The following is a 57,671-nucleotide window of genomic DNA, read 5'->3' as shown; positions in this document are numbered from 1 at the left end:
TTAAATCCCCAACCCCTGGTTGAAGTGCTCTTCACCAAAGACACTGGTCGAAAGATAGCGATCGCCGCGATCGCAGATGATCGCCACCACCACAGCTCCCGGCGTCGCACGCGCCACGCGTAGCGCACCGGCCACCGCGCCGCCAGAGCTGACACCGCAGAAAATGCCTTCGCGAACGGCCAGTTCACGCATGGTGTTTTCCGCATCGTTCTGATGAATATCCAGCACTTCATCCACCAGCGAGGCGTTAAAAATGCCCGGCATATACTCCGCTGGCCAGCGGCGGATTCCCGGAATACTGCTGCCCTCTTCCGGCTGCAGACCCACGATAGTAACCGGTTTTTCCTGCTCGCGCAGAAAACGCGACACACCGGTTATGGTGCCGGTGGTCCCCATGCTGGAGACGAAATGAGTGATACGTCCTGACGTCTGCTGCCAGATTTCGGGGCCGGTCGTGGTGTAATGCGCATACGGGTTATCAGGATTATTAAACTGATCGAGCAGTTTACCTTCGCCACGCTGCGCCATCTCAAGGGCTAAATCGCGCGCTCCTTCCATCCCCTGCTCTTTGGTCACCAGAACCAGTTCAGCGCCGTAGGCTCGCATCGCCGCACGGCGCTCCTGACTCATGTTGTCTGGCATCAGAAGCTTCATACGATAGCCTTTCAGCGCGGCGATCATCGCCAGCGCAATGCCGGTGTTGCCGCTGGTGGCCTCAATTAGCACGTCGCCAGGCTTAATTTCTCCACGCTTTTCCGCTTCGACGATCATCGACAACGCGGCGCGGTCTTTCACCGAACCCGCGGGATTATTGCCTTCCAGCTTGACCCAAATTTCACTACCGTTATCCGGCGTCAGACGTTGTAATTTCACCAGAGGCGTATTGCCAATTGTTTGTTCTAATGTGTTCACGTTTTAAGCTCGTAAAAAAGCCCGGGGGCGCAGCGCTTACCGGGCGATAAACATACTTTTTAACCTATCAGGCACTTTGCGCCAGAGCAAGTTCCTCTTCACGCGTTTCAATGCGCTGGTCGCCGTTATACAGACGTGCATTTTGCAGCCCAACAAACAGGCGCTCGCCGCGACTCGGGGAATCATCCCCCTGCATGACCACCGTCAGTGGTTCGTTATACCACCCCAACGGTTGCACAACTAATTGGGTGTAGTGACCTTTCGGACTGGCTTCCAGCACCTGAACCGGCAGCGGTGAATCAAGACTGGTACGGCGGCTGACGTCCACTTCCCACGGACGCAGGAACAGATCCACCGGTCCCTGATAGCCTGGCGTATAGCCCAGCGGCCAGCGGTGTGCGCCGACGTGGAATTGTCCACCGCGAATCGTCCCCTGCAGGCGGTTAACCTCGCCCATAAACTCGAGCACAAAACGGGTAGCCGGTTCGCGCCATACCAGATCGGGCGCATCAGCCTGTTCGATATGGCCCTGGCTCATCACCACCACGCGGTCTGCAACTTCTGTCGCTTCCTCCTGATCGTGAGTAACAAACACGCTGGTGAACTTCAGCTCTTCATGCAACTGACGCAGCCAGCGACGCAGCTCTTTACGTACCTGAGCATCGAGCGCGCCAAACGGCTCGTCGAGCAGCAGGATCTGCGGCTCTACCGCCAGCGCACGCGCCAACGCCACACGCTGTTTTTGCCCGCCGGAAAGCTGCGCCGGGAAACGGTCAGCCAGATGAGCCAATTGAACCATCTCCAGCAGTTGGGTAACTTTTGCTTTGATAGCCGCCGCATTCGGACGCTCACGCCGTGGCAGAACCGTCAGGCCAAAAGCGATGTTGTCGAAAACGCTCATATGGCGAAACAGCGCATAATGCTGGAACACGAATCCCACCTTACGGTCGCGGGCATGCAGACGACTGACGTCAGTACCGTGAAAACGGATATGCCCGCTGGACTGATGCTCCAGCCCGGCAATGATGCGTAGCAGCGTGGTTTTACCCGAGCCGGATGGCCCCAGAAGCGCGACCATCTGACCCGAAGGAATATCCAGCGAGATATCGTTCAGCACCTGGGTGCGACCAAAAGACTTCTTAATATTGGCAATCTCAATGCTCATGATTTTCCTCCTGCTGCGCGCGTTTCTCCTGGTTTTCCAGGCGCCATTGCAACATGCTCTTCAAAAACAGGGTAATAATCGCCATCAGCGTTAATAACGCCGCAGCGGTAAAAGAGCCGACGGTGTTGTAGTCCTGCTCCAGTAATTCAATCTGTAGCGGCAGGGACAAGGTTTCGCCGCGAATCGAGCCGGAAACCACCGATACCGCACCAAACTCACCAATCGCACGGGCGTTGGTCAGCACCACGCCGTACAGCAACGCCCAACGAATATTCGGCAACGTCACGCGGCGGAACATCTGCCAACCGGACGCGCCAAGCAGAACCGCCGCTTCGTCTTCATTGCTGCCCTGGCTTAACATCACCGGCACCAATTCACGCACCACAAACGGACAGGTGACGAATACTGTGACCAGCACCATTCCCGGCCAGGCAAACATAATTTGCAGATTGTGTTCATCCAGCCATCCCCCCAGCGGACCGTTAGAGCCGTAAAACAGCAGATATACCAGGCCGGCGACCACTGGTGAGACGGCAAACGGAATATCCAGTAAGGTCAGCAATAGCTGGCGTCCAGGGAAGTTAAAACGGGTCACCAGCCACGCCAGCAACACGCCAAACACCAGGTTCACTGGTACAGCAATCAGCGCAATCAGCACCGTCAGCCAGATAGCGTGCAGCATGTCCGGGTCGGCCAGGTTCTGTAATACCGGCATTAATCCCTTGCTGAACGCCTGCACGAAGATGTAAATCATCGGCACCAGCAAAATAAATGCTGACACCAGCATGCCAGTCCCGATCAGAAACCATTTCCCCCAGTTGATGCGGGGTGCGCCATAGTGTTTCAATTGAGTAATGTCTGCCATCAGTGACCTACCACGCGTCGACCAAAGCGACTTTGCAGGGTGTTAATCGAAAACAGCAGCAGCAATGACGCCCCGAGGATCACAGAGGCAATCGCGCTGGCGGCCGGGTAGTCAAACTCCTGTAGCCGAACAAAAATCATCAGCGAGGTCACTTCCGTTTTCCATGCGATGTTCCCAGCGATAAAGATAACCGCGCCAAACTCACCGAGGCTGCGGGTAAACGAAAGCGCAACGCCCGCCACCAGCGCAGGAGACAGCTCCGGCAGCACCACTTTACGAAAGCTCTGCCAGCGCGTGGCACCGAGCGTTTCTGCGGCTTCTTCATATTCCGGGCCTAACTCTTCCAGCACAGGCTGCACGGTTCGCACCACAAACGGAATGCTGGTAAACGCCATCGCCACCGCGATACCGAGCCAGGTGTAGGTCACCTTGATATCAAACTTCGCCAGCCACTCACCGTAGAAACCGTTGACCGAAAACAACGACGCCAGCGTCAGACCTGCTACCGCCGTTGGCAACGCAAACGGCAGATCCATCAACGCATCCAGCAGCGTACGGCCCGGAAAGCGATAGCGGGTCAAGATCCACGCCATCAGCAAGCCAAACACGCCGTTGAAAATCGATGCCACAAATGCCGACAGCAGCGTCACTTTATAAGCCGCTACCACCTGCGGGTTGGTAATTACATCCCAGTATTGTGCCCAGCTCATTTGCGCCAATTGCATCAACAGCGCGCTAAGCGGCAGCAGCAATATCAGGCAGACAAAAAGTAAGCTGGTGCCCAGGCTTAAGGTGAAGCCAGGCAGCACGCGTCGGGAAGAAACAGCAAACATTTACTTACGCCCCGCCGCCAACAGTTTGTCCAGTTCACCGCCGCTGACAAAGTGCGTTTTCATGACCTCAGGCCATGAACCAAACTTGTCTTCCACGCGGAAAAGTTCGGTCTGCGGGAATTTATCTTGCTGTTTGTCCATCACCTGCGGGTTATTCACGCGGTAATAGAAATCGGTAATGATGGTTTGCGCCTGTGGGCTGTACAACCAGTTCAGGTACGCTTTCGCCGCTTTTTCAGTCCCGTTGGCCTGCACGTTTTTATCTACCCAGGCTACCGGAAATTCGGCGAGGATATTGGTTTTCGGGATAACAACTTCGAAACCCTGCGCTTCATACTGTTTACGAATGTTGTTCACTTCGGATTCGAAGCTAATCAGTACATCGCCCAATCCGCGCTCTGCAAAAGTGGTGGTAGCTCCGCGACCACCGGTATCAAACACTTCGACGTTTTTCAGAAACTGGGTCATGAACTGTTCGGTTTTGGCTTTATCGCCACCGTCCGCTTTATCCGCAGCGCCCCACGCCGCAAGATAGGTATAGCGCGCGTTACCGGAGGTTTTGGGGTTCGGGAAAATCAGTTTCACATCAGAACGCACAAGGTCATTCCAGTCATGAATGTTTTTCGGGTTCCCCTTACGCACCAGGAAACCCATGGTGGAATAGAACGGCGAGCTGTTATTCGGCAGACGACTTTGCCAGTCGGCGGGGATCAGTTTGCCTTTGTCATGCAGGATCTGCACATCGGTGACCTGGTTATAGGTCACCACATCGGCTTTCAGCCCTTGCAGAATCGCCAACGCTTGTTTTGATGACCCGGCATGTGATTGTTTAATCGTCAGTTTATCACCGCCATTATCCTTCGCCCATTGCTGTTCAAACGATGGATTAAGGGCGGCAAAAAGCTCACGTGAAACATCATATGAACTGTTCAGCAGTTCCGTTGCCTGCGCCTGACCCACCAGCAATAGCATTGCAGCCAGCGTCAGGGTTCTTTTTTTCAGTAAGTTAACGGCCATTGCGCACCCTTATAAATTTAATGACTTTCTATTTGCCATCATATTTATAACCAGCGCTAAAGGAGTAACGGTTTTATATACCGTTTGATGATTTGAAAGTTGAAAAGAGAATAAGAGGTACCTCCTCCCCTGCACATGGGGAGGAGACCGGCATCAATCAGACGCCGACGCTAACGCTTTCAGGCAGGGTGCTGCCGCCATCAATCACGTTTTGCGTGCCAGTTAAGTAACTGGACTCATCCGACGCCAGGAACGCCGCCAGTTCACCGACTTCGAGCGGGCAGGCCAAACGGCGCATCGGGATCGCTTTCGCCATTTCGACTAATACGGATTCAGGATCTTCCGGGTTAGATTGACGCGCGATATTCTCTGCCATCGGCGTACGAACGTAGCCCGGGCAAATAGCATTAACGCGAATGCCGGACTGCGCGTATTCCACCGCCAGGGATTTGGTCAAACCGATGATCGCGGCTTTCGACAGCGCATAGGCCGTCTCACCCGGATCGGCAACCATATCGCCAGTCACTGATGACATCATTACGATACGCCCATCTTTGCGCGCAATCATCTCCGGCAGAACGGCTTTCGTCACGTTCCAGACACCTTTAATGTTGATATCAATGTGGAAATCGCGATCTTCATCGCTCATATCAAGGAAGTTGCCGAGGCGACAAACCCCCGCATTGTTGACCAGAATATCGATTTTGCCTTCAATTTTCTTCGCGCGTTTCACCGCGGCGGTAACAGAAGCAAAATCTCTGACGTCAGCGTGAACCGCCGTACAACGGTGGCCGCGTCCAGCCAGTTCATCCGCCAGTTTTTCAATCTCATCGGAGATATCCAGCAGGATTAAGTTCGCGCCATGGCGGGCAAACGTTCTGGCAATCCCTTCGCCAATACCCTGAGATGCGCCCGTAATCAATGCTGTTTTGCCCGTGAGTTTTCCCATTTCAATATTCTCCTTTTGAATATGAAGCCTTCGCTTCATTCACGCAGAAGATACAGCAATAACAAATTAGTGCTGAGGAATAGCTCACTAAATCAGGTTAATCTCAGGTAAAAAAATCCCCGACGGTGCGGGGACTCAACAACATTCACGATCTGAACAGATGAACAGAGGACCTACAGCCTTTTTTCCAGCAAATGTGCTCTCATCAACTCAGATGCCATCTGTGCATCCCCTTTTTTGATATGAAGCAGTATTTCTCTCTGTTTTGTCGCCGTATCAAGAAAATACTGACGATCGTTAGCAGGTAGCGACTCCCTGGTTTTCTCGAAATAAGTAATCAAAACATCAGAGAAAACCTGAAGCACCCGGTTACCACTCGCCTGTAGCAACAGTAAATGAAAATCCCTGTCGTGACGATCGGCCACCAGCGGGTTATCAGCATTTTCTTCAATGAGCCTTAACTCACTCTCCAGTTTAGAGAGCATTGCCGGGAAAATTCTGCGCGTTGCCAGAGGGATAATCGCACACTCAATCAGGATCCTTGCCTCTGTAAATTCTGTGATATCAAACCCGGACAAATCAAACTGCATTAGCAACTGGTTATTTATGTTGTGCTGTTCCAAATTTTTCAAGACGCTGCCACGACGGGGAGAGCGTTCAAGCATTCCCATCTGAACCAGTGTGCTGAGCGCCTGACGAACTTTATATCTTGATGTATTAAAACGAACAGCAAGTTCAGTCTCAGTTTCAATGCGACCATCTGCATCACGGTTAGCATCATCAAGCAGATAATTTTTAATACTTTCAAATAGTTCGTTTTTGTTATCCATAAACACTCTCTGATTAAAGAGCAACAAAACTCATGAGTATAAATAATCTAATAAGTTAGATTGCTTAATATACTGTTATGGTAAGATTATAGCCCCTATTATTCAAATTATATCAAGCTATTTGTTAATAAAAAGGAATTAATTATGGTGTTATTCGTAACTCAGTTTGCGATAGTGCTTATATGTATCGGTATAGGTGGGCGTTTTGGCGGGATTGGCCTGGGGGCTGCAGGCGGGTTAGGACTCGCTATCCTGACTTTTGGTTTTGGACTCCCGCCCGACTCACCTCCTATAACTGTTATTTCTATTATCCTTGCTGTTATCACTTGTATCACAATTCTCCAGGCTGCTGGCGGGCTTGATTTATTCGTTACGATGGCTGAACGGATCCTCAGAAAGTGGCCGGGCGCTATCACTTTTCTCGGACCAGCAGTCGCTTACCTTTTCACTGCAATCTGCGGAACTGGATATGTTGCCTTTTCCGTTTATCCAGTAATTGCAGAAATTGCAGCAGATGCGAGGGTACGGCCAGAAAGAGCTATGTCGATGTCAGTCATCGCTGCCAATTTTGGGCTCATTGCCAGCCCAGTCAGTGCGGTCGTGACAGGGACAATTGCAGTTCTTGCTGGATTACATGTCTCTGCTTTAGATATCTTGTTAGTCACCATTCCCGGAACTTTCCTTGGCTGTCTTGTCGGCTGCCTGTTCGTCTTTAAAAGAGGTCACGAGCTTAGCAGCGATCCGGAATTCCAACGCAGAGTTGCTGAAGGTGAGTTCGAATCGATAAAAGCTGAAGAGCGAGCAGCCAGCATAGTGACTAAAGAGGCCAAGAGAGGATTACTGATTTTTCTTATCGGGATCATCCTGGTCGTGCTTATGGGTTCAATTCCTGAACTACGTCCTGAATGGAATAACGGCACAGGGATGGAGCGTATGAGTATCCCAACCACGCTGCAAATAGTTATGCTGACAACAGCATGTATTATTATGATGGTGTGTCGAATTTCTCCTTCAAAACTTGATTCAGGTTCTGTTTTCAAAGCCGGCCTTGTGGGTGTTGTCGCCATATTTGGTCTGTCATGGATGATGAACTCCTTTTTTGAAGCATGGCACGAATTATTTAACACGGCTTTCCACGATTTTCAGAATCCAGTATTGTTCGGCATTATTGTTTTTGGGCTTTCTGCCGTAATTTATAGCCCAGCGGCAACTGCTGTAGCATTACTCCCCGCAGGCGTGTTAATGGGATATCCGGCAGAAACTTTGGTCGCCCTGCTCCCACTAACCTGTGGATCATTCATTATTCCGGGGGGAGCACAGATTGGCTGTGTGGCGTTTGATCGTACTGGGACAACTCGAATTGGCAAGTATGTGGTTAATCACAGCTATATGCTACCCGGCCTTGTTACCGTTGTCGCATCAACGCTTTTTTGCTTCCTTTTTTCCAGTATGCTGATGTAGCGCGGTAGAGTAATTAAATAGAGCTAATACCTACTTGTTTTGGCATCCCCCTTGATTCAGTTCAGAGAGGATGCCATTACGTCCTTCTCAATATTACTACTGCCATTTCCCACAGAATGCGCTCTACAGGACAACCTGAGCAATTAAGTAGGCAAAAATTACCTGAGAGATAACCATCACAAAACCCGGACGAATGTAGCTATGATTGACAACAAAACGTCCAATCTTTGTCGTGCCTGTTCGGTCAAATGCAACGCAACCGATTTGATTGGCGCCCGGTATAATAAAATCACCACAGGTACAGGCAAAAATGGCGATAAGATACGGTGCTGGTATTCCCAGGGTAACACCTAGTGGCATGATGGCGGCAACCGTCGCCGCAGGGCTCATAATGACCAGAGAGAACAAGAACACAACCACACCAAAAAGCATCGGTGCGCCATTTACCATACCACCAAAGACCTTAATCAATTCTGGCTGATAAGCATCAAAAAACGTTGCCGTCATCCATGAAACGCCAAGTATTGCAACCACCCCCATTAAACCAGCACGGAATACTGAGCCACTGTTCAAGGTACTACTTGGTACTTTACTGACAATCATAATAAACAAAGCAGCTGTCAGCATAATCATTTGAATAACCATCGGGGTTGACAGTCTTTTTCCATCCCAGGAAGGGAGTAACCCGGTAAAAGAACCTAAAATTAGAACCAGCACCACCCCAATCGCAAAGATAACGACCCCTTTTTTTGCGCCCGCTGAAGCAACATATTCTTTTTTCTGCGCAGTATGCATGAACTCATATTCACCAGCGGCAACACGCCTCTGAAACTCAGGATCATCCTCCAGCTCTTTACCGCGTTTGTAAACTGAAAAGCTTGTAACAATGGCAGCCATAAAAAATGAAGGAAGAGCAATAGCCAGTATTTGTCCAAGGCTAATTCCAGCATATTCATGCAGAATAGCCAGCATCCCCGCTGTTGCTGCACTCATCGGGCTGGCGGCAACCGCGACACTAGCCGCTATAACTGTTGCTGATAACGCTCGCTCCGGGCGGACCTTAGCTTCAGCGGCAACCTCAGCGACGACCGGATACAAAGAGAATGCAACGTAAGTGGTCCCGCAGAATAACGTAAATATTGAAGTCAGTATTGGAGCAACAAAAGTAATAGCTTGTGGCTTTTTACGGAGTAATTTTTCAGCCACGCGCACAAGATAATCAAGTCCACCAGCAGCCTGTAATACACTGACTGCGCCAATAACACAAATAATAATTAACATTGCAGTAATAGATGGTGTGGAGGGCTTAAGTCCAAAACCCAGAACTAATATTGCAACACCAAGTCCGCCCCCAGCACCAAGTCCCATTCCGCCATAACGCCCGCCGATACCAATACAAGCGAGCACAATAAATAATTGTAAAAAAAACAAAGCATCCATTTTTTCACCTCAAAGCCCTCCCGGATATTGCATCCGGGAGATATTAATTATTATGCTTAGGATTAGTTCAGATATGATTTAGCAATTTCGATCTGTTTTTTAACGGCATCCGTTCCTGTTCCGCCATAAGACATCCTTGCTTTAATACAAGCTTCCAGAGATATATTCTCATAAATATCATTTTCAATTTTATTATCAAATGAATGAAATTCATCCATTGTAAGCTCTTCCAGCATTTTTCTATGTTTTATACAGTAATTAACAGCACTGCCGACAATATGGTGAGCTTCCCTGAAAGGAATTCCTTTACGAACCAGGTAATCAGCCATATCGGTCGCATTTGAGAAGCCTCTTGCCGCCGCGTTGCGAGTATTCTCAGAAAGAATAACCATTTTATCGAGCATCGGCGCCATAATTTTTAGACTGGTTTGCAAAGTATCCATGGAATCATAGACCTGCTCTTTATCCTCACTCATATCAGTATTATAGGCGAGAGGGATCCCTTTCATAATGGTCAGCATCGCCATTAAATTTCCGTACATACGACCGCCTTTACCGCGCATTTTTTCAGCCACATCAGGATTTTTCTTCTGGGGCATGATGCTGGAACCAGTACAGAAATCATCAGAAAGCTCAATAAATTTAAAGTCCTGACTTGAGAATAAAACCAATTCTTCTGACAAACGGGTAAGATGCATAAAGCACATAGCGGCTGCAGCAGTGAATTCAACCATATGGTCACGATCGCTGACAGAATCAATACTATTCTCAGTCGGCTTATCAAAGCCAAGCTGTTGAGCAGTGAAATCACGATCAATAGGGAAAGTCGTACCTGCAAGAGCTGCTGAACCTAAAGGACATTCTCCCATGCGTTGATAAAGGTCTTCAAAACGAGTCCAGTCACGACGTAACATCCAATAATATGCCATGATCCAGTGTGATAAAAGAATAGGCTGACCGGTCTGTAAATGAGTATAGCCCGGCATAATCGCATTAATATTATTTTCAGCTTTATTAATAATAATTTTTTGCAGATGAACAATATCCTGCTGAATCTCACGAATAGTTGATCTCATATGCATTTTAGAATCGACAGTCGTCTGGTCATTACGACTTCGACCTGTATGTAGTTTCCCACCTACAGGACCAATTATTTCGGTCATACGTCTTTCGATTGCCATATGAATATCTTCATCAACAGTGTCAAAAACGAACTGCCCTTCTTCAATTTCTTTACCTACTTGCCTTAACCCGCCAATAATCGCATTCGCTTCATCCTGTGCAATAATCCCCTGACGGCCCAACATAGTTGCGTGGACAATACTCCCTTGAATATCAAAAGGACAGAGGCGTTGTTCCAGCATAATTGTCGCGTTATATGATTCGACCAGCTTATTTGTAGGCATATCAAAACGCCCACCCCATAATTTTGTAGACATAAAACCTCCAATGCACTTTTGTTGCCAAATGGTTAAGAATAAATTCCGTTATTTTTCGCTCATTTTCAGATTACAAGACCATCATTTTAATTGTCAACAAATGAAGGCATTAAATCAATTTATGATGAAATTAATTACACTTATAAGACATTTTATTTTTATGAATAGAGTAAAAGAATCAGATCTTCGTCACATTTAAACCGTGATTTAATTCAGATATATTTAGATTTTTTAAAGTAACTATCCGGAACTTATTAATTCAAAAGGGCAGTGTTTAATATCGGTGCTTTAAACAACTAACTGACAGGTAAACAACACTGAACCTGGAATGGGATTTTTTACGATGAGCGTCAATGCGGATGCATCATCTGCATGGCAGACGTTGTGGGGTTCAACAGGTAACTATTTTGTGAAAGATGGCGGCGTAACCGCCATCAGGAATCAAAAATTACAGCGCCATCAGTCGATCCAGGGATGGAGCAAAGTAATAGCCGCCAGTCACCGGTTTGGTGAAACGCAGCATCGCGTCGCGCTTACCGTCTGTATCGCCAAACATGCTCAGCAACTGCTGCTCAATGTTGTGCAGACGGGCGCAGTAGGCGCAGAAATAGAGACCGTGCGTACCGCTGGCGGTGCCGTATGGCAGGCTCTGGCGCACAATTTTCAGCCCTTTACCGTCTTCTTTGAGATCGACGCGGCTCAGGTGAGAGGTAGCCGGGCGCTCGTCGCCGTCGATCTCTTCGTTGGCTTCCTTGGTACGGCCAATCATCATTTCCTGGTCGTGAATGCTCATGCGGTTAAGCTGCTTCAGGTTATGTTCCCAACGCTGCACAAACACATAGCTGCCGCCAGCATCCACGCCATCTTTAATCACTGCGACATCACGACGTGTTTCTTCGCCTGCCGGGTTTTCAGTGCCGTCAACAAAGCCGCTGAGATCGCGCTCCTCAACCCAACGGAAACCGTGGATCTCTTCTTTAACCTCAATGCAATCGCCAAATGCTTCCATTGCCGCCTGCGCGACAGAAAAATTTACGTCATGGCGCAAAGAGAGAATATGGATCAACACATCATATTGGGTCGCCGGCGCCAGACCTTTACCGTAAGGGATAAAGTCTTTTAACTCTTCTGCGCCAACGCCGCCACTCAGTGTACGCCAGGTGTTGTTGCCAAAAGCGACAACCGCGCCCAGATGCGCATCCGGGAACGTAGCTTCAAAGGTTGCCAGCTTATCGGCGAAGATTTTGCTGGCCGCACGCAGGACCTCAACGTCGCCTTTAACATTGGCTTCAATCCAAATCGCCGCACGGCAATGTTCTGGCAAAATGCCACTCTGAACCTGAGACATTGTTCCTCCTGAAAAAAAGATGCCACGACATCGTGGCATTGATTGGCGCTATTCTACCTGTTTTTTTAGTAAGCCGATTTGTTCAGACGCAAATTAACGCTGCCAGATAATTTTGCTTACTTTCCATGCTTTCAGCGTGTCGTCAGACGGCATTAAGCCTTCAGGCCCGCTCCACTCGCCGGAAAAGACATAGCTAATATGCTGACTTCCTTCAGCTTTACATTCAACGCCCGCGCTATCATCGCCGGTTGCTTTCTGACAATGACCAAAGGCTTTAGTGTAAAGCTCGCTAAACGGTGTACCGATTTTGACACCCGCAGAAGACGAAATATCGCTGTCTAATACATCAATACGGTTGATGGTTCCCTGGGTGCCATTGATAACCATCGCGAGCTTGTCATCTTTCATCGCTTCATAGAAACGCACCACATTCCCGTTATCGGTCTTCATTCCGCTGCGCAGACGGTATTCCCCGTCCAGCGCATCAGCAATGGATTTTTCATCCAGCGGTGTCGCGCCCGTTAACGCTCCGACGCCCTGCTCAGTGACCTGCGTTGAAGAACCAAACCAGTTCCACGGATTGGCGGCAGACCAGTTTACTGACGACAACGTTGAACACCCGGTCAGTAGTAGCGGCATCGCGCATAAAGTCAAACGCAGTGATTTCATTTCACTTCCTTCCTTATTTATCAACGTTGCTTGGAGTCCGCTTTCGCCAAAAAGTGCCGTTATTCTTTCTCGAGGGAAAAACAGGCGCGCAAACGTTGATTGGTTAACAGCCAGATCAGCGCGACAATATCCGCCACCAGCAGCGCCAGCCCGACGCCGTTGACCGGATCGCCTCCCAGCCACATCACCGGCTGCCAGCACAACAGCACCAGTTGAGCGAGGATCAGTAATCCGCGCAGCCAGCGCCATATCACAGGAAACGCAAAACGCCTGCCGCTGACTAAAAACGCCAGTACCGCCGGAACGCCGGGAAGTAACCCCAGCCAGAATGCATCATGATCGGGATAAAACAAATTCAGTAATGTATTGCCCTGCTCACGGGAAGAGCCAGCAATGACAAACAGTACCCAGGTGCGTGCCTGCAGCAGCAATACGCACCAGAAGAGAAAAGGCAGGCGCAGACGCCCATGGCTGTCATAGTCGGCCGGATGAAACTCAGTACTCTTCATCTTCGATCAAGCGCTTGCCCAGATTGAGTACATCCGCATGTTCATAGCCCAGACGTTCATACATGCCCTGCACGACATCATTATCGTCACGCACCATGATTTGAATCTTGGGGCAACCGCGGGCAATAAGCTTTTTCTCCAGTCGGTTAAGCAGCGCATTAGCGATGCCGCGACCGCGAAACTCAGGGTGCACGCCAAGATAATAAGCCGAACCGCGATGCCCGTCGTAGCCGCCCATCACCGTACCAACTACCTCGCCGTTCACTTCAGCGACCAGAAACAGGCTGACGTCATGATTGACCTTACGCTCAATGTCCATTTCCGGATCGTTCCATGGACGCAGCAAATCACAGCGCTCCCAGAGGGTGATCACCTCTTCGAAATCTTCCTGGCGAAAAACGCGTATTTCCATGGTATTGGTTACCTTTTCAGGACGTTAAAAAGCGATTATGGCGCGAACGGCTGATTTAGCCAATATCTGACGCGAAGCGGCGGAAAAAATGGCATAATACGGAATTGTCACGTATTGAAATGAAAAGTAAAACAATTCTTATCCCGATCCGTCGCAACGGACAACGCGATACGATATAACGTTTAGAACCTTTTTTTACAACTCAGGCCGTATGAGCACTTTTAAACCACTAAAAACACTCACATCGCGCCGCCAGGTGTTGAAAGCCGGGCTGGCCGCCCTGACGCTGTCAGGCATGTCGCAAGCCATCGCTAAAGAAGAGGCGCTTAAGACCAGCAATGGACACAGCAAACCGAAAGCGAAAAAAGCCGGCGCTAAGCGCGTAGTTGTCCTCGATCCGGGTCACGGCGGGATTGATACCGGCGCAATTGGTCGCAACGGTTCAAAGGAGAAGCACGTGGTACTGGCGATTGCCAAAAACGTGCGCTCGATTCTACGTAACCAGGGGATTGATGCGCGCCTGACCCGCTCCGGCGATACGTTTATTCCGCTGTACGATCGCGTCGAGATCGCCCACAAGCATGGTGCCGATCTGTTCATGTCGATCCACGCCGACGGTTTTACCAATCCGAGCGCCGCAGGTGCGTCGGTCTTTGCGCTGTCTAATCGCGGCGCCAGTAGCGCCATGGCGAAATATCTGTCCGACCGTGAAAACCGGGCCGATGAAGTGGCTGGAAAAAAGACCACCGATAAAGACCATTTGCTGCAGCAGGTATTGTTCGATCTGGTGCAAACCGACACCATTAAAAACAGCCTGACCTTAGGGTCGCATATTCTCAAGAAGATTAAGCCGGTACACCGGCTGCACAGTCGTAGCACTGAACAGGCCGCCTTCGTGGTGCTAAAATCCCCCTCAATTCCGTCGGTACTGGTCGAAACCTCGTTCATTACCAACCCGGAAGAAGAGCGACTGCTGGGCACAACGGCGTTTCGTCAAAAAATCGCTACCGCTATCGCCAATGGCATCATCAGCTATTTCCACTGGTTTGATAACCAGAAAGCACACTCGAAGAAACGTTAATCATGAAGCCCGATGCACAGCGCGTAAAACAGTTCCTGCTCAGCCTGCAGGATGATATTTGTCAGCAGTTATCTGCCGTAGATGGTGCCGGATTCGTTGAAGATAATTGGCAGCGCGAAGCGGGCGGCGGCGGGCGCAGCCGGGTACTGCGTAACGGCGGTATTTTTGAGCAAGCGGGCGTCAACTTCTCCCACGTCCATGGCGATGCAATGCCAGCATCGGCTACCGCCCATCGCCCGGAGCTTGCCGGTCGCAGCTTTGAGGCCATGGGCGTATCGCTGGTGGTGCATCCACAGAATCCTTACATTCCGACCAGCCATGCCAACGTACGGTTTTTTATCGCGGAAAAACCGGGCGCCGACCCGGTGTGGTGGTTTGGCGGCGGCTTTGACTTAACGCCCTACTACGGCTTTGATGAGGATGCAGTTCATTGGCACCGCACGGCGCGGGATCTGTGCCAGCCGTTCGGCGATGACGTTTATCCACGTTACAAGAAGTGGTGCGATGACTACTTCTTTCTCAAACATCGCAACGAACAGCGCGGCATTGGCGGACTTTTTTTCGATGATTTGAATACGCCGAATTTCGATCGCAGCTTCGCCTTTATGCAGGCTGTTGGAAAGGGTTATGCCGAGGCGTATTTGCCCATCGTCGAGCGCCGCAAAGCAATGAGCTGGGGCGAGCGTGAACGCAATTTTCAGCTTTATCGTCGCGGACGCTATGTGGAATTTAACCTGGTGTGGGATCGCGGCACATTGTTCGGTCTGCAGACCGGCGGGCGGACGGAATCCATTCTAATGTCGATGCCGCCGCTGGTGCGTTGGGAATATGACTACCATCCGGAAGCGAACAGCCCGGAAGCCGCCCTTAGCGAGTTTATTCAGGTGCGTGACTGGGTGTAATGGCCTGATGGCGCCAGGCTTCTCAGGCCAACAACAGCGCCGCCTCCCAGACCGGATAAGACGCAAGGCATCCGGCATAATAATTTCATCACGCCCACTGGCGCATACGCTGATGCAGCGTCAGCGACGGTTTCTCCGCAAACAGTTGCTGGTAGTCGGTGGCGAACTGCCCTAAATGCCAGAATCCCCACTGCATGGCGGCGTCTTTCACCGTGGTACTTTGTGACCACGGGCTTATCAGCTCGCGACGCACGGCGTTCAGGCGAATGCGTTTTAACCAGGCATTCGGCCCAATACCGAGGATTGCGTGAAAGGCGTTTTGCAACGTCCGGCGACTGACGTGCAGCTGGTTACACAGGTCGAGCACGGTCAGCGGTTCCGACATATTTTCCAGCACGTATTCGCGCGCCCGCGACAGCAGGCGGCGATAGCTCTGATGGCTGATGCTCTCCGCCGTGATTATCGGTTGCGCTTCTTCCAGCATCGTGCCCATTGCCAGCAGCAGGTTATCGCCCAACACTTTACGCACCGCAGGCTGATGGAGATTCGCCGGATTTTCGCTGAACGTTGCCAGCGCCTGCTGTACAAAGCCCCAAAGCGCGGCTTTGTGTTGTTCTTTCACCTCCAGTGCCGACTGGTTGCGCAGCATATGCAGCACCCTTTCCGGGTTATGAAGGAAGTTAGCCTGACGGGCAATCGCCTCTTCTGAAATGACGACACCCAAAATGGTGTAATCATCCGGCGTACTCAGTTCAAACTCTGTCCCACCTGGACGAGTAGCGATTTCAGCACTGCCCAGACACTGGGTGCCGATAAATCCCTGTTCGCCGCGAGTGGCCGGAATACCAAACCAGAATGAGTTCGGCCAGACAAGACACGACTGACGCAGCGCCAGACCGGTGTATTCACGGAACACCTGAATATCGTCGAGCAGGATTTCCGTGAACTCGCCATGAAATTTTCCCGGATGCAATTGGTCGTAGATCTGCTGCCAGGCGGTAATCGTCAGCGCATGCTCATACACATCCGTTGTTCGCCGCTGGTGAACGTTGTCCACCTCCACTTTCGGCGTAAGTTTAACGTCTTCGGGTAATGCTTCATGATAAAGATGGTGCAGGTTAGCAGTACGGGTCTTTTTCATGATCTTTTAAGCCGGAAGCTTCAACGAAGCCCCCGGCCCTCCGACAGGTTAATTTTTTAAGCGATAGCGACTACTGCGTTTACGCAACGCTCCGTCAGAAAAGAGCTGTTCAAGCGCCTTTCTGGCTTCATCAAGTGACCAGCCAAAGTGCGCAGCCACTTCCCCTGCCGTCATTCCTTGACGGACCGATGCCAACAGCGTCAGAAGCTGTGCAGAGGATTCAGAAGCCACCGGGGCACCCTGCGTCTTCTCTGCTTTTACATCTGCTTTCACTTCTGACTTCTGTTCTGGTTTCTTCGGCTGGCGCGTAAAACCGCCGATCAGCCACTGGGTGTCATCTTCTGGCCGCCCTATCTCCTTGCGACTGACAACACGACCTGTACGCGCTGCGGCTGCGCTTCCGGCGTCCAGCGCTGCACGACACGCAGCCAGATCGCCTTCCACAACCAGAGTCAGCCTGCCAGGATCCAGCACCTGGTGACTGAGCAGACGCACGTTCGCGGCTTTCAGCATGGCATCCGCCGCGTCTACGGCAGCCACCATGCCATCCACTTCCAGTAATCCCAGTGCATTGATCATTGCAACCTCTCTTACGCGCGCTGAACAGGATTACGAGCAATATCCAGAACAGCATCAGCAAAAGCGTTACAGGCAGCTTTACAGGCGGCCTGGCTACCGGTTAAAAACGCCGCTGAGTAGTTGGTTTCTGACGGTGGCGGCACATAGGTGACAATCTGTACATCGGCAGATTTGAGCGCCGCATCAATACCAAATGTTGCTTCCAGCGGCGGTGCAACCAGATACGCCATCGGATCGCCAAGTCGGCATCCTGCGGTCGCCGAGAGATACGAACCGGTACGCGAAACCACGTGCGCGAGGAAAGCGGTATCTTCTGCGTCATTGGCCCACTGGAACGCCGCGCCACTTTCAATATTGGCGACCATCGCATCCAGACCGGCGCGAACTTCTGCCGGGTTAGGTCCACCGAGCATGATCAGCACTTCGCCCGAGGTTGGAGAGGGACTGTGCGCCGCACCGGCATACAGCGAGCGGCCATAAACCACTTCCACCATCGCCTGTTTTGTCGCTTCGTCTGCGGCAATATACGCCACGTCATCAGAATCTGCTGTGATGAGTCCGAGACTACGTATATGTGGCGGTAATTTAAGTTCACGGGCAAAACCGTCATTTACCGAGGCAATCACGCGCATTGCGGTGACTGAAGGTCTAATCAAATCTAATGCGGGCATGATGCCTCCTTAACGGGTCATATTGATGCCGGACGCTTTTTGCTCCAGCATGCGTTTGGCCAAATCTACAATCACCGCCGCAGCTTCAACCGGTGGCGTACCGCCCTGGTGAATATTCGAGATACAGGTACGGTCGGCTTCAACGGTCGTCGCCACGCGCGGCGAATAGACGGCATAGCAAGAAAGACTTTCCGACTGGCCGAGGCCCGGACGTTCACCTACCAGCAGGATCACCGCTTTCGCGCCGAGCAGTTCGCCGATCTGATCTTCTATTTTCACGCGACCATAGCGAACGAAGAACGGGGTTCCGACCTTCAGTCCGGCCTGTTTTAAGCCTGACAACAGCGGTGGGAGAATCTCTTCGTAATTGGCGGTGATGGCGTCAGTAGACAGGCCATCAGAAATAATCACCTGCACATCCGGATTCATTACACACTGTGATTTCAGTGCTTCAATGGCTTCCGCACTCAGACGACGTCCCATGTCCGGGCGCGTCAGATACAGGTTTTTGTCGCTGATTTCCGAGCGCACTTCCAGTAGTCCCTGGGCTTTTACCCACTCTTCCGGCACTTCTTTCAATACCGTATCTTTCGAACGCGAGTGGTCAGCCAGGAAGCGCAGCAGCGCCTGGGTACGCGGACGAGGACCGGCGCGCCCGGTACATACACGCGCAGCGGTGCTACGGCGCAGTTCGGTCAATACCTCTGCCCGATGCGGATTCTCAACGCCAATCCACGCTTTCGCTTCGGCTGAGCCTAAGTCCATCGCACAGCTTTCACCGGTCGGCGCGGCGCACTGCGTAGTGCTGCATTTCACTTCCGCTGATGGCGCTTGAACCTGCGGCTCCCCCATTGACGCCATTACACTGCGTACAATTTCTTCAATCTGTTTTTGATCCATCGTGTGTCATCCCCGCGTTATCAGAAGAACAGTGACGGATCGCCCGCCCGTTTGGTCAGGCGACCGTTTGCCATAATGCCCATGGTTTCCAGCCAGCGTTCAAACTCCGGCGACGGGCGCAGGTTCAGCAACTGGCGCACGGTCGCAGTGTCGTGGAACGCGGTGGTCTGGTAGTTGAGCATGATGTCGTCACCGAGCGGCATGCCCATGATGTAGTTGCAGCCAGCGGTGGCGAGCAGAATCATCAGGTTTTCGTTGAGGTTCTGGTCAGCATCCGCGTGGTTGGTGTAGCAGCAGTCACAGCCCATTGAGATGCCGCTCAGCTTGCCCATAAAGTGATCTTCCAGACCCGCGCGAATAATCTGGCGGTCGTTGTAGAGATACTCCGGCCCGATAAAGCCCACCACGGTGTTCACGAGGAACGGATCGTAGTGACGCGCCAGCCCGTAGTTACGCGCTTCCATCGTCACCTGATCGGCGCCGAAGTTAGCGCCCGCAGAGAGCGCGGAGCCTTGTCCTGTTTCGAAGTACAGGCAGTTTTCCCCGGCTATGCGGTTAAATTCCGCGCCCACTGCACGCGCCTCATCCAGCATCGCCAGCTCAACGCCAAATTCTTTTAAGCCTTTCTCACTGCCGCAGATACTCTGGAAAATCAACCCGCCCGGCGCGCCACGACGAATCGCTTCGATCTGGGTGGTAACGTGTGCCAGTACGCAGCCCTGAGTTGGAATATTAAACTTGTCGATAACGCCATACACGGTATCGAGCACACGGCTTAAGTTTTCCACGTCATCCGTTACCGGGTTGACGCCAATTACCGCATCGCCCGCACCAAAGGACAGCCCTTCGTAGATTTGTGCGGCAATACTCTGCACATCATCACGGGTGTCGTTAGGCTGTAAACGGCAACTGAAGGTGCCCGGCAGACCGATGGTAGTGTTGGCTTTTTTGATCACCGGCATTTTCTTTCCGCCGTAGATCAGGTCAGCGTTAGAGCAGATTTTTGCTACCGCGGCGACCACTTCCGACGTTAACCCTTTGCGCGTAAACGCAATGTCATCCACGGAGGTTTCATCGCTCAGCACATACTCGCGCAGCTCGCTGATACTCCAGTTCTTGATGCGGTTATAGGCCGTTTCGTTGACGTCATCCTGAATAAGACGCGTCACGCAGTCCTCTTCATAGGAAATCACCGGGTTGTTGCGAATATCCGCTACCGTCATTTCCGACAGCACCTGCTTGGCCGCCACGCGCTCTTGCGAACTGGTTGCTGCCACACCTGCCAGCACATCCCCCGAACGCAGTTCGTTGGCTTTTGCCAGCACCTCTTTAACATCCTTAAACTGATAAACATTGCCGAACAATGTGGTCTTTAGTTTCATAAGTCGTTCCCTCAGGAAGGAAATGCGAGTGATTTCACCGTCACCGGCACAACCGATCCGCCAAAAAGAGGCGTACCAATGTCGATATAGTCCCCCGCCCGGACAACCACCTCATCGATGACCGCCAGCGGGTGTTGCTGTAACTGTGGGCGTAAAAGCATGCCCAGGGCTTTACCAAAATCCTGCTCGGCTACCACCAGCAGGGGATGCGGATTCGGATAGCGCGCGACAAAGGCCAGCAGCGCATCAATCACCGTTAACAGCGCGGCGTAGCGCACCGGTAGCGAACCGGGCAGCGCCAGCACGTAGGCGTCCGTTTGCGGGTCCAGATCGAGCTGCATTAGCGCCTGTTGCCAGGCGGCCACCAGATCAGCCTCATCAACCGGAATCGCCACTGGCAGATTGCGCAGCGGAAGCGCCACACCCTCCAGCCAGATAGTGCTGCCCGAAAGCGACAGCGTATGCGCCCCGGCGCCAATCACCGTGGCGCGCACGGTTTGCGCCGGAAACTGCACGTTCATCTCACGCAGGCGCGGATGTTCATGCAGCGCCGTTGCTAACAGCGGCCCAATGTCGGAAAAACAGAACGGATCGGCAGGTTGGTTGCGGTAGCACTCGCCCACCCCACCGGACAACGTAATCACTTCAGGTTTCACGCCAACCGGTAACAGACCGGTTTGCATCAGCGCCTGCGCCAGCGGTGAAAGCGTGCCGTCAATCACCTCCACAATCAGCGCAGCCATCCGCCGGGCCACCTGAACAAGCTGCGCCGCATTGAGGGTTCGGGCATCAGTGCCTGGACCAAATACGTCATCAACAATCATCTGTCCTGGCTGATGCGCATGCACCACGCGTCCTTGACCGTCCGTTTCCAGTAGCCGTCCGCCGACGTTCAGGCAGGCCGAGCCGCTGACTTTTCCCGCGTCGAACAAGACGTAGTTCGACGTACCGCCGCCTATGTCGATATTCAGTACGCGGCACAATTTCTGTTCGGACAGGGTTTGCGCTCCCGCGCCATGACCGGCAATCACCGATTCCAGATGTGGACCAGCGCTTGCCACCACGAAGTCACCCAGCGACTGGGAGAGCGTCATCACCGCAGGTCGTGCATTGCGGGTTTTGGCGCTTTCCCCGGTAATGATGATCGCACCGGAATCGACGGTCTCTGGGTCAATCCCCGCCGCCTGATACTGGGCGAGGATCAGAGCTTTCAGTTCGGCCTCTTTCAACCCACCCTGCTTATCAACGGGTGTAAAGAACACCGGGCTTTGCCAGCTAATTTCGCGTTTGATGAATTCGTAACGCGGCACCTGCGACACTGCCGCACGATTGACCAGCTCAAGGCGCGAGAAAATTACCTGAGTGGTGGTGGTGCCGATATCGATACCGACGCTGAGTAGCTGGCGGGTATTCACGATTGCGCCTCCGGATTGGTTTCTGCTGGAGCCGGAACATCTTCGTCTTTCGGTACTAACAGCATAGCCACGCCAATCGCCGTCACGCCGCCGATCAGCTTGCCGACAATCATCGGGAAGATCATGGCGTTCATGTTGGCAGCGGCGAAGCCTAAGTGGTCACCCAGGGCGAAGGCCGCAGAGACTGCAAAGGCGCAGTTGATCACTTTGCCGCGGGTATCCATGTTTTTCATCATGCCGAACATCGGGATGTTGTTGGCAAGCGTTGCCACCATACCCGCAGCCGCAATATTATTAACTTTCAACAGGTTGCCAACGCTCATCAGCGGTTTTTCAAACCAGCGGGTCAGCAGCAGCACCATCGGGTAGGCACCCAGCAGCACACAGGAGATAGAACCGATAACTTCGATGGCGCGCATCACTTCACCCGGCTTATCGCCCGGTGCCATGAAAATAGGATCAAGACCCGGGATTAGCTCCCAGCCGAGCAGGAACTTGATGACTGCCGCCGCCAGACCGAGGGTGATCAGCGCTACCAGGAACTTGGCGAAGATCTGGAAGCCGTTGATCATTTTTTCCGGGATGAATTTCAGTCCCAGCGCCACCAGCACGGCCACGATCAGCACCGGGATCATGTTCATCAGGATCAGTGCAAAGGTGAACTCCACTGGCTGACCATTTATTTCCACGCCGGAGTACATCGCAACCAAACCACCCGCAATACAGCCAATCGGAATGGTGACGATACCGGCCAGCACGCCCAGCGCCAGATAACGACGGTCAGACGGTTCAATAATTCCCAGCGCAACCGGAATGGAGAAGACCAGTGTCGGTCCCATCATCGCGCCGAGAATCAGGCCAGAGTACAACCATGCCGCCACGTCGCCGCCCGCCAGTTCTTTCGCCAGGAAGAAGCCGCCCATATCGCACGCCAGCAGCGTTCCGGCAAACATCGACGGGTTCGCGCCCAGCATTTCGTACAGCGGAATGATTACTGGTCCGAGCACATGCGCCAGTACCGGCGCCAGCGCGGTCATACCGACCATCGCCAGGCCCAGCGCGCCCATTGCCATAAAGCCTTCTTCGAACTGACCGCCCGATCCCTCAATGCTCTTACCAAACTTACCGAGGAAGCGCGCCGAACCGCCGAACTGAGACAGGATCCTGTCCACGGCAGCAATCAGCATAAAGAACATCATGATGTACATGATGATTTCGTTAATTCCCATAGCCTTCACTCCCTGTCATATGTGTATTTATTGTGCCGCCGCATACAACGCGATAATGTCGGCCTGCGTGGCGGTGCGTGGATTACTGCGAATACAAATATCCTCCAGCGCAGCGTTTGCCCATGCGCTGTAATGCTCGGGCTTTGCCCCAACGTCAGAGAGTCGTTTGGTCTGGCCCACTTCGCTAATCAGCTCGCTGACGGCGTTGATGGCATCACGATCGCCCGACTTCTTGTTGGTTAACGCCCGTCCGATGTGGCTGAAACGCTCACGGCACACCATGCGGTTGAACCCCATTACCGTGGGCAGCAGCATGGCGTTAGCTTGTCCGTGCGGGATGTGCAGCGCAGCGCCCGGCTGGTGTGCCATCGCGTGACACAGGCCCAGTCCCGCGCTGGAAAACGCCATTCCCGCCATGCAGGACGCCAGTAACATGCTTTCCCGCGCCGCCAGATCATGGCCGTATCCCACCGCTTTTGGCAGCGATTTACCAATCATCGCAATCGCGCCAATCGCCAGGCTGTCGGTAAACGGCGTCGCGTTTAGCGCGCTATACGCTTCAACGGCATGGGTCAGCGCGTCAATGCCAGTCATTGCCGTCACGTGCGCAGGAACGCCTTCCGTTACCGCGGCATCCAGAATGGCGACGTCTGGCATAAGGGTTGCGTGGGCCAGCACTTTTTTAAGTCCGGTGGCGGCATCAATAATCACCGTAACGTTGGTGGTTTCTGACCCGGTCCCGGCGGTGGTTGGCACGGCAATCAGCGGTAGACGCGGGCGCAGTACACTGTGCTCCGTCATGTCAGCTAGCGTTTGCGTCGGGTTGGTCACCAGCAGCGCCACTGCTTTAGCGGCATCCAGCACAGAGCCGCCACCAAAGGCCACCACGCCATCGCACTTCGATTCACGCAATTGCGCGACCGCCGCGCAGACGTCCGTGATGCACGGTTCGCCGACCGGACATGGCCACAGCGTCATTGCCACGCCTTTCATCGCCAGGCTACGTTCCAGAGCGGCGGTCATCCCCGCCTCATGCAGGAAGCTGTCAACCATGACAAACATATGCGTCAGTCCGCGCGTTTGCGCTTCCTGTCCGCAGGTACTGAGCGCTCCCAGTCCGCATAATGTGACCGGTGGAACGCTGAACGTTTTTACGCGTTGCAGATTCAGTGCATCGAATGCCTGAAAGAGCGCGGTCTGCAATTCAGCTTGCATAGATTCCTTCCGCTTTTACTTTTCCGCTATTGGCAATCGCCAGCGGGGTCATAAACAGACTGTGCTGCGGTAAATGCACCTGCAGCTCCGGGAAACGCTTACGAAACAGCTCATCAACCCCCGGCTGCATACAGGACCCACCGGCCAGCCATAAATCCGTAATCCCTTGTCCGGCAATATGATGGGCGACAATTTCCGCCATCTTTTCGTAAACCGGCTTAACCACCGGCCAGATTTCTTTGCCGTTGCTGCGTTTGAACTGCTCGGCTTCTTCCAGTTGAATACGACGATTCCCGGCGAGCGTCAGGGAAATGTGGTGCCCACCGGTCGCTTCGTCAGCGGAGTAAGTCACTTTGCCCTGTTTCACAATGGCGATACCAGTCGTTCCACCGCCGATATCGACGACTCCGGCGTTATCAAGCGCCAGCAAATCTGCCACGGCGGTCGGCTCATCCAGCACATGGCTCACCTCAAGCCCGGCGGACTCCAGCACGTTGATGGAGATACGCGGGTCAGTGCCAGGCGGGAATGAGGTAGCCGCATGAGTAAAGCGGCAACCCAGTTGTTGTTCGAGCGTATCGAGATGGCGACGAACAATGGTCACAGCACCGAAGAAATCCCAGACGATGCCATCGCGCACGACGTCGGCCCAGTCCAGACAAACCGCAACCGGCTGCCCTTCGTTGTCGACAACCATCGACACCACATCACAGGTTCCCAAATCAACGCCCAACCACAGCGGTGAATCGCTTGCGGCAGGCGTCTGGTTACACAGCGATGCCGCTTTTTGCAGTCTGGGTGTGAGCCACAGTTGTTCGTCATGCGCCATCTTTTTCACTCCTTATACGATGCGAAACGCATCCACCAGCACACAGCGACGCAGGCGTACAAACGTGCGCGCACTGGTCACCCCTTCCCCGGTTGGCGTGGTAATGGTCATGGTCGTCCAGCCTTCGCCACCAAGTCCAAGGCCGGCAATGCATGGTCCGTTCTTGACGAAAATGCTGGTGTCGATGGCGTTAGCCATACGGTTCATATTGTCGATGTTGCGTGAGTGCATCGCCGCCGTATGGTGACAACCACCTTCGAGCGTAACGGCCAGCGCAATGGCTTCGTCAACGTTAGCTACCCGCACCACCGGCAGCACCGGCATCATCAGTTCAGTCACAGCAAACGGATGCGTGGCGGAGGTTTCGACGAACAACAAGCGGGTTTGCTCCGGAACGTTCAGGCCGATCGACGCGGCGATTTTTGCCGCGTCGCGCCCGACCCAGTCACGGCTGACCGTGCCTTTACCGCGCTCATCGACATTTTTCAGTAGTACCGGTTGTAGCTGTTCAGCCTGGGCGGTTGTCAGTTTGACCGCGTGCTGGCCTTCCATCAGACGCATCAGTTCATCAGCAACGCTATCCACGACGATCAACACTTTTTCATCGGCACAGATAATGTTGTTATCAAACGATGCGCCTTTGACGATGGACTGCGCGGCGCGAGTCAGATCGGCCGTTTCATCCACCACCACCGGCGGGTTACCGGCACCTGCGGCAATCAGACGCTTGTTGGTATGCTTACGCGCAGACTCCACCACCGCTTCACCACCGGTGACGACCAGCAGTCCGATGCCCGGGTACTTGAACAGACGCTGTGCGGTTTCGATATCCGGATTAGCAACGGTTACCAGCAGGTTAGCCGGACCACCTGCGGCGACCACCGCCTGGTTAAGCAGGCCGATCGCGCGCTGAGAAACGCCTTTTGCTGCCGGATGCGGCGCAAAGACGACGCTGTTACCCGCGGCAATCAGGCTGATGGCGTTGTTAATGACGGTCGCCGCCGGGTTGGTGGACGGCGTTACCGAAGCCACCACGCCCCAAGGTGCGTTTTCAATCAGCGTCAGGCCGTTATCGCCGGTCAATACCTGTGGAGACAGGCATTCCACGCCTGGGGTGCCACGAGCCTGCGCCACGTTTTTGGCAAATTTATCTTCAACGCGTCCCATGCCGGTTTCACTGACGGCAAATTCCGCTAATTCTCTGGCGTGTTTTTCGCCCGCTTCACGAATGGCGTGAATGGCCAGTTGGCGCATAGCGACGCTTTTCAGCCCCTGCTGAGCCACTTTTGCTGCCGCTACTGCGTCATCCAGGGAGGCAAAGACGCCCATTTCTTGAACGGCACTGACGGGCTGACTGCTGTCTTTCATTTTCAGCAGCACCGCTTTCACGACCTGTTCAATATCCTGTTGATTCATGATTTTCTGCCTTATTTGTGAAATACCACTTTCCCACCTGCCACCACTTCATCGACGATGCCAATCACGCACAGATCGACAGGCGATGAGTCGTTATGGTGCGCCTGGCGGGCTGAGCTTCCACTGACCAGCAGCACCCACTCTCCGGTTCCCGCCCCGATGCTGTCTATCGCAACAGCGCACTGCCCGTCGGGATTTCCCTGGGCATCAATCATTTCCACCATCAGCAACTTGTCGTGCGCGAGCCCCTGATGGCGAACGGTACAAACAATTTGTCCTGTGACGATTGCCAGTTTCATACCCGCCTCCGTGGCATATTTCAGGTAAAACCTCCCCCTACCCTCCGCAGAAGGTAATGTGAAAAGGAGAGAGGGTGACGCCAGCTTTCTCTCAACGATCCAGTGGCGTCACTTGGACGACTTACATATCGTTGCTGTCGCCTTTGAAGCTGATCGGGAACACTTCTTCCAGATCGCCATGCGGACGCGGGATAACGTGCACAGAAACCAGTTCACCGATACGCTGCGCGGCAGCAGCACCAGCATCCGTAGCCGCTTTGCAGGCTGCCACATCACCACGAACCATGGCAGTACACAGGCCGCCACCGATCTGCTTCACGCCAACCAGTTTCACGCGCGCCGCCTTAACCATTGCGTCAGAAGCCTCAATCAGTGCAACCAGGCCCCGGGTTTCAATCATTCCTAATGCTTCCATTATGCTTTCCTCTTAATCAAAGGGGTCCAGAACGGGACCGTTCATTCAACCAGTGTTTGCGAGACGCTTTCACGGCTCACGTCAGTCTGGCGCGGCACAGCTGCCACTAACGCCAGTTCGATAATTTCCTGTACGCTACAGCCACGAGAGAGGTCATGAAGCGGTGCTGCAAGGCCCTGAATCAATGGACCAACGGCACGATACCCTCCCAAACGCTGGGCGATTTTATAACCAATATTGCCTGCCTCCAGCGATGGAAAAACCATCACATTGGCATTGCCCTTTAACGGACTGGCGGGCGCTTTTTGCGCGGCGACATCCGGCACAAAAGCGGCATCAAATTGCAGTTCCCCATCCACGGTAAGCTGTGGGGCACGCTCACGAACGATCTCCGTAGCCTGCTGCACGTTAGCAACATTGGGATGACGAGCACTGCCGTTGCTGGAAAACGACAGCATGGCCACGCGCGGCTCTTCACCCGTGATCGCCTTCCAGGTTTCAGCGCTGGCGATGGCGATGTCCGCCAACTGTGCAGCGGTGGGCTGCGGCACAACGCTACAGTCTGCAAATCCTAATGACGGCCCGAGATACTGCGGCAGCATCAGGAAAATTGACGACAGCGTTTTGCAGCCAGGCTGTAATCCAATAATGCGCAATCCTGCACGCAGCACGTTTGCCGTTGACGACAAGTTGCCTGCAATACACACATCGGCTTTACCGGCACTGACCATCGCGGCGGCAAACATCAGTGGATCGTTGAGCTTCTCGCGCGCATCCGGCGGCGTTTTTTCGCCCGCGCGGGCCAGCCAACGCAGGGCAAACTCTTCACGCATCTGTACATTGCTTTGTGGATCAATAACCTGAATACCATCCATGGCTACGCGATGGCTGAGCGCAAACTGGCGTAGCGCAAACGGGCTGGCAACGAGAATGGGGCGTGCCAGACCATGCTGGTGCAGGTAATTGGCGGCTTTCAGCACCCGTACATCCAGCGCATCCGGGAACACCACCCGAGCGGGCGTTTGTTTGGCGAGTTGGCGAGCACGTTCAATGATCATGACTTCTCCCCCAGTCGCTGTTGGATTTGGCTGACGCTTAGCGGATGCTTCGCCACGCTCAGAATCATCATTACGTAAACCGTACTGGAAAGACGGTTGAGCGCCTGCAGAATGTCCGGTCGCAAGACTTCAAAACTGCGGGTGATAAATACCTGAGCGGCCACCGTTTCCGTTTCGCGGACTTTAGTGCGCAGCAGATTAAGCAACGCGCAATCACGTCCGTGGCTGGCTTCAGGCACCAGATGATCGTGGTCCAGGTAACGCAGCGGCTGATGCGAAAGGCGGTGTAAATCTTCGTCGCTTAAACCAACAATGGCTTGTGCGGCCAGCGGTTCATCCACAGCATCAGCCCGCATAATGTTGCCCAGGCGCGAGCGAATATCCGCCAGCCACGGCTGCCACGGCTCCGCCAGTTCAATTTGCAACCACACGGCCAGACCAATGGTGCTGTCCAGCGCGGCGCGAAATCCAAGCCTCGGGTCACTTTTGGCGACCATTTTGTCCGCCGTCAGATGCGTCAGCGTGTCAGGTTTCTTCGCCACCGGTTGATGACACAGTTCACAGGTCGCCTGCGGATGTGTATCGCTGCTGGTTAAACCATGTACCGGCTGCGGCTGCTGTTCCTCGTCGTCAACAAACAAGCTTCCCTGCTCGTCGATATACTTAATGCGCAGACGACGGCTTTCCAGCAATTCCCGGGCAGACGGCGTCAGGCGAGCATCAGCGGGGAGATGAATTTCAGCCCCTTCGCTGAGCGTATGATTCGCTCTGAGCCATGCTTCGGTAATGAAATCCTTCATACATCCGCCTTAGCAGGACTGCCAGTTCGCAGGCCAGGCCACATACAGGAACTTCACTGTTGATGGCGTACCAAATTCGATGCTGGAGCCTTTCGGGATAAACATCACGTCCCCGGCTTTGGCAATCATGGTTTCGCCTTCATGACGAACGTGCAGCTCGCCTTCCAGAATCATGTCGATTTCGTCGTAGTTCAGCGTCCATGGGAAAAATGCGTTATCCCACTGCATAAAGCCGGCGGCCATACTGCTGCCGTCCTGGTCGGTCACCAGATCGGTTAAACCGACGCAGTGCGGCTGCGCGCCATCAAAACGACCAAACTTCACGCTGCTGCCGTCGATGACTTTCACACCGCCTTTGCCAGTCACCGATTTAAAACTCGGCTGCATTCCGCCCTGTTCCAGCGACTGCTTTTCCTTCATCACTTTGTCCATCAGTTGGGCGACCAGGCTTTCGGTAAACTGCCCTTCTGGCAATTGCGCAATGATGGTTTCACGAATGCGCTGGCTTTCCGTTTTGCCGTCCTCCACCGCAGCAGGCGCTGCGGTTGTGGCCGACATAGTGGCCGGAGCGGATTCATCGCATTCAGTGATAGTGACGCCGAGCAGCGCCGCAACTTCGCGCGCCTCCGGGGTGATGATACTGGCGCGCAGAACAACAGACATTTCCTGTTCGCCGCGTGCGTGGGCCGCACGAATATCGTTAGCTGTGATGAGTTTTTTCACCTGCCCTTTCCTCCTTTTGGCTGAGCTCAGTCAGATAATCCACCAGGTGCTGCACACTGCTTGGGTCGTGGCAATTGAGCTCAAAAATTGGCTCCTGAAACCCCATCCCACGAAGTAGTTGTCGCGTTGCGGCGACGTCGGCATCCGGCACATCCGTTTTGCTGATAACGGCGATTTGTCGTTTACTGGCGCCGATATCCAACAGCCCGGCAGGTAAGCGACTTTCTTTATCATTTGCCGCATGTATATAAATCAACGTATCGACATCCTGCAGCGTGGTAATTAAGGCGTGATACCAGCGCGGATGGCTAAAATATTCTCCTGGCGTATCGATATCGCCGTTTTCATTAAACTCCACGGCCTGTGTTTTTCTGGCGAGGGAATAATTCCCTTGTAGCGCGTTAAAGAGCGTTGTTTTCCCTGCCCCCACCGTACCGACAAACGCAATACGTTTCATCGCCGCCTCTGATTAACTTTTTGTCAGATTGCACAAAGTGAAATTTAATAATCGCCCGAGGCCGCTTACCGTCTGTAATAACGCTTCTTCTACCGCGCCTACTGAGCCGTAGATCACCAGCGCGCCGCTGAATCTATCGAGAAAGCCGATGTGTACATCCGCCGCTTTCATCGCTAAGTCACCTGCAATCATCGCGGTTTCGCCTGGCGTCAACGTCATGATGCCGATAGCGCCCGCTTCGGGAACGCCGATCTTTTTCGCCAGTTCCTCACCGGGGTGCGCAATGAGATGCGCCAGCGTGACCTGTTTCCCCGGCACAAACTCCTGAATAATGCGTTCTTTTTCCATTGCTCACCGCCTCCGCTAAAACTGCCCTCATCGTGGCAATTTTTTGTCAGAGTAAATAACAAAATTCGGCAACCAGGTTTAAAAGGTGAAGTGGATCACTAAGAAAGAGGAAATAAAAAGGCGCGGGAGAAACCCGCGCCGGAATTAATTAAAGTGAAATTACAGCGGCTGCGTTTGCGCTTCTACAACCGCCAGCGCCACCATATTTACGATACGACGAACAGAAGCAATCGGTGTTAATACGTGAACCGGTTTCGCTACGCCCATCAGTACCGGGCCGACCGTTACGCCTTCTGAACTTGAAACTCGTAGTAAGTTGTAACTAATACGCGCGGCTTCCATATTCGGCATGACCAGAATATTGGCGGAGCCTTTCAGCGGGCTGTCCGGCATCCGGTCATTACGAATACTTTCCACCAGCGCGGCGTCACCGTGCATTTCACCGTCAATCATCAGTTCTGGCGCATGAGCCTTAATCAGCGCCAGCGCCTCACGCATTTTGCTGGCCGACGGGCAGTCAGATGAACCAAAATTGGAGTGCGACAGCAGTGCCACCTTCGGCTCGATGCCAAAGCGACGCACGGTTTCTGCCGCCATCACAGCGATCTCTGCCAGTTGCTCCGGCGTAGGATCGTCATTGACGTAGGTATCGGCGATAAAGGTGTTACCGCTTGGCAGCAGCAGGGCGTTCATTGCCCCAGCCGTATGTACGCCATCACGGTAACCAAATACCGCATTTACCACGCTGAAGTGCTCGTGGTAGTCGCCGATTGTGCCGCAGATCATCGCATCCGCTTCACCGCGCTGCACCATGATCGCGCCGATCACCGTGGTATTAGCAATCACCGCCCGCTGCGCCTGCTCCTGAGTGATCCCACGACGCTTCATGATCTGATAATACTCACTCCAGTACTCTTTAAAACGCGGATCGGATTCATTGTTGACGATCTCAAAATCAACGCCCGCTTTGATCTGCAGACCCAGTTTCTGGATGCGCATTTCGATCACGCTCGGACGACCAATCAGGATCGGCTTCGCCAGACCTAAAGTGATCAATTCTTGAGTGGCGTGCAGCACTCGCGCCTCTTCCCCTTCCGTCAACACCACGCGCTTCGGCGCTTTGCGTGCCAGCGAGAAAATCGGCTTCATAAACAGGTTGGTTTTGTAGACGAATTCGGTCAGCTTATCGATATAAGCGTCAAAGTCGGCAATCGGGCGCGTTGCCACACCGGAGTCCATCGCCGCCTTCGCGACCGCAGGGGCGATTTTGACGATCAGACGTGGGTCGAACGGCTTAGGAATAATGTATTCCGGGCCAAAGCTCAGGTCCTGATCGCCATAGGCAGAAGCCACCACTTCGCTCTGCTCGGCGTGCGCCAGCTCAGCAATGGCGTGTACCGCGGCCAGTTTCATCTCTTCGTTGATAGCAGTAGCGCCGACATCCAGCGCGCCGCGGAAGATGAACGGGAAGCACAGAACGTTGTTAACCTGGTTCGGGTAGTCGGAACGACCGGTGCAAATGATGGCGTCGGAACGCACCTCTTTTGCCAGCGGCGGCAGGATTTCCGGTTCCGGGTTCGCCAGCGCCAGAATCATTGGCGCACGCGCCATCTTCTTGACCATTTCCTGCGTCAGCACTTTCGGGCCGGAACAGCCAAGGAAAATGTCTGCGCCATCAATCACGTCGTCCAACGTGCGCTTACCGTCATCCACCACCGCGTAAGCCGCTTTGGTTTCCGCCATGTTCGGTTCGCGGTCTTTGTAAATCACGCCCTTGGAGTCGCAAACCACAATGTTATGTTTCTGCATCCCCAGCGCCACCAGCAGGTTCATACAGGCAATCGCTGCCGCACCTGCGCCGGACACCACCATGCGCACATCAGAGATATTTTTCTCAACCACCCGCAGACCGTTAAGAATGGCGGCGGTACTGATGATTGCCGTGCCGTGCTGATCGTCGTGGAAGACCGGAATATTCATGCGCTCACGCAGCTTTTGCTCAATGTAGAAGCATTCTGGCGCTTTAATATCTTCGAGGTTAATGCCGCCAAACGTGGGCTCCAGGGCCGCGACCACGTTGATAAATTTATCCGGATCGAGTTCATCTACTTCGATGTCGAACACGTCAATCCCGGCGAATTTCTTAAACAGAACGCCTTTACCTTCCATCACCGGCTTGCCAGCCAGCGCGCCAATGTTGCCCAGCCCCAGCACCGCCGTACCGTTAGAGATAACCGCAACCAGGTTGCCGCGCGCGGTGTATTTGTAGGCCGCCAGCGGGTCCTTTTCAATTTCCAGACACGGTGCTGCAACACCGGGTGAATAGGCCAGCGCAAGATCACGTTGAGTGGCAAGCGGTTTGGTCGGAGAAACCTGAATTTTGCCTGGTACTGGAAATTCGTGGAAATCGAGGGCGCTTTGTTTTAACTGGTCATCCATCTTGTTGTTCCTTTCACGTATCGATCAAAAAAGTGTCGCAGGTACCCTTCTATTGAGCCGCACATTATCACCTCTGTCAGCGGCGCAAACTTTGAAGGTCCCCAAACTCTCACTACTCAAAGAAAGAATTTGTTATCAATTTATAACAACCATGTTACCTGCTTAAGCCAGCAATACCATGCCTGTCTGCTATGCTTTTTGCTGACAACGCCTGCAAATTCTCCAAAAGTGTGAATTAACACACGCTCTAACGCTTTACTTTTCAAGGAGTATTTCCTATGACCCGTAAAGATCTTGCCAATGCCATTCGTGCGCTAAGTATGGATGCCGTACAAAAAGCTAACTCAGGCCACCCCGGCGCGCCAATGGGTATGGCTGATATCGCCGAAGTACTGTGGAATGATTTCCTCCGCCATAATCCAAGCGATCCTCACTGGTACGATCGCGATCGGTTTATTTTGTCCAACGGCCACGCATCAATGCTGCTTTACAGTCTGCTGCATCTTTCCGGCTATGACCTGCCGCTGGAAGAATTAAAAAACTTCCGCCAGCTGCATTCAAAAACTCCCGGCCACCCGGAGCTTGGCTACACGCCGGGCGTGGAAACCACCACCGGGCCGCTGGGCCAGGGTTTAGCCAACGCTGTCGGAATGGCGATTGCCGAACGCACGCTGGCGGCGCAGTTTAACCAGCCGGACCATGAGATTGTCGACCATTTCACCTGGGTTTTTATGGGCGACGGCTGCCTGATGGAGGGGATTTCTCACGAAGTCTGTTCGCTGGCGGGCACGCTGGGACTTGGTAAACTCATCGGCTTCTACGATCACAACGGCATCTCAATTGATGGCGAAACCGACGGCTGGTTTACCGACGATACTGCGAAACGCTTCGAGGCCTACCACTGGCATGTGATACACGATATTGACGGTCACGATCCTGAAGCGGTGAAAAAAGCGATTCAGCAAGCGCAAAGCGTTACCGACAAGCCGTCGCTGATTATCTGCCGCACGGTGATTGGTTTTGGATCACCGAATAAAGCCGGGAAAGAGGAAGCGCACGGTGCGCCGTTAGGTGAAGAAGAAGTGGCGCTGGCCCGACAGAAATTAGGTTGGCATCATCCTGCTTTTGAGGTCCCCAAAGAGATTTATCGGGCGTGGGACGCGCGCGAGAAAGGCGAAAAAGCGCAACAGGACTGGAATGAGAAATTCGCGGCGTATCGACAAGCGCATCCGGAACTGGCGGCAGAGTTTACCCGGCGGATGAGCGGAGAACTGCCGGAAGCATGGGAAGAAACAACCCAGAAATATATTACCGACCTGCAAGCCAACCCGGCCAAAATAGCCACCCGTAAGGCCTCGCAAAATACCCTGAACGCCTACGGACCGATGCTGCCCGAACTGCTTGGCGGCTCAGCGGATCTTGCGCCCAGCAACCTGACCATCTGGAAAGGCTCCACTTCTCTTAAGGAGGATCATGCAGGAAACTACATCCACTATGGCGTGCGTGAATTTGGTATGACCGCGATTGCCAACGGTATCGCGCACCACGGTGGCTTCGTACCATACACCGCAACGTTCCTGATGTTTGTTGAATATGCCCGTAATGCCGCACGCATGGCGGCGCTGATGAAAGCCCGACAAATCATGGTTTATACCCACGACTCGATTGGTCTGGGGGAAGATGGTCCCACACATCAGGCCGTCGAACAGCTCGCCAGCCTGCGACTGACGCCGAATTTCAGCACCTGGCGACCGTGCGATCAGGTTGAGGCAGCAGTGGGTTGGAAGCTGGCAGTCGAGCGTCATAACGGCCCTACGGCGCTGATTCTTTCTAGGCAGAATCTGGTGCAGGTTGAACGCACGCCTGAGCAAGTGCAGCAGATTGCCCGCGGCGGCTATGTGCTGAAAGATAGCGGCGGTAAGCCGGATGTTATCCTGATTGCTACCGGTTCAGAAATGGAAATCACGCTGCTGGCTGCGGAAAAACTGACCGGCGAAGGCCGTAACGTACGGGTAGTTTCTCTACCTTCAACCGATATCTTCGACGCCCAGGATGAGACGTACCGGGAGTCGGTCCTGCCAGCAAACGTTAGCGCACGCGTGGCGGTAGAAGCCGGTATTGCCGACTACTGGTACAAATATGTTGGGCTGAAAGGGGCGATTGTTGGTATGACGGGCTATGGGGAGTCGGCGCCGGCAGACAAGCTGTTCCCGTTCTTCGGCTTTACGGTGGACAACATCGTAGAGAAAGCGCATAAGGTGCTGACAAAATAACAATTCATCCGTCTTAACCCGCATACGAGGGACATTACGTCCCTCATTAAAGTGACCAACAAAATAGCCTTTATTCTGGCATGCAGACATCGTTTTTCATTTTAAGTCTTGGCATGCTTTCTGGCGTGGTAAAAAATATTTCACCTGAAACTCAAATATATTTGAATGCAATATAGAATAATCAATTGGTTGGTAATTTTCATCAACTGCCTGCGTTTGAATTCTCAATATTGGATCTTTGGTACTGGTATGAAGAATACTGGCTATTTCCGCCGTTGGAAATACCGGAGAAAACGTTTCAAACGTGCCAATTATTTTAATATTACATTCTTTTTCTATATACGTAAATTTGGAATTCCTCATATGTGAAATGGTTAATTGCGGGAAGCGACTCACTGAAAGCCAGGTTTCCTCTAATTGCGCTGGTTTATTATCAATCACCCGCAGTCGTTTTATATAATATACTGATTCACTTTGCTCCATATTTAATTCTTTAGCAATACGTCCTGAGGCTACCTGTAGTTCAAACTTCATAATCTGGCTAACGACCTCTTTACCACTGTTATATGCAATCTCACTAAAACTGTTCATGTGATGTACATGTGCGACAAAAATCTTCTTCTTCACATAGGTACCGGAACCGTGCTTACGTTCAATTACCCCCTCACTCTCTAAGAGATTCAGCGCTTTTCGTAAGGTATTGCGTGAAACATTAAAACGCTGTGCCAATTCGACTTCTGACGGCAATAAATCACCCACATTATATAAATATCCATTAATGATATCTTTCAGCATTTTTGCAATATTCTGGAATACCACTTTAGCACCTCTTTGCATTCATAAAAAACAATTGGTTACGTTATATTAAAACGAAAAAATGGAAAGTTGTTCATTTTTTCTAATCAAACTGAACCTATTTATCGATATCGACTGTGACCAATGTAACAAAAAACACCCCAAGGATTAAATAATATTAAAACGTAGTCATTCAGATTTAATATAACAATTGAGGATTTATATGAAAAATATATTATTGGTTTGTGCCGCGGGAATGTCGACCAGCATGTTAGTAAAGAGAATGATTGAACATGCCATAACTATCAATGCTGATTTTAATATTAATGCTCTGGCTATTGGGGAAGCCAAAGGACGGATCAAAAACAATGAAGCCGATGTTGTCTTATTAGGTCCACAGGTTCGTTTTCAGAAATCTGAAATTGAAGAGGTTGCACAAGGAAAAATCCCTGTCGCGGTTATTGATATGAAAGATTACGGATCAATGAATGGCAAAGCAGTTCTGGAGTTTGCACTGAAACTTCTCAAGTAACCAACGCACTGCATAGTATATTCCTGCTCCTGAGAATAACCAACTCAGGAACCAAAAGACCTATCCAAAATAAATACCTAACAATTACAGGTGACCGTAATGGGATTAATGAATACCTTTGAGCGAGGGATGGAACGTTTTCTTGTTCCAATAGCAATAAAATTAAATTCACAAAAGCACGTTGCTGCTGTTAGAGATGGGTTTGTCTATACCTTTCCAATTATAATGGCAAGTTCATTAATTGTATTAATAAATTTTGCGATCTTATCACCCGATGGCTTTATCGCCGGACTGCTGCATCTTAGCAGCATATTCCCGAACCTGGAAAAGGCTCAAGCCATCTTTACCCCAGTAATGAATGGCTCCGTGAATATCATGTCCATCATGATTGCGTTTCTCGTCGCCAGAAACATGGCAATCAGCTACGAACAGGATGAGCTTCTGTGTGGATTAACAGCTATTGGCGCGTTTTTCATTGTTTATACTCCCTATCAGATGATCGATAACCAGGCATTTCTGACAACCAAATTTTTAGGTGCACAAGGCCTGTTTGTTGCAGTCATCGTGGCGTTATTGACCAGTGAAATTTTTTGTCGGATGGCAAGAAATCCCAAGATAACCATCACCATGCCAGCAGCGGTTCCACCTGCAGTTGCACGATCGTTCAAAGTGTTATTACCCATTTTCTTTGTGATGATCTTTTTTTCAGCACTGAATTTTTTACTCTCCCTTATCTCTCCCAATGGGCTCAACGATCTGATCTATACGTTAATTCAGGCTCCTCTCAAGCATATGGGGACGAACATCTTCGCTGTCATCGTTCTGGGCGCCGTCGGAAATTTTCTGTGGGTTCTCGGGATCCATGGCCCTAATACAACATCAGCTATTCGTGAAACGGTTTTTTCCGAAGCAAACCTGGAAAACCTTTCCTGGGCCGCCCAGCACGGCGCAACCTGGGATGCCCCCTACCCGGTAACCTGGACATCAATCAACGATGCATTTGCAAACTGCGGTGGCTCAGGTATGACCTTAGGGTTATTACTGGCGATCTTTATTGCTTCACGTCGCGCTGAATATAGAGATCTGGCCAAGATGTCTTTTATACCCGGTATTTTCAATATTAATGAACCGGTCATGTTTGGCTTACCTATTGTATTGAACCCAATAATGATGGTGCCTTTCATTCTGGTGCCGATTGTTAACTCGCTGATTGGCTATTTCTTTGTCACGATGAAAATCATTCCCCCGGTTGCCTATGCCGTGCCGTGGACCACCCCAGGCCCCCTCATCGCATTTCTTGGAACAGGTGGTAACTGGTTGGCTTTACTCGTGGGCTTGCTCTGCCTCGGCGTTGCAACATTGATCTATTTACCCTTCGTTATTGCTTCCAATAAAGTGAATGCTACCACAGCTGAATAACCATCAGATTATCAAATAAAAACCAGGAGTTATTTATGTTTGCCAATGAAGAAACAGTAATGGAATTATTGATTCATGCCGGACAAGCTCGTTCCGACGCAATGGAGTCGCTGAAGTATGCGCGTGAAAAAAATTGGGATGCTGTAACGCAATTGCTGAAAAGCTCAGAAGAAGCAAGCCTTCAGGCTCATAAAATACAAACGGCTTTAATCAGCCAGGATGAAGGCTGCGGAAAAATAAATGTCAATTTAATTCTCGTACACGCACAGGATCATTTGATGAATGCGATACTTTGCCAGGACTTAGTCAAAGAAATAATAGCATTAAGGAAAGAGCTTTTTTCCTGATTTACTTTCCTTCAGCAACCAGTTAGAGGAAGGTATTTTAGCTTATCAAGGATACTCTATATGCAATTAAATAAATACAAAACCAATATTTTATATGTATTGGTATGCCTCGCTTTATACCCTGCTAGCGCACTGGCAAATAAATTAACTATTGAACAAAGGCTGGAACTTCTTGAAACAGAGCTGACAGAAAACAAGAATGAACTGCAAAAAACAAAAGAAGAATTGGGGCATTACAAATCAAAGGTTGCATCTTTGCAGCACAGTATAATAGCAAATGGTTACCGCAAGGCAGCTATTTCTGAACCATCAAAATCATCCCCCGTCGCCGATAACATAGCGAATGAAAATGGCGAACTCACCCAATCCGCGGAGAATGCTACGGTTAAAGGTAGTCAGCAGATAGCCGTTATTGACAGCAACGGTGAACAGACCACCATTGAAAGCGTCACGCTTAAAGATATCAGCAAGTACATTAAGGATGATATCGGTTTTAGTTACCAGGGATATTTTCGCTCCGGATGGGGGACGGGTAATCACGGTTCGCCGGAAACTTATGCAGCCGGATCGTTGGGCCGTTTTGGTAACGAAATGAGCGGTTGGTTCGATCTGACATTAAATCAACGCGTTTATAATCAGGATGGTAAAACGGCTAATGCGATTGTCACCTACGATGGTAACGTTGGTGAACAATACAACGACGCATGGTTTGGCGACAGTGATAATGAAAATATCATGCAATTCAGTGATATTTATCTGACAACTCGTGGTTTTTTACCTTTTGCACCTGACGCTGATTTTTGGGTGGGCAAGCATAAATTACCTCAGTATGAAATTCAGATGCTTGACTGGAAAACATTAACTGCGGATGTCGCCGCTGGAGTGGGTATTGAAAATTGGGCATTAGGGCCAGGCATGCTCGATGTTTCCTTAAGCCGCGATGATGTTGATGTCTATTCCCGCGATTTTGAACATACCACTCAAATGAATACCAATTCTGTCGATCTGCGCTACAGGAATATACCTTTATGGAATAATGGAATGTTATCGCTGATGGCCAAATACTCTTCACCTAATAAAACCAATCAACAGGAAAACAATGAAAATGACGGTAGCTACTTTGAAATAAAAGATAGCTGGATGTTGACATCAATACTTCGTCAAAACATGGAGCGTGATGCGTTTAACGAATTTACTCTGCAAATTGCTAACAACTCTTATGCCAGTAGTTTCGCCAGTTTCTCCGATGCAAGCAATACTATGTCTCATGGTCGTTACTACTATGGCGATCATACCGACGGTATTGCCTGGCGTTTGATTTCCCAGGGAGAAATGTATCTCGGTGACAATATCATTATGGCCAATGCTTTGGTCTATTCTCATGGGGAAGATGTATACAGTTATGAAAGCGGCGCACACAGTGATTTCGATAGTATTCGTACGGTTATTCGTCCAGCATGGATCTGGAATACCTGGAATCAAACTGGCGTAGAATTAGGCTGGTTTAAACAACGTAATAAAACTCAACAAGGTATTACCCTTGATGAATCAGCATATAAAACGACCCTTTACCATGCCTTTAAAGTTGGAACCAGTATTTTAGGCTCAAGACCTGAAATTCGTTTCTATGGCACATATATTAATATTTTGGACAATGAACTCTCTAACTTTAATTTTGATGATAAAAGTAAAGATGAATTTATGGCCGGTGTGCAAGCCGAAGTCTGGTGGTAATAATTTAATTAAGGAGAAATATTATGTCTGGTTTTAAAAGTGATTTCCTTTGGGGGGGCGCCGTGGCCGCACATCAACTTGAAGGGGGCTGGAATGAAGGCGGAAAAGGAATCAGTATTGCCGATGTTATGACTGCAGGGGCATATGGCGTTCCACGCGAAGTGACCGCAGGGGTAATGGAGGGACGAAACTACCCAAACCATCAAGCTGTTGATTTTTATCATCGGTACAAAGATGATATTAAACTATTTGCTGAAATGGGATTCAAATGTTTTCGCACATCCATCGCCTGGTCCCGAATCTACCCTCTCGGTGACGAAATTGAACCGAATGAAGCTGGATTACAGTTCTATGATGATATGTTTGATGAATGCCTGAAATACAATATCGAACCGGTTATTACTTTGTCTCATTTCGAAATGCCATACCATCTTGTCACTGAATATGGTGGCTGGCGTAATCGTAAAATGATCGAATTTTTTACCCGCTTTGCCAAAACAGTTTTTACTCGCTATCGGTCCAAAGTAAAATACTGGATGACGTTTAACGAGATAAATAATCAGGTTAATTTTCATGAAAGCCTTTGTCCGTTTACTAATTCCGGGGTTCTTTATTCTGATGATGAGAATGAATACGTTCGTGAAAAAATAATGTATCAGGCCGTACATTATGAACTGGTTGCCAGCGCAATGGCCGTAGATGCCGGGCACATTATTAATCCTGATTTTAAAATTGGTTGTATGATTGCGATGTGCCCGATTTATCCTCTCACCTGTGCGCCAGCAGACATGATGATGTCCATTAAGGCAATGCATCGCCGTTACTGGTTCACCGATGTTCATGTGCGCGGCCATTACCCGCAACATATGGTTAATTATTTCGCCAAAAAAAATTTTTCCCTCGACATAACTGAGAGTGATCTTGAGATTCTGCAGCATGGTTGCGTAGATTATATTGGTTTCAGCTACTATATGTCTTTCGTCACCCAATCCACAGATGATAACCCAGATTTTAATTACGTTGAGCCGCACCATTTAGTTAAAAACCCTTATATTCAAACATCTGACTGGGGATGGCAAATCGATGCCCAAGGGCTACGATATTCACTTAACTGGTTCTGGGATCATTACCAGTTACCGATGTTTATTGTAGAAAATGGTTTTGGCGCAATTGACACACTGAAAAATGACAAAACCGTAGACGATCAGTATCGTATTGATTATCTCACGGCACACGTCAGTGAAATGAAAAAAGCCGTGGTTGATGATGGCGTCGATTTAATCGGCTATACGCCATGGGGATGCATTGATCTGGTTTCTGCTGGTACCGGAGAAATGAAGAAACGCTACGGAATGATTTATGTAGACAAAGATAATTCCGGCAGGGGTTCACTGGAGCGTTATCGTAAAAACTCTTTTTACTGGTATAAAGAAGTTATTGCTCATAACGGTAATAATCTTTAATTATTTCTGCCATATCAACACATCACCGCGTGATCCACAGCGTGGGCCAGGCATCTGGCCCATGCCAGTTATCGCAGCTTGGCTCCTGGGCATAACGCACCAGACGAAAACGCTGACCGTCGTAGCGCCAGCGAGTCTGGATCCCGCAATCTGCCATCCCTCGCCCTTTGGCGAGAGTTACCAGCTCCCGCGATTTCTCGTCAAACGTAGCGTTGGTCAGCTCCATATCGCGACTTTCTGCATCCGTTTTAAAAGGCAGACTTAGCCGTACCGCACGTGAAGTCAATGGCGTAGTACGTGAAACCACCCACGCCAGATCGATGGTGTTATACGCCCCGGCCTCACAGCCGATCATCATCAGCGCTTTATCATCCGTTAAGGCCGTCACGCGTATCTCGCGACGCAGCGGATCGATCGAGCAGCGAATACCGTTGATCCGCCAGTTACCGTAGTCCAACAGTTCACTGCGCTCTTGCTGCGTGAGAGGCGTTGGTGTTGGGTTAATGACAGCCACGCCTTTTAAAGCGGGAGCCGGTGGTACGCTGAGCGGTGGCTCGTCGCCTTTTTCGATCCATGCAGTTTCGTTACCGACCCGTTTTTGCTGGGCGTCGATAAACAGCAGCGCGGCTTTTAGCCCGACCAGTGACAAGGTTTGTGCGCCTTTTTGCAGGGTTATCGCCTTCGCGTCCTGGACGGTTTGTAAAAATGCGCTGATGGTGGCCGGATCATCGATCATCAGCTGCCAGGGGGTAATACGCCAGCGTTCGCCGCGAAGCGAGAGCGGTGCGCCATCCAACAGCAGACGTGGCGCAATATCGCTCTCTTTGATATTGGAAGACTCCAGTCCACCCAATTCAATACGCAACACAGCGTCGGTATGTGCCCCAGCGCTACGGCTTAAAGTCATGACCAGGCCGTGATGTTCTCCGGTATTGCGCGCCACGCAAAAGTTTTGGTTATTGCACGTTACCTGCCAGTCAGAAAACGCCTGTTGCGCAGGCGCTGCCCACAGCAAACTGACGGGTAACAACCCGAGCAGGAAAAGTAAAATAACGCGATAGCGCATGAACGGTACAACCCCGAAGTCAAAACACACAGCCTAAGCGGTATCTTCCTTGCGCGACTGATGTGGCTCAATAAGAATCGTCGGATTGGCCGAAAATTTGTAAAGAAATATAAATACCGGTATTAGTCCATGAGATGCGACGACTGCAAATAATTCAGTAATAGCACCGTTTTACCGTCACGGATCTCACCCGTTTTAATCATTTCCAGCGCCTGGGTAAACGGCAGCTCCAGAACCTCGATATCTTCATCCTCCACACCGCCGCCCGCGTTTGCCCGCTGGTTGTCGCTGTATTGGGCGATGAAAAAGTGGATTATCTCCGTCACGCCCCCCGGCGACATGTACAGTTCGAACAGCTTACGTACTTCACCTACTTCAAAGCCGGTCTCTTCAATGGCCTCTTTGCGAATGCACGCCTCCGGTTCGTCGTTATCCAGAAGCCCGGCGCAGGCTTCAATCAGGTGACCATCTTCGTTACCATTGACCCAGGTAGCAACGCGAAACTGGCGAATTAACACCACCGTTTTCTTCTCCGGGTTATACAGCAGGATAGTGGCACCGTTGCCGCGATCGTAAACCTCGCGTTTATGACGAATCACCTCACCGTTGCTACGGGTCAGATCATAGGTGATGTTGCGCAGGATGAAGTAGTTATCGGAAAGGACTTTGTCTTTGATGAGGGTGATTTTTTGCGACATACCGGCTCCACGACGAAAAGTGAGAAATAATACTACGCCGTGAAACCGGGTTTGTCTTGAGCTCAGGCTAGTGAGATTTGGCTGATTTTACGCCCAGCCAGTCAACGATCCCCTGTGCAGCATGTCGCCCTTCCGCCATCGCCGTCACCACCAGATCCGCACCGCGAACCGCATCGCCACCGGCAAAGATTTTCGGGTTACTGGTTTGATAACGGTATGCGCTTTCAACATCGGCGGCAATGCGCCCCCAGCTATCGACCTTAACACCATGCTTCTCAAGCCACGGCATACCGTGCGGATGAAAACCAAACGCCATAATCACCGCATCTGCGGGCATAACAAACTCACTCCCGGCGATGGGGACCGGGCGACGCCGCCCCTGTGCATCAGGCTCGCCAAGCTGGGTACGTAAGAAACGCACGCCGCTGACGCGACCGTCGGCATGCAATACCAGCTCCACCGGCTGGACGTTAAATTCAAAGTTTGCCCCCTCTTCCCGGGCATTCTTCACCTCTTTTTTCGAACCCGGCATGTTGGCTTCATCACGACGATAGGCGCAGGTCACCTGGCTTGCACCGTGGCGCAGCGCAGTACGTACACAGTCCATGGCCGTATCGCCTCCGCCGAGAACAACCACGTTCAACCCGGCGGTGTCGATAAACGGCTCTTCAGGCAACTCATCCAGCCCCATCACCTGTTTGGTGTTGGCAATCAGGAATGGCAGTGCGTCATACACGCCAGGCGCGTCTTCATTCGGCAGATCCGCCTTCATCGAGCGATAAGTCCCGACCCCCACAAACACGGCATCGTAATCCTCGAGTAACGTGGCCAGCGTAACGTCCTTGCCGACCTCACAATTCAGTTCGAAATGAATACCCATGGCGCTGAAGATTTCGCGGCGGCGCGTCAGCAGCGATTTGTCCAGTTTGAAGGCCGGAATACCGAACGTCAGCAAACCGCCGATTTCAGGGTGGCGATCGTACACGGTGGTGTTGATACCGCTGCGCGCCAGCACATCTGCGCAGGCCAGACCCGCAGGGCCCGCACCGATGATGGCAACACGCTTGTCCACTTTCTGCACGTGGCTTATGTCTGGTCGCCATCCTTTGCTCAACGCCCGATCGGAGATGTAACGCTCAATATTACCGATAGTCACCGCGCCATGCTCGTTACGTACGGTACAGGCGCCTTCACAGAGCCGATCCTGCGGGCACACGCGCCCTGTCACTTCCGGTAAGCAGTTGGTCTGGTGAGAAAGTTCAACCGCCGCGTCGATGTTCCCGGCTTTGACCAGCTCAATCCACTGCGGAATATGGTTATGCAACGGACAAGTCCATTCGCAAATACTGTGGTCGCCGCACTTCAGGCAGCGGGACGCTTCCCGCTCCGCCTGTACTGTGCGAAACGGCAGATAGATCTCTTCAAAACTTGTTTTACGCGCTTCAATCGGTAGTTTATCCGGTTCGCCACGCGCAGGCGTAGCCTGCATTTGCTCACGTTTGGTAATGACATGTGGAACAAAATCGGTAGCGCTGGCATGCCAGGGCTGGCTTTCCAGACTGGCGGTACGCAACCTGCGCGCTTTTGACAGACCGGTCAGCGAATTCTCCGTCACCAGCTGTAACGCCTGCGCCGGACAGTTTTCTACGCAGGCGGGTCCCTGTTCACGCTCCTGACACAAATCGCATTTGTGCGCGGTCGCTTTGACCTTTCCTTTAGCGACGGGCGTGAGTACGATCTGCATGGTGCCGAAAGGACAGGCCACAACGCACGATTTACAGCCAATACACTTTTGCGGGTTAACCTGGACGCTGTCATTTTCATGACTGATTGCCCCGTTCGGGCAACTTCGGGCGCAGGGCGCATCTTCACAGTGATGGCAGGTTACCGCACTGCGCTGCTTCTGATGCTTGATGACGGTAATTCGGGGCTGAAAATGCCGTTGGCTCAGGACATGCTGCTCGCCGTTGTGAGCCATGACGCAGGCGACCTCACAGGCATGGCATCCCAGGCACTGCTGGCTATTGACCATAACAAAACGATTCATGGCTTCCTTCTTTTTTGGTTGCAAAAACCTTATTCTTTATATGAGTGTTGTTATTAACCGACACGGAAGGAAGCGGCAATGTTCATTTGCCCAGGAAGCGCAACTATTTATCCAGAACCTGTGGCAGATCAATTTATTTCATCGCATATGAAATTGTGTTTCAGTTACTATTCAGTTTCATGGCGTTTTTATTAACATTTATCAAATACACCGCATCGTTCAGGCTGTTTTAAGGCGCGACGTGTATTGTGTGGGGATGCACAAGTGACGGTAAAGCGTCCGGTCTCGGCCAGTCTGGCTAAAGCTTTTTTCTACATCGTGTTGCTGTCAATTCTCTCAACGGGTATTGCGCTGCTCACGCTGACCAGCAGCTTACGGGATGCTGAAGCCATCAACGTTGCGGGCTCATTGCGCATGCAAAGTTACCGTCTGGGTTACGATCTGCAAAGCCAAAGCCCGCAGCTCAACGCTCACCGCCAGCTTTTCCAGCAGGCGTTAAACTCACCCGCATTACAAAATCTGAACGCATGGTATGTTCCGCAAGCGGTAAAAAGCCGCTATGGGCATCTGCACGCCAACTGGCTGGAAATGAACGCCCGTCTGATCGATGGCGATTTAAAATGGTACCAGGCCAATATCAATAGCTATGTCGATCAAATCGATCTCTTCGTGCTGGCGCTGCAGCATTATGCCGAACGCAAAGTGATGTTAGTTTTCGGTATTTCACTGGCAGGCGGAATCGGCATATTCACTCTCGTCTTCTTTACCTTGCGGCGCATTCGCCAGCAGGTGGTACGCCCACTCAATAAGCTGGTGATGGCCAGCCAGCACATTGAACACGGTCAGTTTGATATCCCGTCGCTGGATACCGGTTTGCCCAACGAACTGGGGTTGCTGGGCAAGACCTTTAGCCAGATGTCGAGTGAGTTACATAAGCTTTACCGCTCACTGGAAGCCTCCGTTGCGGAGAAAACGCACGATCTCCACGAAGCTAATCGTCGCCTGGAAGTGCTGTATCAGTGTTCTCAGGCGCTGAATACCAGCCAGATTGACGTGTACTGCTTCCGCCACATTTTACAGATTGTCCGTGAGCATGACGCCGCGTATTTCCTGGAACTGACCGTCGGCGATAACTGGCGTATCAGCGAAGGGACGAAAAGCCCCGATCTCCCGATGCAGATCCTGCCGGTCACGATGCAGGAGACCGTTTATGGTGAACTGCACTGGCAAAGCCCAAACGTGAATGCTTCCATCCCGCTGCTCAACAGCGTTTCCTCAATGCTGGGACGCGGGTTGTACTTCAATCAGGCGCAAAAACATTTTCAGCAGCTGTTGTTAATGGAGGAGCGGGCGACGATTGCGCGCGAGCTGCACGACTCGCTGGCGCAGGTGCTCTCTTATTTACGCATTCAGCTCACGTTGCTGAAGCGCTCGATCCCGGAAGATAACGCCCCGGCGCAAAGTATTATGGCCGATTTTTCTCAGGCGCTGAACGATGCCTATCGTCAGTTACGCGAACTGCTCACCACCTTCCGCCTGACCTTACAGCAGGCCGATCTGCCCTCAGCATTACATGAAATGCTGGAGACGCTGCAAAATCAGACCTCGGCTAAACTGACGCTCGATTGCCGACTACCTACGTTGGCGCTGGACGCGCAAATGCAGGTGCATCTGCTGCAGATCATCCGTGAAGCGGTGCTGAACGCGATTAAGCATGCCAGCGCCACCGAAATTGCCGTCAGTTGTGTCACCGCGCCGGATGGCAACCACACGGTTTATATACGCGATAACGGCATCGGCATAGGTGAACCGCACGAGCCTTCAGGACACTACGGGTTAAATATTATGCGTGAGCGGGCAGAAAGGCTGAGCGGCACGTTGACCTTCTCACAACCCTCTGGCGGGGGAACGCTGGTGAGCATCAGTTTTCGTTCGGCAGAATCCGACGGTGGACTAACGTAAAAAAACGAACAGCGTCGTCGGGCCTGACGGCGTTGGCACGAAAGGTACGCCGTAAACGGGCATGATAATTTACATTATCTTCTTTTTTTCTCCACGTTTGACCCGTACCTTGCCGCTAAAGTGAAGCAAGTCATACCTATAACGATACGCAGAAACACGAGGTCCCCTTTTAATGGCGAATTTTTTCATCGATCGCCCCATTTTTGCCTGGGTGTTAGCTATCCTGTTGTGCCTGACAGGAGCCCTGGCTATTTTTTCGCTGCCCGTTGAGCAATATCCCGATCTGGCGCCCCCCAACGTGCGGATTACCGCGAACTATCCAGGTGCCTCTGCGCAAACGCTGGAAAATACCGTAACCCAGGTTATCGAGCAGAACATGACCGGCCTCGACAATCTGATGTACATGTCGTCACAAAGCAGCGGGACAGGCCAGGCGTCAGTTACGCTGAGCTTCGTCGCCGGAACCGATCCTGATGAAGCCGTCCAGCAGGTGCAAAACCAGTTGCAATCGGCAATGCGTAAGCTGCCGCAGGCGGTACAGGATCAGGGGGTCACGGTACGAAAAACCGGGGACACCAATATTCTGACCATCGCCTTCGTCTCCACCGATGGCTCAATGGATAAGCAGGATATCGCCGACTACGTCGCCAGTAATATTCAGGACCCGCTCAGCCGCATCAACGGCGTGGGCGATATAGACGCCTACGGCTCACAATATTCCATGCGGATCTGGCTCGACCCAGCCAAGCTAAACAGCTTCCAGATGACTGCCAAAGATGTGACCAACGCTATCGAGTCACAAAATGCGCAGATTGCCGTCGGACAACTTGGCGGCACGCCTTCGGTGGACAAGCAGGCGCTAAATGCGACGATCAACGCCCAGTCCCTGCTGCAAACGCCAGATGAATTCCGTGCGATTACACTTCGTGTCAACCAGGATGGGTCTGAAGTTAAACTGGGTGACGTAGCAACAGTTGAAATGGGTGCAGAAAAGTATGACTACCTCAGCCGCTTTAACGGCAACCCAGCTTCTGGTCTGGGGGTGAAACTGGCCTCCGGGGCCAATGAAATGGCAACGGCAGAGCTGGTGCTTAACCGCCTTGACGAACTGTCACAGTATTTTCCGCACGGGCTGGAATACAAGGTGGCGTATGAAACCACCTCTTTTGTTAAAGCCTCAATTATCGACGTGGTGAAAACGCTGCTGGAAGCGATTGCGCTGGTATTTCTCGTGATGTACCTGTTCCTGCAAAACTTCCGTGCCACGCTTATACCGACCATCGCCGTTCCGGTAGTGTTAATGGGCACTTTCTCCGTGCTTTACGCCTTTGGCTACAGCGTTAACACCTTGACGATGTTTGCAATGGTGCTGGCGATCGGCCTGCTGGTCGATGACGCCATTGTGGTGGTGGAAAACGTCGAGCGTATTATGAGTGAGGAAGGACTCACGCCGCGTCAGGCAACGCGGAAATCGATGGGGCAAATTCAGGGCGCGCTGGTCGGCATCGCTATGGTACTGTCGGCGGTGTTCATCCCGATGGCCTTCTTTGGTGGTACTACCGGGGCTATTTACCGCCAGTTCTCGATTACCATCGTCTCCGCGATGGTGCTGTCCGTTCTGGTGGCGATGATCCTCACCCCCGCCCTGTGTGCCACCTTGCTCAAACCACTGCATAAGGGCGAACATCACGGACAAACGGGTTTCTTTGGCTGGTTTAACCGGATGTTTAATCGCAACGCCGAGCGCTACGAAAAAGGTGTCGCCAAAATTTTGCACCGTAGCCTGCGCTGGATCCTGATCTACGGCCTGCTGCTCGGCGGCATGGTCTTCCTGTTCCTGCGTCTGCCCACCTCCTTCCTGCCGCTGGAAGATCGCGGCATGTTTACTACCTCGATACAGTTGCCCAGCGGCTCCACACAGCAGCAAACGTTGAAAGTGGTTGAGGAAGTAGAGAAGTATTACTTCACCCATGAGAAAGACAACATTATGTCGGTCTTTTCCACGGTTGGTTCCGGCCCGGGCGGGAACGGTCAAAACGTAGCGCGTATGTTTGTCCGTTTAAAAGACTGGGATGAGCGCGACGCCATCACCGGAACCTCTTTCGCCATTATCGAACGTGCGACCAAAGCCTTTAATAAGATTAAAGAGGCCCGCGTCTTCGCCAGCAGTCCTCCGGCGATTAGCGGCCTCGGAAGCTCTGCCGGTTTCGATATGGAGCTGCAGGATCACGCTGGTGCCGGTCATGACGCGTTAATGGCCGCACGCGACAAGTTGATTGAGCTGGCCGGGAAAGACGCGTCCCTGACCCGCGTTCGTCACAACGGTCTGGACGACAGCCCGCAGCTGCAAATTGATATCGATCAGCGCAAAGCCCAGGCGTTGGGCGTTTCCATTGACGATATCAACGACACAATGCAAACAGCCTGGGGCTCCAGTTACGTTAATGACTTCATGGACCGGGGCCGCGTGAAGAAGGTCTACGTGCAGGCGGCGGCAAAATATCGCATGCTCCCGGACGACATCAACCTATGGTACGTACGCAACAATAGCGGCGGCATGGTGCCTTTCTCGGCCTTTGCCACGTCACGTTGGGAAACCGGTTCACCGCGTCTGGAACGCTATAACGGCTACTCCGCCGTCGAGATCGTCGGTGAAGCCGCGCCCGGCGTCAGCACCGGTACAGCGATGGACATCATGGAATCGCTGGTCCATCAGTTACCAACCGGATTCGGCCTCGAATGGACGGCAATGTCCTATCAGGAACGACTGTCGGGCTCTCAGGCTCCAGCCCTGTACGCTATTTCTCTGTTGGTGGTATTCCTGTGTCTGGCTGCCCTGTACGAAAGCTGGTCGGTTCCCTTCTCAGTCATGCTGGTTGTGCCTCTGGGGGTAATTGGCGCGCTACTCGCCACCTGGATGCGCGGCCTGGAAAACGATGTGTACTTTCAGGTCGGGTTACTCACCGTTATCGGGCTTTCGGCAAAGAATGCGATATTGATTGTTGAATTCGCCAATGAGATGAACGAGAAAGGACACGATCTGCTCGACGCCACGCTGCATGCCTGCCGCCAGCGCTTGCGTCCAATTCTGATGACGTCGCTGGCGTTTATCTTCGGAGTCTTGCCGATGACCATTAGCAGCGGCGCAGGTTCCGGCGGCCAACATGCGGTGGGGACTGGCGTAATGGGTGGGATGATTTCAGCCACGATCCTGGCGATTTACTTCGTGCCCCTGTTCTTTGTACTGGTGCGCAGACGCTTCCCGTTGAAACCGCGACCGGAATAATCGGACACAAAAAAGGCGACTTACGTTGAGTCGCCTTTTTTATCCCTTGCAGGATATGAATTTCTTCCAGAAAATTATTTACGAAGCATCACTTCGATAAAGTCTTTCCAGTTCCCCAGTTCACGTTCAATCATAACAACCTCTCTTATTATTATGAGCATTCTACAAAAACATCATCATCAAAAGAAGATCATTTAACCGATGGTTGTGATTACATCCTCCCGTGTTTGGGGTTATGTATTCACTATGCGCCATACCCATAAATTTTATGTGACTTAATGCAATATTTTGAAATATTCATACACTATCTACTACTTTGCCAATTCTGATGGAAAAACAGACTGATGCAAACAGATAAATTCTGAATTGTGGTTCAGTACAGATTATTGGAACTTTCAGGAATTATTATTAACCATTGCTCAACAATGTTATATTTTTCTATAACGCCTGAATGACAATATGTATTATCTGCATTCATCAGCACAAGAATAGATATTCAAAATTAGTTAATAAGGATTCAAATGATCACCCTCTACGGTATTAAGAATTGCGACACAATTAAAAAAACCAGACGCTGGCTGGAAGAAAATGAGGTCGACTACCGCTTTCATGATTATCGCGTCGATGGTCTGGACAACGCGCTATTACACACTTTTATCAGCGAGTTAGGTTGGGAGGCACTGCTCAATACGCGTGGCACGACCTGGCGTAAACTGGATGAATCCACTCGCAGTCAAATCACCGATGCGGCTTCCGCCGCCGCGTTGATGATTGAAATGCCAGCAATTATCAAACGCCCATTGCTCTGCGCGCCGGGTAAGCCTATGCTGCTTGGTTTCAGTGAATCCAGTTATACTCTGTTTTTTAATGAGGTGTAATCTATGTCGTGCCCGGTTATTGAGCTGACACAGCAGCTTATTCGCCGTCCTTCTCTGAGCCCGGATGATGCCGGGTGCCAGGCGTTAATGATTGAACGTCTGCGCGCGGTAGGTTTTACCGTTGAGCGTATGGATTTTGGTGACACACAGAATTTTTGGGCATGGCGCGGTACAGGTGAAACCCTGGCGTTTGCCGGTCATACTGACGTAGTGCCTGCCGGCGATGTCGATCGCTGGATCAATCCGCCGTTCGAGCCGACCATTCGCGATGGCATGTTATTCGGGCGTGGCGCTGCCGATATGAAAGGCTCACTGGCGGCAATGGTCGTGGCCGCAGAGCGTTTTGTCGCCCAGCATCCAAACCATCAGGGTCGTCTGGCATTTTTGATAACTTCAGACGAAGAAGCCAGCGCCAAAAACGGCACCGTGAAGGTGGTTGAAGCGCTAATGGCACGTAACGAACGACTGGATTATTGCCTGGTCGGCGAACCGTCCAGCACGGAAATCGTTGGCGACGTGGTGAAGAATGGACGTCGTGGTTCACTGACCTGCAACCTGACCATTCACGGCGTGCAAGGCCACGTAGCCTACCCTCATCTGGCCGATAACCCGGTACACCGCGCAGCACCAATGCTCAACGAACTGGTGGCGATTGAGTGGGACCAGGGGAACGAATTTTTCCCGGCGACCAGCATGCAGATTGCCAATATTCAGGCAGGTACCGGCAGCAACAACGTTATCCCCGGCGAACTGTTTATTCAGTTCAACTTCCGTTTCAGCACAGAACTGACCGATGAAATGATTAAAGCACGGGTTCACGCGCTGCTGGAAAAACATCAGCTGCGTTATACCGTCGACTGGTGGCTTTCCGGTCAGCCGTTCCTGACCGAACGCGGTAAACTGGTGGATGCAGTAGTGAACGCTATTGAGCACTATAATGAGATTAAACCGCAGTTACTGACTACAGGCGGGACGTCCGACGGGCGCTTTATTGCCCGCATGGGGGCACAGGTAGTCGAACTTGGGCCGGTCAACGCCACTATTCATAAAATAAATGAATGTGTTAATGCCGCCGACCTGCAACTGCTTGCCCGTATGTATCAACGTATCATGGAGCAACTCGTCGCCTGATGAGTACTCCCGCAAGAGGAAAAATGCATGGACTGGCTAGCTAAATATTGGTGGATTTTAGTGTTAGTGTTTCTGGTAGGCGTGCTGCTTAACGTGATTAAAGATCTCAAGCGCGTCGATCCAAAGAAATATCTCGCCAACAAGCCGGAGCTTCCCCCGCATCGCGACTTTAACGATAAATGGGACGACGATGACGATTGGCCGAACAAGGATCAACCGAAAAAATAAACCAACACAGGCCGGAGGAGACTTCATATCGCCATCCGGCCTACGGATTAAATCATCTCAATCACATCATCATCATGAGGCTTACCGCCGCTCAGCGCTTCATCAAAGTAATGCTTCGGTACGGTAAAACGCAGATGATCGAGTGCAAACTGCATGCTGTGTTCATCAATGGCATGCCCCAGGTTTTCGACGATATCCAGTGTCACATCTCCACCCGCAGCAATTAATGCCTCTTGCGCAGCAACGGCGTGAGATAACTCAATCACCCGATCTTCACCGCCGTGAATCAAATGCACCGTCGTCGCGGTGGTTGCCGTCTCTGGCAAAGTAGCATAGCGACCATTGAAGGCAATGACCCGCGACGCCAGCCCCGGCTCGGCTTTGATGCTCTCAAGCGACATAATCGAACCCTGAGAAAAACCAATCAGCGCGGTAGCCTGCGGTGAAACGCCGCTTTGCTTCTGCCAGTAACGAACAGTTTCGATAAATACCGGCATAATCGCGTCAATACGCGCCTGGCGGTTATCTTCCGTTACGCCCTGTACCGAAAACCACTGACGTCCGGAAGTCGTACCATAAGGCTCTGCCCCGCCAATACTGACAATTAGCGCATCCGGAAACAGCGGCGCAAACCAGGAACCAATTTCGCCCATAGCAACCGGGTTATCGCCGACGCCATGAAACAGCAGCAATAGCTGTTGAGCGGGTTTATCGGGACTTTGAACAACAAAATGGTCATGTTTCATGGCGATCTCCTTAACTGATGAGAATCATTCTACGCCGCTTAACCGCAATGACCATGCCAGGAAATTGAAGATGTTAGTGAAAAAATTGCCATTGCATAATGCGATTATGTAGCCGCTGTGCACGCTCAGCATCCAGCTGATTTAAGGCCTGTGCCGCTTCAGCGCGCTGAACGACCAGCAGCGCTTTACGGCCTGAGACCTTCAGCTGTTGGCATAATTCGGTGTCGCTGCGTTGAGCCTGTATACGTCCGCGCAATGCCGGAAGGGGTAACTCGCTGTGCTCAAGCAGACGGCTCAGACAGCCCAGTGATGTCAATAGTGGTCGATGCGCGAAGGCAAACCCAGCCAGCTCATCCCAGTCATCCTCATTAAGCGTAGTCTCTTTCAGCGGAGTAAGCGGGATGTGCTCATCGTTCCACTGCGCCAGGATTTCCGCATCCCGACGCAAACGCTGATGCTCTCGCCCGGCAAGGCGCCTGCCCGCTTCGCTGATGGGCAGCAACGCCATGGCGGTATAACAACCGCTGCTGGCTTCGCGATGGTTCCCCATCCGCACCAGCACAAAACCACAGCGCTGCCAGAAACCCCATAGTTCAGCCGTATAACCAAAACTGACGGACAGATAGTCACACTGCGAGCAATAGTGCCGGGCCTGCATAATCAGCTGTTGCCCAATACCTTCTCTTTGGCGCGCAGGATGAACCGCGATTCGACTGACCCGCCGCCCGACAAGCGTCGCCGCTAAGGGGTCACTACCGTGCGCCGCCAGCGACTGCGCAACCAGATTGCCTCTGGGTCGGCGATATCCGGCCCAGACGGCCTGGCTTAATTCTGCGGATAATCCCCCTTCATCGACCAGCCAGACGGCTCCCGCCACCGAATCAGCAGCCGAAGCCTGCAGAAAATGCTGCCCCGGCGCGTCCATCATGCGTCGCAGGTCCAGCGGTGAGGTACGATAATGCGCCCCGGAAAGCAGCTGATATACCGCCAGCGGCAGCGCCGGTTGAAAACGCCATGATTGCTGCTCAAATGTCGAGTAGTGCAACTCCCCCGATGGAACATGCGTGAAGTTATCATCGTCAAACACCAGTGCATCGCTGACGATTTTCTCCAGGGGGCATCCCTGCGCCCAGCGCACGGGCTGCTGCAACTCATAGCGTCGCAGATTGGGAAAGCGGGCGCAGAATTTGAGCAAAAAGCCCCTGCCGGTCCCCTCGTAGCCCTGTACCGTAGTGGTTAACAGCGTTCGGGGAAAACGCGCCACCAGTTGCTGCAGCAGCGGCGCGGGGATCGCAGCAGCTTCATCCACGATCAGCCAGTCTGCACGTGCTGTACTGCTTAACAGCGCATCTGGTGCCATAAAGCGATAACGCTCTGCGGCAAATTGCGCCAGCACGTCTGTTGCTGCTTTCGCGGGCGCGGTAACGATCGCCGTCCCGTTTATGCGTGATATCAGCTGTCCTGCCAGCGCGGACTTACCCCGACCACGCGCAGCTGTGATGGCCACCACGCCGGAAGACATATCCAACAAGTGCGTTAAAATCATCGCCTGTTCAGGCTGTGGTTCACCGGTTGCCGCGTGCCAGTCGACACGAGCAGGAAAGTGCGGACGCAAAGCGGGCTGATGTTGCTGCCAATGCAGAGCCTGTCCGTCACGGGAAATCACTCTTTTGAGGTGTTCAATAAAGTGCGGTGTTGGGACGGGTTCTGCGCAGTCGCTCCAGCGCAGTGAGTCCGCATCAGGATGCGTGTGCCAGGTATGCCACGGTGGAGTCAGCAACACCAGCCAGCTCCCGGCGATCAGCGTACCGCTTAAGGCGGCAAATGCTGCAGCGTCAAATCCCTGCCCGGCGTCGAAAACAGCATGACGAAACTCACGCCCCAGTAACGTTTGCAGCGCCTGTGGCGTACAGTTTGGTTCAGCAGGGGCATTCGCCCCTACCCACAACCAGTCGCCGGGTAATATGTCGCGTAGCGATAACGCCTGCCCCTGACACCAGTTTTCCTCGCCACTGATAATCAGCAGACGACGGATCCCCTCACGAGCCATCTGTTCGGTTAACGCGCTCAGCGCTGTGTTATCAGACATCCCTGCCCCAGTATCTTAAATGCCTTTACCAAACGTATTACATTGTCCCGGATCGCCGCTGTCAAAGCCGCGCTTAAACCAGGTAAAACGCTGTTCGGAAGTACCGTGGGTAAAGCTGTCCGGCACAACGCGCCCTTGCCCTTGCTGCTGCAGGCGATCGTCGCCAATGGCCTGAGCGGCGTTCAGCGCCTCTTCCAGGTCGCCGGACTCCAGCACGCCCTGCTGCTGCATGCTGTGGCCCCAGACGCCAGCAAAGCAGTCCGCCTGCAATTCCATACGTACGGAAAGACGGTTCACCTCAGCTTGTGAGGCGTTCTGCTGCATCTGGCGAACTTTCGGTTCAATACCCAGCAGTTTCTGTACGTGGTGGCCCACTTCATGCGCGATAACATAGCCCTGGGCAAAATCACCATCGGCGCCCAGCTTGTTTTTCATATCGTCATAGAATGAGAGGTCGATATACACCGTACCATCCGCCGGGCAATAAAATGGCCCCATTACGGACTGGCCCGCGCCACAACCGGTCCGCGTCGCTCCACGATACATGACCAGCTTTGGCTGTTGGTAGGTCCGCCCCATTTTTTCAAACTGCTGCCCCCAGGTATCTTCCGTGGTGGCCAGAATCACCGAGGTGAATTTTGCCGCTTCATCATCATTGGGGCTGATGGAGTGTGATGATTGCTGTTGGGATACAGGTTGGCCGGTCATTAATCCGGTAAGATCCACGCCATAATAACCTGCGACAAGCACCACAATCAGCAGGATGATACCGCCTTTACCACTGGGTAAACGAAAACCTGGTCCGCCCATAGAGGGGCCGCCGCCAGAGCTGTTTCGTCTGTCTTCCACATTGTCACTTTCACGACGCCCTTGCCAGCGCATAATCACCTCAACTTTTTTATTCATTATGATGATGATCGTAGGCGGTTCGGAACAGGATTACCATAAGAAACAGTAATCAAAATCGGCGGGATTGATGAGCCGGAGAGCGATCGCCGGCTCAGGGGAGGATTAGTCTAACTTCACACCCAGACGATGCGCGACGGCTTCATAGGCTTCGATCAGGCCGCCAAGGCTCTGGCGGAAGCGATCTTTGTCCATTTTATCCAGCGTTTCTTTGTCCCACAGACGGCTACCGTCCGGTGAGAATTCATCGCCCAGGACCACTTCGCCTTTATACAAACCAAACTCAAGTTTGAAGTCGACCAGAATCAGACCTGCATCATCAAACATCTTTTTCAGCACGTCGTTGGCTTTGTAGGTCAGCTCTTTCATACGCGCCAGATTCTCTTTGCTCACCCAACCAAAGGTTTCGCAATAGGAATCGTTAATCATTGGATCGTGCATAGCATCGTTTTTCAGGAACAGATCAAACAGCGGTGGATTCAGTTCAATACCTTCCTCAACGCCTAAACGCTTAACCAGTGAGCCTGCCGCGCGGTTACGTACCACACATTCAACCGGTACCATCTCCAGTTTTTTCACCAGACATTCGGTATCAGAAAGCAGTCGCTCCATCTGGGTAGGAATGCCCGCTTCTTGCAGTTTAGTCATAATGAAATGGTTGAACTTGTTGTTCACCATGCCTTTACGGTCAAACTGTTCAATGCGCGCGCCATCCCCTGCTGACGTATCATTGCGGAATTCGAGCACCAACAGGTCCGGGTTTTCCGTGCTGTATACGGTCTTCGCTTTACCACGATACAACTCAGCTTGCTTTTGCATCTTTATTACTCCTGGGTGTGAATTAACGATAAATATTGCGTTTTTCTGCCGACGCACACGTTTGCGTATCATATCAGAAAAAAAGGGCTGGATAACTCCAGCCC

General features: G+C 52.0%; 54 protein-coding genes. 14 read left to right on the top strand and 40 right to left on the bottom strand.

The features are described from left to right. The 7 genes from cysM to On2M_RS05915 all read right to left on the bottom strand — a co-directional run bounded on the left by cysM (window position 1) and on the right by On2M_RS05915 (window position 6,571). On the bottom strand, window positions 1-912 hold the full coding sequence (gene cysM / locus On2M_RS05945) for a cysteine synthase CysM (RefSeq protein WP_210904497.1): 912 nt from the start codon (window positions 910-912) through the stop codon (window positions 1-3). 67 nt (window positions 913-979) lie between these two features. Beyond that, on the bottom strand, window positions 980-2,077 hold the full coding sequence (gene cysA, locus On2M_RS05940) for a sulfate/thiosulfate ABC transporter ATP-binding protein CysA (protein ID WP_151217610.1): 1,098 nt from the start codon (window positions 2,075-2,077) through the stop codon (window positions 980-982). Next, the gene (gene cysW / locus On2M_RS05935) at window positions 2,067-2,942 is read right to left on the bottom strand and encodes a sulfate/thiosulfate ABC transporter permease CysW (protein ID WP_086550289.1); all 876 of its coding nucleotides are present in this window, start codon (window positions 2,940-2,942) and stop codon (window positions 2,067-2,069) included. The genes cysA and cysW overlap by 11 nt, the downstream gene beginning before the upstream one ends. Beyond that, the gene (gene cysT / locus On2M_RS05930) at window positions 2,942-3,775 is read right to left on the bottom strand and encodes a sulfate/thiosulfate ABC transporter permease CysT (protein WP_210904496.1); all 834 of its coding nucleotides are present in this window, start codon (window positions 3,773-3,775) and stop codon (window positions 2,942-2,944) included. The genes cysW and cysT overlap by 1 nt, the downstream gene beginning before the upstream one ends. Next, window positions 3,776-4,792, bottom strand: coding sequence for a sulfate ABC transporter substrate-binding protein (gene cysP / locus On2M_RS05925; protein WP_210904495.1), 1,017 nt, complete (start codon window positions 4,790-4,792; stop codon window positions 3,776-3,778). Window positions 4,793-4,949: 157 nt separating this feature from the next. Continuing rightward, a complete protein-coding gene (gene ucpA / locus On2M_RS05920) occupies window positions 4,950-5,741 on the bottom strand; it encodes an SDR family oxidoreductase UcpA (protein ID WP_103771634.1) in 792 nt (263 codons plus the stop codon). Window positions 5,742-5,914: 173 nt separating this feature from the next. After that, window positions 5,915-6,571 carry an FCD domain-containing protein gene (locus tag On2M_RS05915; protein ID WP_151217613.1) on the bottom strand — a complete coding sequence of 219 codons (657 nt, stop codon included), beginning with the start codon at window positions 6,569-6,571 and terminating at the stop codon, window positions 5,915-5,917. Between the two features lie 144 nt (window positions 6,572-6,715). On the opposite strand from On2M_RS05915, the gene On2M_RS05910 reads away from it, so the two are divergent. Then, on the top strand, window positions 6,716-8,032 hold the full coding sequence (locus On2M_RS05910) for an anaerobic C4-dicarboxylate transporter family protein (RefSeq protein ID WP_187253526.1): 1,317 nt from the start codon (window positions 6,716-6,718) through the stop codon (window positions 8,030-8,032). Window positions 8,033-8,155: 123 nt separating this feature from the next. Here On2M_RS05910 and On2M_RS05905 read toward each other — a convergent pair whose 3' ends face one another. The 6 genes from On2M_RS05905 to On2M_RS05880 form a co-directional block, all read right to left on the bottom strand. Then, window positions 8,156-9,472 carry an anaerobic C4-dicarboxylate transporter family protein gene (locus On2M_RS05905; RefSeq protein ID WP_187258625.1) on the bottom strand — a complete coding sequence of 439 codons (1,317 nt, stop codon included), beginning with the start codon at window positions 9,470-9,472 and terminating at the stop codon, window positions 8,156-8,158. A gap of 62 nt (window positions 9,473-9,534) precedes the next feature. After that, entirely contained in the window at window positions 9,535-10,911 is a 1,377-nt protein-coding gene (gene argH, locus On2M_RS05900) for an argininosuccinate lyase (RefSeq protein WP_187258624.1), read from the bottom strand. Window positions 10,912-11,359: 448 nt separating this feature from the next. Further along, a complete protein-coding gene (yfeX, locus tag On2M_RS05895) occupies window positions 11,360-12,259 on the bottom strand; it encodes a porphyrinogen peroxidase (RefSeq protein ID WP_151217617.1) in 900 nt (299 codons plus the stop codon). 93 nt (window positions 12,260-12,352) lie between these two features. Next, entirely contained in the window at window positions 12,353-12,928 is a 576-nt protein-coding gene (locus On2M_RS05890; RefSeq protein WP_151217619.1) for an RpoE-regulated lipoprotein, read from the bottom strand. Window positions 12,929-12,987: 59 nt separating this feature from the next. Beyond that, window positions 12,988-13,437 (bottom strand): DUF2919 domain-containing protein, encoded by a 450-nt coding sequence (locus On2M_RS05885; RefSeq protein WP_187258623.1) that lies wholly within the window; start codon window positions 13,435-13,437, stop codon window positions 12,988-12,990. Further along, complete coding sequence (locus On2M_RS05880; RefSeq protein WP_003038048.1) at window positions 13,424-13,849, bottom strand: GNAT family acetyltransferase; 426 nt, start codon at window positions 13,847-13,849, stop codon at window positions 13,424-13,426. Before On2M_RS05880 ends, On2M_RS05885 begins: the two co-directional genes overlap by 14 nt. Before the next feature lie 211 nt (window positions 13,850-14,060). Here On2M_RS05880 and amiA point away from each other — a divergent pair, with 211 nt between their 5' ends. Both amiA and hemF read left to right on the top strand, forming a co-directional pair. Then, window positions 14,061-14,930, top strand: coding sequence for an N-acetylmuramoyl-L-alanine amidase AmiA (gene amiA, locus On2M_RS05875; protein ID WP_005121924.1), 870 nt, complete (start codon window positions 14,061-14,063; stop codon window positions 14,928-14,930). Between the two features lie 2 nt (window positions 14,931-14,932). Then, window positions 14,933-15,832 carry an oxygen-dependent coproporphyrinogen oxidase gene (hemF, locus tag On2M_RS05870; RefSeq protein WP_187253531.1) on the top strand — a complete coding sequence of 300 codons (900 nt, stop codon included), beginning with the start codon at window positions 14,933-14,935 and terminating at the stop codon, window positions 15,830-15,832. A gap of 88 nt (window positions 15,833-15,920) precedes the next feature. On the opposite strand, the gene eutR is transcribed toward hemF, so the two are convergent. The 18 genes from eutR to maeB form a co-directional block, all read right to left on the bottom strand. Then, window positions 15,921-16,973, bottom strand: coding sequence for an HTH-type transcriptional regulator EutR (gene eutR / locus On2M_RS05865; protein ID WP_005121920.1), 1,053 nt, complete (start codon window positions 16,971-16,973; stop codon window positions 15,921-15,923). Window positions 16,974-17,021: 48 nt separating this feature from the next. Then, window positions 17,022-17,552, bottom strand: a complete 531-nt coding sequence (gene eutK, locus On2M_RS05860; protein ID WP_151217621.1) for an ethanolamine utilization microcompartment protein EutK — start codon at window positions 17,550-17,552, stop codon at window positions 17,022-17,024. A gap of 11 nt (window positions 17,553-17,563) precedes the next feature. Further along, window positions 17,564-18,223, bottom strand: coding sequence for an ethanolamine utilization microcompartment protein EutL (gene eutL / locus On2M_RS05855; protein ID WP_040233508.1), 660 nt, complete (start codon window positions 18,221-18,223; stop codon window positions 17,564-17,566). 9 nt (window positions 18,224-18,232) lie between these two features. Continuing rightward, a complete protein-coding gene (gene eutC / locus On2M_RS05850; RefSeq protein WP_003038033.1) occupies window positions 18,233-19,123 on the bottom strand; it encodes an ethanolamine ammonia-lyase subunit EutC in 891 nt (296 codons plus the stop codon). A gap of 20 nt (window positions 19,124-19,143) precedes the next feature. Beyond that, window positions 19,144-20,505 carry an ethanolamine ammonia-lyase subunit alpha gene (eutB, locus tag On2M_RS05845; protein ID WP_003038029.1) on the bottom strand — a complete coding sequence of 454 codons (1,362 nt, stop codon included), beginning with the start codon at window positions 20,503-20,505 and terminating at the stop codon, window positions 19,144-19,146. 11 nt (window positions 20,506-20,516) lie between these two features. Continuing rightward, complete coding sequence (gene eutA, locus On2M_RS05840) at window positions 20,517-21,920, bottom strand: ethanolamine ammonia-lyase reactivating factor EutA (RefSeq protein ID WP_210904494.1); 1,404 nt, start codon at window positions 21,918-21,920, stop codon at window positions 20,517-20,519. Then, the gene (gene eutH / locus On2M_RS05835; protein WP_003038023.1) at window positions 21,917-23,149 is read right to left on the bottom strand and encodes an ethanolamine utilization protein EutH; all 1,233 of its coding nucleotides are present in this window, start codon (window positions 23,147-23,149) and stop codon (window positions 21,917-21,919) included. The genes eutA and eutH overlap by 4 nt, the downstream gene beginning before the upstream one ends. Before the next feature lie 27 nt (window positions 23,150-23,176). Next, window positions 23,177-24,364, bottom strand: a complete 1,188-nt coding sequence (gene eutG / locus On2M_RS05830) for an ethanolamine utilization ethanol dehydrogenase EutG (protein WP_210904493.1) — start codon at window positions 24,362-24,364, stop codon at window positions 23,177-23,179. Next, entirely contained in the window at window positions 24,354-25,193 is an 840-nt protein-coding gene (eutJ, locus tag On2M_RS05825; protein ID WP_151217623.1) for an ethanolamine utilization protein EutJ, read from the bottom strand. The genes eutG and eutJ overlap by 11 nt, the downstream gene beginning before the upstream one ends. Before the next feature lie 12 nt (window positions 25,194-25,205). Further along, a complete protein-coding gene (locus tag On2M_RS05820; RefSeq protein ID WP_210904492.1) occupies window positions 25,206-26,609 on the bottom strand; it encodes an aldehyde dehydrogenase family protein in 1,404 nt (467 codons plus the stop codon). Window positions 26,610-26,620: 11 nt separating this feature from the next. Beyond that, window positions 26,621-26,908: an ethanolamine utilization microcompartment protein EutN gene (gene eutN, locus On2M_RS05815; RefSeq protein WP_005121909.1), complete on the bottom strand. Its 288-nt coding sequence runs from the start codon at window positions 26,906-26,908 to the stop codon at window positions 26,621-26,623. Between the two features lie 121 nt (window positions 26,909-27,029). Next, window positions 27,030-27,323: an ethanolamine utilization microcompartment protein EutM gene (gene eutM / locus On2M_RS05810; protein ID WP_005121908.1), complete on the bottom strand. Its 294-nt coding sequence runs from the start codon at window positions 27,321-27,323 to the stop codon at window positions 27,030-27,032. 41 nt (window positions 27,324-27,364) lie between these two features. After that, window positions 27,365-28,381, bottom strand: a complete 1,017-nt coding sequence (gene pta, locus On2M_RS05805; protein WP_048210962.1) for a phosphate acetyltransferase — start codon at window positions 28,379-28,381, stop codon at window positions 27,365-27,367. Then, entirely contained in the window at window positions 28,378-29,181 is an 804-nt protein-coding gene (gene eutT, locus On2M_RS05800) for an ethanolamine utilization cob(I)yrinic acid a,c-diamide adenosyltransferase EutT (RefSeq protein ID WP_005121906.1), read from the bottom strand. Before eutT ends, pta begins: the two co-directional genes overlap by 4 nt. Before the next feature lie 9 nt (window positions 29,182-29,190). Further along, on the bottom strand, window positions 29,191-29,904 hold the full coding sequence (gene eutQ / locus On2M_RS05795) for an ethanolamine utilization acetate kinase EutQ (RefSeq protein WP_151217624.1): 714 nt from the start codon (window positions 29,902-29,904) through the stop codon (window positions 29,191-29,193). Beyond that, on the bottom strand, window positions 29,882-30,361 hold the full coding sequence (eutP, locus tag On2M_RS05790; protein ID WP_151217625.1) for an ethanolamine utilization acetate kinase EutP: 480 nt from the start codon (window positions 30,359-30,361) through the stop codon (window positions 29,882-29,884). The genes eutQ and eutP overlap by 23 nt, the downstream gene beginning before the upstream one ends. A gap of 12 nt (window positions 30,362-30,373) precedes the next feature. Then, window positions 30,374-30,709, bottom strand: a complete 336-nt coding sequence (eutS, locus tag On2M_RS05785) for an ethanolamine utilization microcompartment protein EutS (protein ID WP_003037995.1) — start codon at window positions 30,707-30,709, stop codon at window positions 30,374-30,376. Between the two features lie 159 nt (window positions 30,710-30,868). Next, a complete protein-coding gene (gene maeB, locus On2M_RS05780) occupies window positions 30,869-33,148 on the bottom strand; it encodes an NADP-dependent oxaloacetate-decarboxylating malate dehydrogenase (RefSeq protein ID WP_151217626.1) in 2,280 nt (759 codons plus the stop codon). A 278-nt stretch (window positions 33,149-33,426) separates the two neighbouring features. Here maeB and tkt point away from each other — a divergent pair, with 278 nt between their 5' ends. Next, a complete protein-coding gene (gene tkt / locus On2M_RS05775; RefSeq protein WP_210904491.1) occupies window positions 33,427-35,421 on the top strand; it encodes a transketolase in 1,995 nt (664 codons plus the stop codon). Between the two features lie 96 nt (window positions 35,422-35,517). Here the strand turns inward: tkt and On2M_RS05770 are convergent, their stop codons facing one another. Next, window positions 35,518-36,240 carry a GntR family transcriptional regulator gene (locus On2M_RS05770; RefSeq protein ID WP_151217627.1) on the bottom strand — a complete coding sequence of 241 codons (723 nt, stop codon included), beginning with the start codon at window positions 36,238-36,240 and terminating at the stop codon, window positions 35,518-35,520. A gap of 199 nt (window positions 36,241-36,439) precedes the next feature. Here On2M_RS05770 and On2M_RS05765 point away from each other — a divergent pair, with 199 nt between their 5' ends. From On2M_RS05765 to On2M_RS05745, 5 genes are all read left to right on the top strand, one after another. Continuing rightward, the gene (locus tag On2M_RS05765) at window positions 36,440-36,748 is read left to right on the top strand and encodes a PTS sugar transporter subunit IIB (protein ID WP_210904490.1); all 309 of its coding nucleotides are present in this window, start codon (window positions 36,440-36,442) and stop codon (window positions 36,746-36,748) included. Window positions 36,749-36,847: 99 nt separating this feature from the next. After that, complete coding sequence (locus On2M_RS05760) at window positions 36,848-38,167, top strand: PTS sugar transporter subunit IIC (RefSeq protein WP_151217629.1); 1,320 nt, start codon at window positions 36,848-36,850, stop codon at window positions 38,165-38,167. A 35-nt stretch (window positions 38,168-38,202) separates the two neighbouring features. Next, window positions 38,203-38,514 carry a PTS lactose/cellobiose transporter subunit IIA gene (locus On2M_RS05755; RefSeq protein ID WP_192464952.1) on the top strand — a complete coding sequence of 104 codons (312 nt, stop codon included), beginning with the start codon at window positions 38,203-38,205 and terminating at the stop codon, window positions 38,512-38,514. Between the two features lie 60 nt (window positions 38,515-38,574). After that, entirely contained in the window at window positions 38,575-40,248 is a 1,674-nt protein-coding gene (locus On2M_RS05750) for a carbohydrate porin (RefSeq protein WP_151217630.1), read from the top strand. Window positions 40,249-40,271: 23 nt separating this feature from the next. Continuing rightward, the gene (locus tag On2M_RS05745; protein ID WP_210904489.1) at window positions 40,272-41,711 is read left to right on the top strand and encodes a 6-phospho-beta-glucosidase; all 1,440 of its coding nucleotides are present in this window, start codon (window positions 40,272-40,274) and stop codon (window positions 41,709-41,711) included. 22 nt (window positions 41,712-41,733) lie between these two features. Here On2M_RS05745 and On2M_RS05740 read toward each other — a convergent pair whose 3' ends face one another. From On2M_RS05740 to aegA, 3 genes are all read right to left on the bottom strand, one after another. Further along, entirely contained in the window at window positions 41,734-42,777 is a 1,044-nt protein-coding gene (locus On2M_RS05740; protein ID WP_210904488.1) for a DUF1176 domain-containing protein, read from the bottom strand. A gap of 122 nt (window positions 42,778-42,899) precedes the next feature. Then, a complete protein-coding gene (nudK, locus tag On2M_RS05735; protein ID WP_151217632.1) occupies window positions 42,900-43,475 on the bottom strand; it encodes a GDP-mannose pyrophosphatase NudK in 576 nt (191 codons plus the stop codon). 67 nt (window positions 43,476-43,542) lie between these two features. Further along, window positions 43,543-45,522, bottom strand: coding sequence for a formate-dependent uric acid utilization protein AegA (gene aegA, locus On2M_RS05730; protein WP_187253538.1), 1,980 nt, complete (start codon window positions 45,520-45,522; stop codon window positions 43,543-43,545). Window positions 45,523-45,786: 264 nt separating this feature from the next. On the opposite strand from aegA, the gene narQ reads away from it, so the two are divergent. Together narQ and acrD are read left to right on the top strand one after the other, a co-directional pair. After that, window positions 45,787-47,484: a nitrate/nitrite two-component system sensor histidine kinase NarQ gene (narQ, locus tag On2M_RS05725; protein WP_151217634.1), complete on the top strand. Its 1,698-nt coding sequence runs from the start codon at window positions 45,787-45,789 to the stop codon at window positions 47,482-47,484. A gap of 172 nt (window positions 47,485-47,656) precedes the next feature. Beyond that, complete coding sequence (gene acrD / locus On2M_RS05720; protein WP_151217635.1) at window positions 47,657-50,770, top strand: multidrug efflux RND transporter permease AcrD; 3,114 nt, start codon at window positions 47,657-47,659, stop codon at window positions 50,768-50,770. A 74-nt stretch (window positions 50,771-50,844) separates the two neighbouring features. Here acrD and ypfM read toward each other — a convergent pair whose 3' ends face one another. Continuing rightward, window positions 50,845-50,904 carry a protein YpfM gene (ypfM, locus tag On2M_RS05715; protein ID WP_001386977.1) on the bottom strand — a complete coding sequence of 20 codons (60 nt, stop codon included), beginning with the start codon at window positions 50,902-50,904 and terminating at the stop codon, window positions 50,845-50,847. A 387-nt stretch (window positions 50,905-51,291) separates the two neighbouring features. Between ypfM and On2M_RS05710 the strand changes: the two genes are divergently transcribed. Genes On2M_RS05710 through On2M_RS05700 form a run of 3 tightly spaced genes read left to right on the top strand, consistent with a single transcriptional unit; the run spans window position 51,292 to window position 53,007 of the window. Beyond that, entirely contained in the window at window positions 51,292-51,648 is a 357-nt protein-coding gene (locus tag On2M_RS05710) for an ArsC family reductase (RefSeq protein WP_210904487.1), read from the top strand. 3 nt (window positions 51,649-51,651) lie between these two features. Beyond that, on the top strand, window positions 51,652-52,779 hold the full coding sequence (dapE, locus tag On2M_RS05705) for a succinyl-diaminopimelate desuccinylase (protein WP_005121892.1): 1,128 nt from the start codon (window positions 51,652-51,654) through the stop codon (window positions 52,777-52,779). Between the two features lie 27 nt (window positions 52,780-52,806). Continuing rightward, window positions 52,807-53,007, top strand: coding sequence for a membrane protein (locus On2M_RS05700; protein ID WP_003037974.1), 201 nt, complete (start codon window positions 52,807-52,809; stop codon window positions 53,005-53,007). Between the two features lie 47 nt (window positions 53,008-53,054). On the opposite strand, the gene ypfH is transcribed toward On2M_RS05700, so the two are convergent. From ypfH to purC, 4 genes are all read right to left on the bottom strand, one after another. Then, window positions 53,055-53,753 (bottom strand): esterase, encoded by a 699-nt coding sequence (ypfH, locus tag On2M_RS05695; protein WP_187258616.1) that lies wholly within the window; start codon window positions 53,751-53,753, stop codon window positions 53,055-53,057. 73 nt (window positions 53,754-53,826) lie between these two features. Beyond that, a complete protein-coding gene (locus tag On2M_RS05690; protein WP_210904486.1) occupies window positions 53,827-55,842 on the bottom strand; it encodes a GNAT family N-acetyltransferase in 2,016 nt (671 codons plus the stop codon). Between the two features lie 15 nt (window positions 55,843-55,857). Next, the gene (locus On2M_RS05685; protein ID WP_005121887.1) at window positions 55,858-56,724 is read right to left on the bottom strand and encodes a neutral zinc metallopeptidase; all 867 of its coding nucleotides are present in this window, start codon (window positions 56,722-56,724) and stop codon (window positions 55,858-55,860) included. A 129-nt stretch (window positions 56,725-56,853) separates the two neighbouring features. Beyond that, window positions 56,854-57,567 carry a phosphoribosylaminoimidazolesuccinocarboxamide synthase gene (gene purC, locus On2M_RS05680; protein WP_003835086.1) on the bottom strand — a complete coding sequence of 238 codons (714 nt, stop codon included), beginning with the start codon at window positions 57,565-57,567 and terminating at the stop codon, window positions 56,854-56,856. Window positions 57,568-57,671 lie beyond the last annotated feature (104 nt).

The sequence above is a fragment of the Citrobacter sp. On2M genome (assembly GCF_018035235.1).
Lineage (GTDB): Bacteria > Pseudomonadota > Gammaproteobacteria > Enterobacterales > Enterobacteriaceae > Citrobacter > Citrobacter meridianamericanus.
This window is presented reverse-complemented; position numbering and strand designations above follow the sequence as displayed.

Coding starts and splice junctions, on each gene's coding strand:
- cysA (WP_151217610.1), bottom strand. CDS start 2,077: ATGAGCATTGAGATTGCCAATATTAAGAAGTCTTTTGGTCGCACCCAG.
- cysW (WP_086550289.1), bottom strand. CDS start 2,942: ATGGCAGACATTACTCAATTGAAACACTATGGCGCACCCCGCATCAAC.
- cysT (WP_210904496.1), bottom strand. CDS start 3,775: ATGTTTGCTGTTTCTTCCCGACGCGTGCTGCCTGGCTTCACCTTAAGC.
- cysP (WP_210904495.1), bottom strand. CDS start 4,792: ATGGCCGTTAACTTACTGAAAAAAAGAACCCTGACGCTGGCTGCAATG.
- ucpA (WP_103771634.1), bottom strand. CDS start 5,741: ATGGGAAAACTCACGGGCAAAACAGCATTGATTACGGGCGCATCTCAG.
- On2M_RS05915 (WP_151217613.1), bottom strand. CDS start 6,571: ATGGATAACAAAAACGAACTATTTGAAAGTATTAAAAATTATCTGCTT.
- On2M_RS05910 (WP_187253526.1), top strand. CDS start 6,716: ATGGTGTTATTCGTAACTCAGTTTGCGATAGTGCTTATATGTATCGGT.
- On2M_RS05905 (WP_187258625.1), bottom strand. CDS start 9,472: ATGGATGCTTTGTTTTTTTTACAATTATTTATTGTGCTCGCTTGTATT.
- argH (WP_187258624.1), bottom strand. CDS start 10,911: ATGTCTACAAAATTATGGGGTGGGCGTTTTGATATGCCTACAAATAAG.
- yfeX (WP_151217617.1), bottom strand. CDS start 12,259: ATGTCTCAGGTTCAGAGTGGCATTTTGCCAGAACATTGCCGTGCGGCG.
- On2M_RS05890 (WP_151217619.1), bottom strand. CDS start 12,928: ATGAAATCACTGCGTTTGACTTTATGCGCGATGCCGCTACTACTGACC.
- On2M_RS05885 (WP_187258623.1), bottom strand. CDS start 13,437: ATGAAGAGTACTGAGTTTCATCCGGCCGACTATGACAGCCATGGGCGT.
- On2M_RS05880 (WP_003038048.1), bottom strand. CDS start 13,849: ATGGAAATACGCGTTTTTCGCCAGGAAGATTTCGAAGAGGTGATCACC.
- amiA (WP_005121924.1), top strand. CDS start 14,061: ATGAGCACTTTTAAACCACTAAAAACACTCACATCGCGCCGCCAGGTG.
- hemF (WP_187253531.1), top strand. CDS start 14,933: ATGAAGCCCGATGCACAGCGCGTAAAACAGTTCCTGCTCAGCCTGCAG.
- eutR (WP_005121920.1), bottom strand. CDS start 16,973: ATGAAAAAGACCCGTACTGCTAACCTGCACCATCTTTATCATGAAGCA.
- eutK (WP_151217621.1), bottom strand. CDS start 17,552: ATGATCAATGCACTGGGATTACTGGAAGTGGATGGCATGGTGGCTGCC.
- eutL (WP_040233508.1), bottom strand. CDS start 18,223: ATGCCCGCATTAGATTTGATTAGACCTTCAGTCACCGCAATGCGCGTG.
- eutC (WP_003038033.1), bottom strand. CDS start 19,123: ATGGATCAAAAACAGATTGAAGAAATTGTACGCAGTGTAATGGCGTCA.
- eutB (WP_003038029.1), bottom strand. CDS start 20,505: ATGAAACTAAAGACCACATTGTTCGGCAATGTTTATCAGTTTAAGGAT.
- eutH (WP_003038023.1), bottom strand. CDS start 23,149: ATGGGAATTAACGAAATCATCATGTACATCATGATGTTCTTTATGCTG.
- eutG (WP_210904493.1), bottom strand. CDS start 24,364: ATGCAAGCTGAATTGCAGACCGCGCTCTTTCAGGCATTCGATGCACTG.
- eutJ (WP_151217623.1), bottom strand. CDS start 25,193: ATGGCGCATGACGAACAACTGTGGCTCACACCCAGACTGCAAAAAGCG.
- On2M_RS05820 (WP_210904492.1), bottom strand. CDS start 26,609: ATGAATCAACAGGATATTGAACAGGTCGTGAAAGCGGTGCTGCTGAAA.
- eutN (WP_005121909.1), bottom strand. CDS start 26,908: ATGAAACTGGCAATCGTCACAGGACAAATTGTTTGTACCGTTCGCCAT.
- eutM (WP_005121908.1), bottom strand. CDS start 27,323: ATGGAAGCATTAGGAATGATTGAAACCCGGGGCCTGGTTGCACTGATT.
- pta (WP_048210962.1), bottom strand. CDS start 28,381: ATGATCATTGAACGTGCTCGCCAACTCGCCAAACAAACGCCCGCTCGG.
- eutT (WP_005121906.1), bottom strand. CDS start 29,181: ATGAAGGATTTCATTACCGAAGCATGGCTCAGAGCGAATCATACGCTC.
- eutP (WP_151217625.1), bottom strand. CDS start 30,361: ATGAAACGTATTGCGTTTGTCGGTACGGTGGGGGCAGGGAAAACAACG.
- eutS (WP_003037995.1), bottom strand. CDS start 30,709: ATGGAAAAAGAACGCATTATTCAGGAGTTTGTGCCGGGGAAACAGGTC.
- maeB (WP_151217626.1), bottom strand. CDS start 33,148: ATGGATGACCAGTTAAAACAAAGCGCCCTCGATTTCCACGAATTTCCA.
- tkt (WP_210904491.1), top strand. CDS start 33,427: ATGACCCGTAAAGATCTTGCCAATGCCATTCGTGCGCTAAGTATGGAT.
- On2M_RS05765 (WP_210904490.1), top strand. CDS start 36,440: ATGAAAAATATATTATTGGTTTGTGCCGCGGGAATGTCGACCAGCATG.
- On2M_RS05760 (WP_151217629.1), top strand. CDS start 36,848: ATGGGATTAATGAATACCTTTGAGCGAGGGATGGAACGTTTTCTTGTT.
- On2M_RS05755 (WP_192464952.1), top strand. CDS start 38,203: ATGTTTGCCAATGAAGAAACAGTAATGGAATTATTGATTCATGCCGGA.
- On2M_RS05750 (WP_151217630.1), top strand. CDS start 38,575: ATGCAATTAAATAAATACAAAACCAATATTTTATATGTATTGGTATGC.
- On2M_RS05745 (WP_210904489.1), top strand. CDS start 40,272: ATGTCTGGTTTTAAAAGTGATTTCCTTTGGGGGGGCGCCGTGGCCGCA.
- On2M_RS05740 (WP_210904488.1), bottom strand. CDS start 42,777: ATGCGCTATCGCGTTATTTTACTTTTCCTGCTCGGGTTGTTACCCGTC.
- nudK (WP_151217632.1), bottom strand. CDS start 43,475: ATGTCGCAAAAAATCACCCTCATCAAAGACAAAGTCCTTTCCGATAAC.
- aegA (WP_187253538.1), bottom strand. CDS start 45,522: ATGAATCGTTTTGTTATGGTCAATAGCCAGCAGTGCCTGGGATGCCAT.
- acrD (WP_151217635.1), top strand. CDS start 47,657: ATGGCGAATTTTTTCATCGATCGCCCCATTTTTGCCTGGGTGTTAGCT.
- On2M_RS05710 (WP_210904487.1), top strand. CDS start 51,292: ATGATCACCCTCTACGGTATTAAGAATTGCGACACAATTAAAAAAACC.
- dapE (WP_005121892.1), top strand. CDS start 51,652: ATGTCGTGCCCGGTTATTGAGCTGACACAGCAGCTTATTCGCCGTCCT.
- On2M_RS05700 (WP_003037974.1), top strand. CDS start 52,807: ATGGACTGGCTAGCTAAATATTGGTGGATTTTAGTGTTAGTGTTTCTG.
- ypfH (WP_187258616.1), bottom strand. CDS start 53,753: ATGAAACATGACCATTTTGTTGTTCAAAGTCCCGATAAACCCGCTCAA.
- On2M_RS05690 (WP_210904486.1), bottom strand. CDS start 55,842: ATGTCTGATAACACAGCGCTGAGCGCGTTAACCGAACAGATGGCTCGT.
- On2M_RS05685 (WP_005121887.1), bottom strand. CDS start 56,724: ATGCGCTGGCAAGGGCGTCGTGAAAGTGACAATGTGGAAGACAGACGA.
- purC (WP_003835086.1), bottom strand. CDS start 57,567: ATGCAAAAGCAAGCTGAGTTGTATCGTGGTAAAGCGAAGACCGTATAC.